The organism is Ruegeria sp. BG8, assembly GCF_056538325.1.
In genome coordinates this window covers 113,232-170,902 of the sequence record NZ_JBQFSZ010000007.1, presented here as the reverse complement: position 1 = coordinate 170,902, position 57,671 = coordinate 113,232, and the positions used below count along the sequence as shown (strand labels likewise).

The 57,671-nt window shown below is 56.6% G+C and carries 53 protein-coding genes and 1 riboswitch (1 of these 54 only partly in view); of the genes, 18 read left to right on the top strand and 35 right to left on the bottom strand.

Features of this window, described 5'->3' with window-relative positions:
- From ACR0DG_RS14985 to ACR0DG_RS14975, 3 genes are all read right to left on the bottom strand, one after another.
- A protein-coding gene (locus ACR0DG_RS14985; RefSeq protein WP_480699274.1) for a branched-chain amino acid ABC transporter permease crosses the window boundary here: on the bottom strand, window positions 1-943 show its 5' portion. The gene continues 44 nt to the left of window position 1, outside the view; the window shows 943 of its 987 coding nt (coding positions 1-943); the start codon lies at window positions 941-943; the stop codon falls past the left edge of the window.
- Window positions 944-972: 29 nt separating this feature from the next.
- On the bottom strand, window positions 973-1,791 hold the full coding sequence (locus tag ACR0DG_RS14980; RefSeq protein ID WP_480699276.1) for an ABC transporter ATP-binding protein: 819 nt from the start codon (window positions 1,789-1,791) through the stop codon (window positions 973-975).
- A 79-nt stretch (window positions 1,792-1,870) separates the two neighbouring features.
- Window positions 1,871-3,814, bottom strand: a complete 1,944-nt coding sequence (locus tag ACR0DG_RS14975) for an AMP-binding protein (RefSeq protein ID WP_480699511.1) — start codon at window positions 3,812-3,814, stop codon at window positions 1,871-1,873.
- Window positions 3,815-4,141: 327 nt separating this feature from the next.
- On the opposite strand from ACR0DG_RS14975, the gene ACR0DG_RS14970 reads away from it, so the two are divergent.
- Entirely contained in the window at window positions 4,142-4,519 is a 378-nt protein-coding gene (locus tag ACR0DG_RS14970; RefSeq protein ID WP_480699278.1) for a hypothetical protein, read from the top strand.
- A gap of 81 nt (window positions 4,520-4,600) precedes the next feature.
- Here ACR0DG_RS14970 and ACR0DG_RS14965 read toward each other — a convergent pair whose 3' ends face one another.
- The 3 genes from ACR0DG_RS14965 to ACR0DG_RS14955 are packed head-to-tail and all read right to left on the bottom strand — an operon-like array spanning window position 4,601 to window position 7,077.
- Complete coding sequence (locus ACR0DG_RS14965) at window positions 4,601-4,999, bottom strand: (deoxy)nucleoside triphosphate pyrophosphohydrolase (RefSeq protein ID WP_480699280.1); 399 nt, start codon at window positions 4,997-4,999, stop codon at window positions 4,601-4,603.
- On the bottom strand, window positions 4,996-6,222 hold the full coding sequence (gene argJ, locus ACR0DG_RS14960) for a bifunctional glutamate N-acetyltransferase/amino-acid acetyltransferase ArgJ (RefSeq protein ID WP_480699282.1): 1,227 nt from the start codon (window positions 6,220-6,222) through the stop codon (window positions 4,996-4,998). Before argJ ends, ACR0DG_RS14965 begins: the two co-directional genes overlap by 4 nt.
- Before the next feature lie 6 nt (window positions 6,223-6,228).
- Window positions 6,229-7,077: a peptidylprolyl isomerase gene (locus tag ACR0DG_RS14955; RefSeq protein ID WP_480699284.1), complete on the bottom strand. Its 849-nt coding sequence runs from the start codon at window positions 7,075-7,077 to the stop codon at window positions 6,229-6,231.
- Between the two features lie 177 nt (window positions 7,078-7,254).
- Between ACR0DG_RS14955 and secA the strand changes: the two genes are divergently transcribed.
- The 3 genes from secA to ACR0DG_RS14940 all read left to right on the top strand — a co-directional run bounded on the left by secA (window position 7,255) and on the right by ACR0DG_RS14940 (window position 12,577).
- Window positions 7,255-9,972, top strand: coding sequence for a preprotein translocase subunit SecA (gene secA / locus ACR0DG_RS14950; protein ID WP_480699286.1), 2,718 nt, complete (start codon window positions 7,255-7,257; stop codon window positions 9,970-9,972).
- A gap of 100 nt (window positions 9,973-10,072) precedes the next feature.
- A complete protein-coding gene (locus tag ACR0DG_RS14945; protein WP_480699288.1) occupies window positions 10,073-10,996 on the top strand; it encodes a hypothetical protein in 924 nt (307 codons plus the stop codon).
- 24 nt (window positions 10,997-11,020) lie between these two features.
- Complete coding sequence (locus ACR0DG_RS14940; protein WP_480699290.1) at window positions 11,021-12,577, top strand: phosphate ABC transporter substrate-binding/OmpA family protein; 1,557 nt, start codon at window positions 11,021-11,023, stop codon at window positions 12,575-12,577.
- Between the two features lie 3 nt (window positions 12,578-12,580).
- Here the strand turns inward: ACR0DG_RS14940 and radC are convergent, their stop codons facing one another.
- From radC to dnaK, 13 genes are all read right to left on the bottom strand, one after another.
- A complete protein-coding gene (gene radC, locus ACR0DG_RS14935) occupies window positions 12,581-13,336 on the bottom strand; it encodes a RadC family protein (protein ID WP_480699292.1) in 756 nt (251 codons plus the stop codon).
- Window positions 13,337-13,371: 35 nt separating this feature from the next.
- The gene (locus tag ACR0DG_RS14930; RefSeq protein ID WP_480699294.1) at window positions 13,372-14,106 is read right to left on the bottom strand and encodes an ABC transporter permease; all 735 of its coding nucleotides are present in this window, start codon (window positions 14,104-14,106) and stop codon (window positions 13,372-13,374) included.
- Window positions 14,103-14,828, bottom strand: coding sequence for an ABC transporter ATP-binding protein (locus tag ACR0DG_RS14925; protein WP_480699296.1), 726 nt, complete (start codon window positions 14,826-14,828; stop codon window positions 14,103-14,105). The genes ACR0DG_RS14930 and ACR0DG_RS14925 overlap by 4 nt, the downstream gene beginning before the upstream one ends.
- Window positions 14,825-15,499 (bottom strand): thiaminase II, encoded by a 675-nt coding sequence (tenA, locus tag ACR0DG_RS14920; protein ID WP_480699298.1) that lies wholly within the window; start codon window positions 15,497-15,499, stop codon window positions 14,825-14,827. The genes ACR0DG_RS14925 and tenA overlap by 4 nt, the downstream gene beginning before the upstream one ends.
- Window positions 15,496-16,431, bottom strand: a complete 936-nt coding sequence (locus ACR0DG_RS14915) for an ABC transporter substrate-binding protein (protein ID WP_480699300.1) — start codon at window positions 16,429-16,431, stop codon at window positions 15,496-15,498. The genes tenA and ACR0DG_RS14915 overlap by 4 nt, the downstream gene beginning before the upstream one ends.
- 20 nt (window positions 16,432-16,451) lie before the next feature.
- Window positions 16,452-17,417 (bottom strand): ThiF family adenylyltransferase, encoded by a 966-nt coding sequence (locus ACR0DG_RS14910; RefSeq protein ID WP_480699302.1) that lies wholly within the window; start codon window positions 17,415-17,417, stop codon window positions 16,452-16,454.
- Complete coding sequence (locus ACR0DG_RS14905; RefSeq protein WP_480699304.1) at window positions 17,414-18,010, bottom strand: thiamine phosphate synthase; 597 nt, start codon at window positions 18,008-18,010, stop codon at window positions 17,414-17,416. Before ACR0DG_RS14905 ends, ACR0DG_RS14910 begins: the two co-directional genes overlap by 4 nt.
- Entirely contained in the window at window positions 18,007-18,771 is a 765-nt protein-coding gene (locus ACR0DG_RS14900) for a thiazole synthase (RefSeq protein WP_480699513.1), read from the bottom strand. Before ACR0DG_RS14900 ends, ACR0DG_RS14905 begins: the two co-directional genes overlap by 4 nt.
- 2 nt (window positions 18,772-18,773) lie before the next feature.
- A complete protein-coding gene (gene thiS / locus ACR0DG_RS14895; RefSeq protein WP_480699306.1) occupies window positions 18,774-18,968 on the bottom strand; it encodes a sulfur carrier protein ThiS in 195 nt (64 codons plus the stop codon).
- The gene (locus ACR0DG_RS14890) at window positions 18,952-19,929 is read right to left on the bottom strand and encodes an FAD-dependent oxidoreductase (protein ID WP_480699308.1); all 978 of its coding nucleotides are present in this window, start codon (window positions 19,927-19,929) and stop codon (window positions 18,952-18,954) included. The genes thiS and ACR0DG_RS14890 overlap by 17 nt, the downstream gene beginning before the upstream one ends.
- On the bottom strand, window positions 19,926-20,729 hold the full coding sequence (gene thiD, locus ACR0DG_RS14885) for a bifunctional hydroxymethylpyrimidine kinase/phosphomethylpyrimidine kinase (protein ID WP_480699310.1): 804 nt from the start codon (window positions 20,727-20,729) through the stop codon (window positions 19,926-19,928). Before thiD ends, ACR0DG_RS14890 begins: the two co-directional genes overlap by 4 nt.
- 47 nt (window positions 20,730-20,776) lie before the next feature.
- A riboswitch (TPP riboswitch) is annotated at window positions 20,777-20,881 on the bottom strand.
- A 173-nt stretch (window positions 20,882-21,054) separates the two neighbouring features.
- Window positions 21,055-22,203 (bottom strand): molecular chaperone DnaJ, encoded by a 1,149-nt coding sequence (dnaJ, locus tag ACR0DG_RS14880; protein ID WP_480699312.1) that lies wholly within the window; start codon window positions 22,201-22,203, stop codon window positions 21,055-21,057.
- A 74-nt stretch (window positions 22,204-22,277) separates the two neighbouring features.
- Window positions 22,278-24,185 carry a molecular chaperone DnaK gene (dnaK, locus tag ACR0DG_RS14875; RefSeq protein WP_480699314.1) on the bottom strand — a complete coding sequence of 636 codons (1,908 nt, stop codon included), beginning with the start codon at window positions 24,183-24,185 and terminating at the stop codon, window positions 22,278-22,280.
- 211 nt (window positions 24,186-24,396) lie between these two features.
- Between dnaK and ACR0DG_RS14870 the strand changes: the two genes are divergently transcribed.
- Entirely contained in the window at window positions 24,397-24,999 is a 603-nt protein-coding gene (locus ACR0DG_RS14870) for an alpha-ketoglutarate-dependent dioxygenase AlkB family protein (protein WP_480699316.1), read from the top strand.
- Here the strand turns inward: ACR0DG_RS14870 and ACR0DG_RS14865 are convergent.
- The gene (locus ACR0DG_RS14865; protein ID WP_480699318.1) at window positions 24,996-25,823 is read right to left on the bottom strand and encodes an ABC transporter permease; all 828 of its coding nucleotides are present in this window, start codon (window positions 25,821-25,823) and stop codon (window positions 24,996-24,998) included. The genes ACR0DG_RS14870 and ACR0DG_RS14865 overlap by 4 nt on opposite strands.
- A gap of 122 nt (window positions 25,824-25,945) precedes the next feature.
- On the opposite strand from ACR0DG_RS14865, the gene cysQ reads away from it, so the two are divergent.
- The 7 genes from cysQ to ACR0DG_RS14830 all read left to right on the top strand — a co-directional run bounded on the left by cysQ (window position 25,946) and on the right by ACR0DG_RS14830 (window position 33,962).
- The gene (gene cysQ / locus ACR0DG_RS14860; protein ID WP_480699320.1) at window positions 25,946-26,743 is read left to right on the top strand and encodes a 3'(2'),5'-bisphosphate nucleotidase CysQ; all 798 of its coding nucleotides are present in this window, start codon (window positions 25,946-25,948) and stop codon (window positions 26,741-26,743) included.
- Complete coding sequence (locus ACR0DG_RS14855) at window positions 26,743-27,543, top strand: 3-deoxy-manno-octulosonate cytidylyltransferase (protein WP_480699322.1); 801 nt, start codon at window positions 26,743-26,745, stop codon at window positions 27,541-27,543. Before cysQ ends, ACR0DG_RS14855 begins: the two co-directional genes overlap by 1 nt.
- A gap of 84 nt (window positions 27,544-27,627) precedes the next feature.
- Complete coding sequence (gene galE / locus ACR0DG_RS14850) at window positions 27,628-28,611, top strand: UDP-glucose 4-epimerase GalE (protein ID WP_480699324.1); 984 nt, start codon at window positions 27,628-27,630, stop codon at window positions 28,609-28,611.
- Between the two features lie 118 nt (window positions 28,612-28,729).
- Entirely contained in the window at window positions 28,730-29,686 is a 957-nt protein-coding gene (locus ACR0DG_RS14845) for a glycosyltransferase family 2 protein (protein WP_480707205.1), read from the top strand.
- A 137-nt stretch (window positions 29,687-29,823) separates the two neighbouring features.
- Window positions 29,824-30,810, top strand: a complete 987-nt coding sequence (locus tag ACR0DG_RS14840) for a glycosyltransferase family 2 protein (protein ID WP_480699515.1) — start codon at window positions 29,824-29,826, stop codon at window positions 30,808-30,810.
- A complete protein-coding gene (locus tag ACR0DG_RS14835) occupies window positions 30,807-32,507 on the top strand; it encodes a DUF5927 domain-containing protein (RefSeq protein ID WP_480699328.1) in 1,701 nt (566 codons plus the stop codon). The genes ACR0DG_RS14840 and ACR0DG_RS14835 overlap by 4 nt, the downstream gene beginning before the upstream one ends.
- 6 nt (window positions 32,508-32,513) lie before the next feature.
- Window positions 32,514-33,962 carry a nodulation protein NodH gene (locus tag ACR0DG_RS14830; protein ID WP_480699330.1) on the top strand — a complete coding sequence of 483 codons (1,449 nt, stop codon included), beginning with the start codon at window positions 32,514-32,516 and terminating at the stop codon, window positions 33,960-33,962.
- On the opposite strand, the gene ACR0DG_RS14825 is transcribed toward ACR0DG_RS14830, so the two are convergent.
- The 8 genes from ACR0DG_RS14825 to hslO form a co-directional block, all read right to left on the bottom strand.
- Window positions 33,943-34,461 carry a L,D-transpeptidase family protein gene (locus ACR0DG_RS14825; RefSeq protein WP_480699332.1) on the bottom strand — a complete coding sequence of 173 codons (519 nt, stop codon included), beginning with the start codon at window positions 34,459-34,461 and terminating at the stop codon, window positions 33,943-33,945. The genes ACR0DG_RS14830 and ACR0DG_RS14825 overlap by 20 nt on opposite strands.
- Before the next feature lie 61 nt (window positions 34,462-34,522).
- Window positions 34,523-35,308, bottom strand: a complete 786-nt coding sequence (locus tag ACR0DG_RS14820) for an ion transporter (protein WP_480699334.1) — start codon at window positions 35,306-35,308, stop codon at window positions 34,523-34,525.
- A 21-nt stretch (window positions 35,309-35,329) separates the two neighbouring features.
- Window positions 35,330-36,553 (bottom strand): class I SAM-dependent RNA methyltransferase, encoded by a 1,224-nt coding sequence (locus ACR0DG_RS14815; protein WP_480699336.1) that lies wholly within the window; start codon window positions 36,551-36,553, stop codon window positions 35,330-35,332.
- Window positions 36,554-36,592: 39 nt separating this feature from the next.
- Entirely contained in the window at window positions 36,593-38,425 is a 1,833-nt protein-coding gene (locus tag ACR0DG_RS14810; RefSeq protein WP_480699338.1) for an ABC transporter ATP-binding protein, read from the bottom strand.
- Window positions 38,422-40,260, bottom strand: coding sequence for an ABC transporter ATP-binding protein (locus ACR0DG_RS14805; protein WP_480699340.1), 1,839 nt, complete (start codon window positions 40,258-40,260; stop codon window positions 38,422-38,424). Before ACR0DG_RS14805 ends, ACR0DG_RS14810 begins: the two co-directional genes overlap by 4 nt.
- Window positions 40,261-40,451: 191 nt before the next feature.
- A complete protein-coding gene (locus tag ACR0DG_RS14800) occupies window positions 40,452-41,606 on the bottom strand; it encodes a CCA tRNA nucleotidyltransferase (protein ID WP_480699342.1) in 1,155 nt (384 codons plus the stop codon).
- Window positions 41,603-42,208 carry a CoA pyrophosphatase gene (locus ACR0DG_RS14795; RefSeq protein ID WP_480699344.1) on the bottom strand — a complete coding sequence of 202 codons (606 nt, stop codon included), beginning with the start codon at window positions 42,206-42,208 and terminating at the stop codon, window positions 41,603-41,605. The genes ACR0DG_RS14800 and ACR0DG_RS14795 overlap by 4 nt, the downstream gene beginning before the upstream one ends.
- A complete protein-coding gene (gene hslO / locus ACR0DG_RS14790; protein ID WP_480699346.1) occupies window positions 42,192-43,169 on the bottom strand; it encodes an Hsp33 family molecular chaperone HslO in 978 nt (325 codons plus the stop codon). The genes ACR0DG_RS14795 and hslO overlap by 17 nt, the downstream gene beginning before the upstream one ends.
- A 76-nt stretch (window positions 43,170-43,245) precedes the next feature.
- On the opposite strand from hslO, the gene ACR0DG_RS14785 reads away from it, so the two are divergent.
- Window positions 43,246-43,689 carry an NUDIX hydrolase gene (locus ACR0DG_RS14785; RefSeq protein WP_480699348.1) on the top strand — a complete coding sequence of 148 codons (444 nt, stop codon included), beginning with the start codon at window positions 43,246-43,248 and terminating at the stop codon, window positions 43,687-43,689.
- Here the strand turns inward: ACR0DG_RS14785 and ACR0DG_RS14780 are convergent.
- Window positions 43,686-44,957, bottom strand: a complete 1,272-nt coding sequence (locus ACR0DG_RS14780; RefSeq protein WP_480699350.1) for a PP2C family protein-serine/threonine phosphatase — start codon at window positions 44,955-44,957, stop codon at window positions 43,686-43,688. The two genes, ACR0DG_RS14785 and ACR0DG_RS14780, sit on opposite strands and share 4 nt — an antisense overlap.
- A gap of 145 nt (window positions 44,958-45,102) precedes the next feature.
- Here ACR0DG_RS14780 and ACR0DG_RS14775 point away from each other — a divergent pair, with 145 nt between their 5' ends.
- Window positions 45,103-45,432, top strand: a complete 330-nt coding sequence (locus ACR0DG_RS14775; protein ID WP_480699352.1) for an Hpt domain-containing protein — start codon at window positions 45,103-45,105, stop codon at window positions 45,430-45,432.
- Here ACR0DG_RS14775 and ilvA read toward each other — a convergent pair.
- Entirely contained in the window at window positions 45,429-46,655 is a 1,227-nt protein-coding gene (ilvA, locus tag ACR0DG_RS14770) for a threonine ammonia-lyase IlvA (RefSeq protein ID WP_480699354.1), read from the bottom strand. The genes ACR0DG_RS14775 and ilvA overlap by 4 nt on opposite strands.
- Before the next feature lie 59 nt (window positions 46,656-46,714).
- A complete protein-coding gene (locus tag ACR0DG_RS14765) occupies window positions 46,715-47,440 on the bottom strand; it encodes a hypothetical protein (protein ID WP_480707203.1) in 726 nt (241 codons plus the stop codon).
- A 177-nt stretch (window positions 47,441-47,617) separates the two neighbouring features.
- On the opposite strand from ACR0DG_RS14765, the gene ACR0DG_RS14760 reads away from it, so the two are divergent.
- The 3 genes from ACR0DG_RS14760 to msrA all read left to right on the top strand — a co-directional run bounded on the left by ACR0DG_RS14760 (window position 47,618) and on the right by msrA (window position 50,028).
- Entirely contained in the window at window positions 47,618-48,844 is a 1,227-nt protein-coding gene (locus ACR0DG_RS14760) for an argininosuccinate synthase (RefSeq protein ID WP_480699358.1), read from the top strand.
- A gap of 142 nt (window positions 48,845-48,986) precedes the next feature.
- Window positions 48,987-49,268, top strand: a complete 282-nt coding sequence (locus ACR0DG_RS14755) for an SCP2 sterol-binding domain-containing protein (protein ID WP_480699360.1) — start codon at window positions 48,987-48,989, stop codon at window positions 49,266-49,268.
- Window positions 49,269-49,356: 88 nt separating this feature from the next.
- A complete protein-coding gene (gene msrA / locus ACR0DG_RS14750) occupies window positions 49,357-50,028 on the top strand; it encodes a peptide-methionine (S)-S-oxide reductase MsrA (protein ID WP_480699362.1) in 672 nt (223 codons plus the stop codon).
- Here msrA and ACR0DG_RS14745 read toward each other — a convergent pair.
- Together ACR0DG_RS14745 and ACR0DG_RS14740 are read right to left on the bottom strand one after the other, a co-directional pair.
- A complete protein-coding gene (locus ACR0DG_RS14745; protein ID WP_480699364.1) occupies window positions 50,025-50,894 on the bottom strand; it encodes a ribokinase in 870 nt (289 codons plus the stop codon). The two genes, msrA and ACR0DG_RS14745, sit on opposite strands and share 4 nt — an antisense overlap.
- The gene (locus tag ACR0DG_RS14740; protein WP_480699366.1) at window positions 50,891-53,155 is read right to left on the bottom strand and encodes an NADP-dependent malic enzyme; all 2,265 of its coding nucleotides are present in this window, start codon (window positions 53,153-53,155) and stop codon (window positions 50,891-50,893) included. Before ACR0DG_RS14740 ends, ACR0DG_RS14745 begins: the two co-directional genes overlap by 4 nt.
- Window positions 53,156-53,313: 158 nt before the next feature.
- Between ACR0DG_RS14740 and mutS the strand changes: the two genes are divergently transcribed.
- On the top strand, window positions 53,314-55,929 hold the full coding sequence (gene mutS, locus ACR0DG_RS14735; RefSeq protein WP_480699517.1) for a DNA mismatch repair protein MutS: 2,616 nt from the start codon (window positions 53,314-53,316) through the stop codon (window positions 55,927-55,929).
- 28 nt (window positions 55,930-55,957) lie between these two features.
- On the opposite strand, the gene ACR0DG_RS14730 is transcribed toward mutS, so the two are convergent.
- Together ACR0DG_RS14730 and hrcA are read right to left on the bottom strand one after the other, a co-directional pair.
- Window positions 55,958-56,521: a nucleotide exchange factor GrpE gene (locus ACR0DG_RS14730; protein WP_480699368.1), complete on the bottom strand. Its 564-nt coding sequence runs from the start codon at window positions 56,519-56,521 to the stop codon at window positions 55,958-55,960.
- A gap of 10 nt (window positions 56,522-56,531) precedes the next feature.
- Complete coding sequence (gene hrcA / locus ACR0DG_RS14725) at window positions 56,532-57,596, bottom strand: heat-inducible transcriptional repressor HrcA (protein ID WP_480699370.1); 1,065 nt, start codon at window positions 57,594-57,596, stop codon at window positions 56,532-56,534.
- Between the last annotated feature and the right edge of the window lie 75 nt (window positions 57,597-57,671).

Genomic DNA, 57,671 nt, shown 5'->3' with positions numbered 1-57,671 from the left:
GGAAGACAAGGAAAATCAGCGCCAGCACATAAGCGAACCAGTTTTCGGTTGCACCGCCGACCATCGGACCGATGGCGAACTCGAACAGTTTCTCACCCACGCCGATGATCAATCCGCCGACAATCGCCCCAGGGATCGAGGTAAATCCGCCCAGCATCAGGACTGGCAACGCCTTAAGCGCGATCAGCGACAATGAAAACTGCACGCCTGATTTGGTGCCCCACATGATGCCGGCGACCAACGCCACGAAACCAGCCACAGACCAGACCATGATCCAGATGAAGTTCAGCGAAATACCCACCGAAAGCGCCGCCTGGTGATCGTCGGCCACAGCCCGCATCGCGCGGCCTTGCTTGGTGTACTGGCTGAACACCACCAGCGCCGCGACCAAGAGCGCCGCGATCACGGTCGCCACGATATCCAGATTGTCGATGAAGAAGCCGTAGCCAAATACGTTGAACGTGCTTTCATCAATCCAAAGGTTGATGCCCTGCGGCAGACCAACATCAAGCGTCTTGATCTCAGACCCCCACATGAGGTCTGCGACGCCTTCCAGCAGATACGCCAGTCCAATCGTTGCCATGAACAGGATGATGGGCTCTTGCCCAACCAGATGCCGCATGACAAAGCGCTGCACAGCCCAGGCCAGCAGGACCATAACGGCCATGGTCAGAATAATTGCCAACAGCGCGGGTATGTTCCAGCCAAAGTGGTGAACATGCGTTCCGAACGTGGCGTTGATCAGATGTGCAAAAGGCACCTGTCCGTTCATGATCCCAACAAGGGTCATAGCCGCAAACAGCGCCATAACCCCTTGCGCATAATTGAAAATTCCCGACGCCTTGTAGATTAGAACAAAGCCCAGCGCGACCAGAGCGTAAAGGACCCCGGCCATCAGGCCATTCAGAATGACCTCCATCGCGAATATCAGCTGATCAGGCATGTCCGCCCCCTCTCATGTCTGTCAGATGCTCAGTCATGGCTCACCCCCAGATAGGCGTCGATGACTTCCTGATTGTTACGCACCTCATCGGGTGTGCCGTCGCCGATCTTGCGGCCGTAATCCATCACCACAACGCGGTCGCTCAGGTCCATCACCACGCCCATGTCATGCTCGATCAGCGCAATCGTGGTGCCGAACTCATCATTCACGTCCAGAACAAAGCGGCTCATGTCCTCTTTTTCTTCGACGTTCATTCCCGCCATCGGCTCGTCCAACAGCAGCAGCTTGGGTTCGGCCGCCAGTGCGCGAGCCAGTTCGACCCGCTTTTTCAATCCGTAGGGCAGACGAGATACAGGCGTCTTGCGAATGTGCTGGATTTCCAGAAAGTCGATGATCTTTTCCACGGCTTCCCGGTTTTCCGTCTCTTCCGCCTCGGCCTTACCTTTCCACCAGGCCTGCTGGAAAATGTTCGTCTTCATGAACCCCAACCGCCCGGTCATGACGTTGTCCAAAACGCTCATGCCCTCGAACAAAGCGATGTTCTGAAACGTCCGCGCGATGCCCTGCTGTGCCACCTCAAAGGGCCGCATCGGCGGGCGCTTGGATCCGTGAAACCAGACCTCTCCCTCCTGCGGGACATAAAACCCCGAGATCACGTTCAGCATCGAGGATTTCCCGGCCCCGTTTGGCCCGATAATGGCGCGGATTTCACCTTCGCGAATGTCGAACGAGATATCCTTGATCGCCACAACGCCGCCAAACCGCAGAGTGATGTTCTTCATCTCCATCACCACACCGCCGATCTTGCGGCCGTCTTCGGTGATATATCCTTCGGAATTATCCAGCATTAGCCTCTCCTGGCCTTACGCGAAAACGGGACGGCGGGCGGGGCGACGACCGCGAGGTCGAGCGGCGCTCGGCGATCCCTCATTCCGCCGCAACCTTGTGATGGGCGACCGGGAAAACCGGCGCATCCACGATCTCAAGCGTCGCGCTGATTGATCCTTTGCGGCCATCCTCATAAGTCACTTCAGTCGTGGTCGACACGCTGGACGACCCGTCATAAAGCGCTTCGATGATGTCGTCGAACTTGTCCTCGACGAAACCACGCCGCACTTTCCGCGTCCGGGTCATCTCGCCATCGTCCGCATCCAGCTCTTTGTGCAAAACAACGAACCGATGCACCTGGCAGCCAGACAGCATTTCATCGGCAGCGACAGACTTGTTGACCTCTTCAACATGCGACTTGATAGTCTCTAACACTCGGGGATGCGCCGTAAGTTCCTGATAGGACCCGTATGCAACATTGTTCCGTTCTGCCCAGTTTCCTACGGCAGTCAGGTCAATATTGACGAAAGCGACACAGCGGTCCTTGCCGTTTCCGAACAGAACAACTTCCAGGATATCCGGGAAGAACTTCAGCTTGTTCTCGACGTATTTGGGCGCGAACATCGACCCATCAGCCATCTTGCCCACATCCTTGGCACGGTCGATAATCCGCAGGTGGCCCGAACCTTCCTCGATGAAACCAGCATCGCCTGTTGCGACCCACCCTTCGGCATCCTTGGTCGAGGCGGTCGAGTCCGGATTATTGTAATATTCAACAAACACACCCGGCGAGCGGTAGTGAATCTCACCCTTATCGTCGATCTTCAACTCGACATCCGGTGCGGGAACACCCACCGTATCCGCCCGCACTTCGCCATCGGGCTGCACGGTGATGAATACGGTCGCTTCGGTCTGGCCGTAAAGCTGTTTCAGGTTGATGCCCAAAGACCGATAGAAATCGAAAATCTCAGGCCCGATCGCTTCACCCGCCGTATAGCCGACGCGGAACCGGCCATAACCCAGTGTGTCCTTGAGCGGGCCGTAGACCAGCATGTTGCCCAGCGCATATTTTAGCTTGTCGCCAAAGCCCACCGGCTTGCCGTCCAGCAACTGACCACCAACCTTTTTGGCATGGTCCATGAAGTGACGGAACATGCGCTGCTTTAACTTGCCCGCGTCCTCCATCCGGATCATCACATTGGTCAGCTGCGTCTCAAACACCCGCGGCGGGGCGAAGAAATAAGTCGGCCCGATCTCGCGCAGGTCGGTCATCATCGTGTCGGCACTTTCGGGGCAGTTCACGCAGAAGCCACACCAATAGGCCTGACCGATGGAGAAGATGAAGTCACCAACCCAGGCCATCGGCAGATATGACAGGATGTCTTCATTCCGGGTCAGATGATCGAACTCAGCCGAATTCTTGGCGCTTTCGATCACATTGCGGTTCGACAGCACCACGCCCTTGGGCTTGCCAGTGGTGCCCGAGGTATAGAGCATCACGCAGGTATCGTCATAGGTGATCGCGGCGATACGCTTGTCCAACTCAGCATCGAACCGCGCGTGACCCGCGCTGCCCTCAGCCATGATGTCCTCGAGCGCGTTCATCTGGGAATGGTCGTATTTCCGCATTCCGCGCTTGTCGGTATAGAGGATGTGTTTGACCTGATGCAGGTTTTCCTGAATTTCGATGACCTTGTCGACCTGCTCCTGATCACCGCAGACAACGTATTTCGCGCCACAATGCTCCAGAACATAGGCCATCTCTTCTGCGACCGAGTCCTGATACAGCGGCACCGGAACGGCCCCAACCATCTGTGCCGCGACCATCGACCAGTAGTGGGCTGGGCGGTTACGGCCTATGACGGCGATATGGTCGCCTTTCTCAACGCCAAGTTCCAGGAACCCCAGCGCAATGGACCGGATTTCCTTGGCCGTCTCGGCCCAGGACCAGCATTGCCAGATCCCGAATTCCTTTTCCCGATATGCCGGAGCGTCCCCGAACTGGGTGACATTGCGGTATAGCAGCGCCGGAAGAGAGGTCATCCCTTCTGCGCCCGACTGCGTCTGAGCCAATCTCTTTTCTCCTCCCCATCCGGCCCCTCCCCGGGCCGGAAATGGCGGGCTCGGGCCAAGGCCCGAACGCCAATGCCCCATCAGGGACAGAGACACGATCAGCAGCAAGTTTTGCCTGATGTTTTCTCAATTCTTACGAATTGTAACAGGGGGGGTAGACCAGAGTCTTACGGAGAATGCAGAAGTTAATCTGACTGAACCGAAAGGCCGTCCAACAAATAACTTGATACGGGCACAAAAACGGCTCGTTCAAGCTTAAGTAGAAAAGTATGTAAACCAAAATATTTTGAGGTGAGAATGTCTTCAAAAACCAAGCCTACCATCATTTGGGCGCTGTATACCGCAAGCATCGTGGCTCTATTGACCTCGTTTGCAGGCGTTCTAATGGCTTATATCTGGCGCAGAAATGATCCAGGCTACAAAGAAGTTTACGACAAACAGATCCGTCGGTTCTGGACGGCCGGGATTGGCTGGATCTTGGGTCTGTCTTTGTTCTTGATTGCCGCATTCACGGACACGCGCCCTGCTGGATCGGGCGTGCCATTGCTGGGCAATGTCGGCATACTGATAATTCTTGTGACACAGCTGTGGTTTGCGTTGTCGTCACTTATTTCAATGTTTACGATCCCTACGCCATCAGGAGCGTTTCGAGAAAAACCCGGAACATTCGCATGATCGCAACGCAAACGTGATCGGTTCATTCTGCGCAGAGTCACAAGGCCGAATAAACTTAGGGCACCGTACTTAACTCGAATACTACAGCCAATCCCGCAAAATCGGAATCAGCGGCACATCCGCTGCTGGCATCGGATAGTTGCGCAAGTCATTTCCGCGCACCCACTTCAGGGCCTGACCTTCTTTGGATTGCGGAATGCCCTCCCATTTACGGCAGGCGAACAGCGGCATCAACAGGTGGAAATCATCATAGCTGTGGCTGGCAAAGGTCAGAGGCGCAAGGCAGGAGGTCCAGGTGTTGATGCCCAGTTCCTCATGCAACTCCCTGATCAAGGCCACCTCGGGAGTTTCGCCGGGCTCGACCTTTCCGCCGGGGAACTCCCACAGACCGGCCATGGATTTGCCTTCCGGGCGTTGGGCCAGCAGCACTCTGCCCTCGATGTCGATCAGGGCGACGGCAGAAACAAGGATGGTCTTCACGAGCGATAATCCGCGTTGATCTCAATATAGCCATGGGTCAGGTCGCAGGTCCAAACGGTGGATTTGCCCTCACCCAGCCCAATGTCGACGGCGATCACGAGGTTTTGGCCCTTCATGTAGGCGGCTGCGTCTTCCTCACGGTAGTCCGGGCTGACCCAGCCTTTCTCGGCGACCAGAATGTCACCGAAAGAAATGCTCAACTTATCCCTGTCAGCGGCGGCACCGGATTTACCGACAGCCATGACGACGCGACCCCAGTTCGGGTCCTCGCCTGCGATCGCCGTTTTTACGAGCGGTGAGTTGGCAATCGCCAGACCATGCACCTTGGCGTCCGCGTCCGAGGCCGCTCCGGTCACACGAATTTCTACGAATTTCGTGGCCCCTTCACCGTCGCGCACAACCTGCTGCGCAAGGTCCAGCATCACCGTCTCAAGTGCCTGCGCGAAGTCTGTGTTGCCTGTCGCGTCAACACCGGACGCCCCGGTTGCGCAAAGCAGCAAGCTATCAGAGGTCGATGTGTCGCTGTCGACAGTGATACAGTTGAAGGTACGATCTGTCTGCGCACCCAACATTGCCTGCAGTGCGGCTTGGTCGACTTGCGCGTCGGTAAAGATATAGACCAACATCGTCGCCATATCCGGCGCAATCATCCCCGAACCTTTGGCAATCCCCGCAATAGAGACTGTTTTGCCATCAATCTCGACCTGCGCCGACGCTCCTTTCGGGAAGGTGTCGGTAGTCATGATAGCCCGCGCCGCGTCCTCGATTCCGTGGCGGCTCAGTCCCGCCTTCAAGGCCTCAAGCTGGGAAAGAATGCGGTCATGCGGCAGTGGCTCACCGATCACGCCTGTAGAAGAGGTAAAGACCCGCTGAACCGGAACACCCGTGGCCTTGGAAACAGCTTGCGTCACCTCGGACACCGAAGTTTGCCCGTAGTGACCAGTAAAAGCGTTGGCATTACCGGAATTCACCAAAATCGCCGCCGGACCTGCGTTGTCACCACCGATCTTGTCCTGACAATCCAACACGGGCGCGGCACGTGTGGCAGAGCGCGTGAACACCCCCGCCACCGAAGTGCCGGGGTCCATTACCGCCAGCATGACATCCGTACGCCCCTGATAGCGGACACCGGCCTCGACGGTGGCAAATCGTACACCGTCAATCGCAGGCAAATCTGGAAATGCCGCCGGAGCCAGCGGCGAGACCTTGGTAATCGTTGCCACGGGGGGTTACTCCTGAATCAGATCCAGTTGCCGTACGATGCCTGGCGTCAGACCTTCGATCTCGGGGCGCTCGATCTGCGCGGCCTGTGTCAGTTCGTCAATGCGGGCCTGGATCGCTTCGTTTTGGAGGTTTTGCGAAAGTTCATCCCGCACGGCGGCCAAATCAGGGGCTTCGGTTTTGCGCGTGTCGTTCAGAATGATCACGTGCCAGCCGAATTGAGTCTGAACCGGGTCGGATACCTGCTCTTTTTCCAGCGCGACAACTGCATTCTCGAACTCCGGCACCATTCGACCTTTGCCGAACCAACCCAGCGCACCGCCGTTGGGACCCGAGGGGCCAGTGGATTTCTCTTGCGCCAACTCAGCGAAATCGGCGCCACCGTCCAACTGAGATTTGATTTCCTTGGCCTCATCTTCGGTTTCAACCAGGATGTGGCTTGCATTGAATTCATCCTCGCCCTCGTAATCAGCATACTGGGCGTCATAAGCGGCCTGAATGGCTTCGTCGGTTACAACATCACCCACCAGCGCATTCACAGTTTGCACAGCCAAAAGCGACCGGGTTTCGTTCGACAGAGCAAGGGCATTCAGCTTGGTCAACGCGTCCTGCTGTTGCCCCAGGAGCTGCTGCTGGATCAACTGCTCGATAATAAAGTCGAACAAAACGTCGTCTTCGATCTGCTGATAATTCGCAGGCAACGTCGCCACGGTGGCGATAACGTGACCCAAAGTGATCTCATCCCCGTTCACACGCGCGATCACGGTGTCGGCATCGGGCTGGGTTTCGGCGGCCAGTGGCAGGGCCATCACGGCAGCAAGCGCCAGAGATGGCAGAAAAGTGAAGCCTTTGGGCATGGAATCATCCTATTTTCTTGCCGCGACAGGGCGCAGCGTTGACACTTCAGAACCTGCCGCTTACATCGCTTTGAAGCCTTGGACAGGGCCGCCTTTCACCCCCCCGTATCTATGGGTTGCGCGCAAGGTGGGCAAGCCTGTCGCAACCAAGACAAGAACAGATCCGCTGGAGTGAACATGCTGGGACTCGGAACGCTCGCCAAAAAGGTGTTCGGAACACCGAACGACCGCAAGATCAAGGCGACCCGCCCCCTGATCGAAAAGATCAACGCGCTGGAGCCCGAGTTCGAGAAATTGTCCGATGACGGTCTGATCGAAAAAACCGAAGAGCTTCGCAAACGCGCACTGGATGGCGAAAGCCTAGATGATCTTCTGCCAGAAGCCTTCGCCAACGTCCGCGAAGGCGCAAAACGGGCACTGGGCCTGCGCGCCTTTGACGTGCAGCTGATGGGCGGCGCCTTTTTGCATCAGGGCAACATCTCGGAAATGAAGACGGGCGAAGGCAAAACACTGGTTGCCACCTTCCCCGCTTATCTGAACGCGTTGACCGGCAAAGGTGTGCACGTGGTCACCGTGAACGAATACCTGGCCAAACGTGACGCGGAATGGATGGGCAAAGTCTTCGGTGCCCTTGGGATGACCACAGGTGTGATCTGGTCGGGTCAGCCGGATGCCGAAAAGAAAGCCGCTTATTCCTGTGACATTACCTATGCCACAAATAACGAACTGGGCTTCGATTACCTGCGCGACAACATGAAGGCCGACCTAGCTGAGATTTATCAGATGCACCACAATTTCGCGATTGTGGACGAGGTCGACTCGATCCTGATCGACGAAGCGCGGACGCCGCTTATCATTTCGGGCCCATCCGAGGACCGGTCGGATCTGTACACCTCGATCGACGGGCTGATACCGTCCTTGCAGGAAGATCACTTCACACTGGATGAAAAGTCGCGCAACGTGACCTTCACCGATGAAGGCAATGAATTTCTGGAACAACAGCTGCTGGCGGCCGGGCTCATTCCTGAAGGCCATTCGCTGTACGACCCCGAAAGCACAACAGTGGTTCATCACGTGAATCAGGGTCTGCGCGCGCACAAGCTGTTCCAGCGCGATAAGGACTACATCGTTCGGGACGGGAACGTGGTGCTGATTGACGAATTCACCGGTCGTATGATGCCGGGTCGTCGGCTGTCAGAGGGTCTGCACCAGGCCATCGAAGCCAAGGAAGGCGTGCCGATCCAACCAGAAAACGTGACTCTGGCCAGTGTGACATTCCAGAATTACTTTCGCCTGTATGACAAGCTGGGCGGCATGACAGGTACCGCGCTGACCGAAGCTGAGGAATTTCAGGAGATCTACGGCCTTGGCGTGGTCGAAGTGCCCACCAACAAGCCCATCGCACGCGCGGACGAGGACGATCAGGTCTACCGCACCGCTGGTGAGAAATACGGCGCAATGATCGAAGAGACGAAACAGGCGCAGGAAAAGGGCCAGCCGGTTCTGCTGGGCACCACCTCAATCGAGAAGTCCGAACTGCTGAGCCAATTGCTGCAAAAAGAGGGGATTGAACATAACGTTCTGAACGCCCGTCAACACGAGCAAGAGGCGCAGATCGTTGCCGATGCAGGCCGTCTGGGTGCGGTGACCATCGCCACCAACATGGCTGGCCGTGGTACCGACATCCAACTGGGCGGCAATGTCGAGATGAAGGTCCTCAAGGCGCTGGCCGAAAACCCCGAGGCCGACCCGGCCGAGCTGCGCGCTGCAGAAGAGGCAAACCACGCCGAAGAGAAAGAAAAGGTGTTGGCTGCCGGCGGTCTCTATGTGATGGCGTCGGAACGCCACGAAAGCCGCCGCATCGACAACCAGTTGCGCGGTCGTTCGGGTCGTCAGGGTGACCCGGGCCGTACCGTATTCTACCTGAGCCTCGAAGACGACCTGATGCGTATCTTCGGCTCAGAGCGACTGGACAAGGTTCTGACCACTCTGGGTATGAAAGAGGGCGAGGCCATCGTTCACCCTTGGGTCAACAAGTCGCTGGAACGCGCGCAATCCAAGGTCGAAGGCCGCAACTTTGACATGCGCAAAAACGTTCTGAAGTTTGATGACGTGATGAATGACCAGCGTAAGGTGGTATTCAGCCAGCGACGCGAAATCATGTCCTCGGACGATCTGTCCGAGATCGTGTCGGACATGCGTGAACAGGTCATCGACGATCTGATCGACGAATACATGCCGCCGAAATCCTACGCCGACCAGTGGGACACGGATGGTCTGCACGAGGCCGTCAAAGACAAGCTGACCATCGACGCCCCTGTACAGGACTGGGCAGCAGAAGAAGGCGTGGACGACGAACAGGTGCGCGAGCGTCTGGTCAAAGCCGCCGATGAGATGATGGCGCAAAAGGCTGCCGCATTCGGCCCCGAAAACATGCGTAACATCGAAAAGCAGGTCTTGCTGAACACAATCGACAGCAAGTGGCGCGAACACCTGCTGACGTTGGAACACCTTCGGTCGGTCGTCGGTTTCCGTGGATATGCCCAGCGCGATCCATTGAACGAATATAAGAATGAAAGCTTCCAGCTTTTCGAAACCATGCTGGATACCTTGCGCGAAACTGTTACCCAGCAACTGTCGCGCGTTCGCCCGCTGACTGAAGAGGAACAGCGCGAGATGCTTGCGCAAATGCAGGCGCAGCAGGCTCAGGCGCAAAAAGCAGTCGACCAGGCGGCCGGTCAGGCAGAAGCCGTGGCCGAAGCCGAAGCATCGGGTGATCCGCGCCCCGGCTTTGTCGAGGATGATCCAGAGACCTGGGGCAACCCGTCCCGCAACGACAGATGCCCGTGTGGTTCAGGTAAAAAGTTCAAGCATTGCCACGGCAGACTGACCTGACATAACCCCAATTCAGACACAATGAGTCCGCTACACGGCCACATATTGGCCGTGTTTCGGCGTAAACATCCGACTCGCTCCTTCAACTGGGGAGGGTGTTTTGTTTGTAATCAAGAACTACGTGACCACGGGGGGCACTGTCGCTTGCGCCCTGGCAATTGGTTACCTCATGCAGAATGGAACGCCTGCGCAGCCGGACGGCACGCAGGTGGCTTCGAATGCGGCTGCTTATCAGGCGACCGGCATCAATGGGCTCGACAGTATCGTTTTGACCTCCTCGGCTTCGAGTATTGATGCAAGCGTGGAAACCCAAACCCAAAGACGAGTTGTGCAAGCAGGCCAGCCAGCCCCCTCTGGTTCGTCAAACTGTGCCATCAGTGCCCGCGCGATAGCCGCTCCTGGTGCCGCGGCACATCTGACCATCAAAGCCCCCTGCCACGGCAATGAGCGGATCGAAGTGCATCACAGCGGACTGACCGTGACTCAGACCACAGATGAAGATGGCGCACTGGATCTGACGATACCTGCATTGACAGAATACGCGATCTTTCTGATCTCGGTTGATGATCAGACCGGAACAGTCGCAACCACCCACATCCCCGAAATCGCCTACTACGACCGGGTTGTTCTGCAATGGAAGGGTGACACCGACTTGCAGATCCACGCGTTGGAGTTCGGGGCCAGCTATGGTGGAAAGGGTCACGTATCCGCAGATCCCGAAACGCAAGGCATTGGTACCGTAGTGCACCTGGGCCAAGCGGGACTGGACGACGCACAAAACATTCAGGTCTATTCCTACCCTGCAGCTCAGTCGGCGCAATCAGGCTCGATCGCTTTGTCGGTCGAAGCGGAAGTAACCGGAATCAACTGTGGTCAGGAACTGAACCTGCAATCCATGGAACTGCGTGGCGACCTGCCTTTGCGCTCACGCGATTTGTCGCTGACATTGCCGGATTGCACGCAGTCCGGTCAGTTTCTGGTGTTGAATAATCTGCTCGAAGACCTGACAATCGCGGCAAACTAAAACCAAGGCAGGCTCGAGCTTCTAATGATCAATTTGCGTGTAGCGGCAGCTGCACTTTTTTGGGCGGTGTGCGCGTGTCACGCATCCGCGCAAGACATCACACTCACCTCGCATGACGGCGAGGTCGAAGTGGTGGGTAACCTTCTGAGCTTTGATGGTGAGTTCTATCGTCTGGAAACCCGGTTTGGTGAACTCACAGTCGACGGGTCCGGGGTGACCTGTTCTGGTCCCGCTTGCCCAAGCCTGACGGACTTTGTTGCCGAGATACATTTTTCCGGCTCGTCCGCGATGGCCGAAAAAGTACTCCCTGCATTGATAGTCGGCTTTGCGCGGCTAGAGGGGTTGTCCGCCAAACCCAACCGCGAAACACCTGACAGATTTTTCTATGAGCTGAAGAAGCCGGACCGTGCGGCGCCGTTGGCGCGCTTTTATTTCTACCCGGGCACAACTGGGCAAGGATTCGCAGATTTCATTGCGAACAACGCCGACATTGTTATGGCCCTACGCGAAGTTCGCCCCAGCGAACAGGACGCCGCCCAATCTGCTGGCTTGGGCGATCTGGTCGGGTCGCGCCGGTCCCGTGTGATCGCGTTGGATGCACTGGTTCCGATCGTCGCGCCGGATAACCCGCTGGCTCAGATTTCACCGTCCGATCTTGTCGCTGTCCTTGCCGGAGAGATTTCGAACTGGTCCGATCTTGGCGGGCCCGATGCTCCCCTCTCTGTGCATTTACCAGACGAGGGTTCGGGCCTTGCGCAGGGGGTCGAAGATCAGTTGCTTGGTCCCGCAGGCGCGGCACTGTCTGACGGTGTGATCCGGCATGATCGCAGCTCGGTCTTGGTGCGCACGGTGGCGGATGACCCGTTCGCGCTTGGCATCGTCAGCCAGGCCGAAGCTGGTGCAGCACGGCCTTTGTCCCTGACCGGAGGCTGTGGACATGCGCTAGGGGCGACGCGGCAATCCATCAAAACCGAAGACTACCCTCTGACTTCGCCCATGTTCTTGTACCTGCCCAATCGCCGCCTACCCAGAATTGCCCGCCAGTTTCTGGCTTATACCCAAAGCGCGCCGGCACAGCTGGCAATTCGCGACGCCGGTTTTGTCGATCAAGCGCCCGAGTTAATGCCGATCGGACTGCAAGGAAACCGGCTGGCAAATGCGGTTGCATCAGGTGGGGCTGAGGTCGGGCTGGACGAATTGCAGCGCATGATCGAAACGCTTCGGCACAAATCCCGGCTGTCTTTGTCCTTCCGGTTCGAAGCTGGATCATCCCGACCCGATGCCCAATCGCGATCCAACATAAGGCAGCTCGCGCAGTTACTGGAATCCGGGGAATTCAATACGCGCAACCTTGTTTTTGTCGGCTTTAGTGACGGGGATGGTCCAGCTGGGGCAAATGCCAGAATTGCGCTCCTGCGCGCGAAAACGGTGCGCAATGCCGTGCTGGCCGCGATCGAGACATCCCTGCCCGACAGCGTCGAGCTGAAAGTGGACGGCTTTGGTGAGGCTATGCCAATGGCTTGCGATGACACGGAATGGGGCCGCAAGGTCAATCGCCGCGTCGAAGTCTGGATTGAATAAGGTTTACAGGTAGCCTGATGACCGAAAGCTCAGCTCGGTTGATTTTCCGATGATCAGGTGATCATGCAGTGTCAGCCCAAGCGCCAGACAGGCATCCTGAATCCGATTGGTCATATCAACATCCGACTGCGACGGGGTTGGATCGCCCGAGGGGTGGTTGTGCACCAGAATAATGGCCGAAGCGTTCAGCTCTAGCGCCCGTTTGGCCACTTCACGTGGGTAGACAGGGACGTGGTCCACTGTTCCCTTTGCCTGCTCTTCATCCGCGATCAGCACGTTCTTTCGATCCAGGAAAAACACGCGAAACTGCTCGATCTCGCGATGGGCCATTGTGGTGTGGCAGTAATCCAGCAGCGCATCCCAGCCCGAGATCACATGCCGTTGCATCACGCGCGCGCGGGCCATTCGATGCGCGCAAGCCTCAAGCACCTTGAGATCGGTAATGACCGTGTCGCCGACACCTTTGACTTGACGCAACCGTTCCTCCGGCGCTGTCAGAACCCGGTTGAAATCACCAAACGTGTCCAGCAGTAACCGGGCAAGCGGCTTCACGTCTTGTCGGGGGATAGAGCGGAACAGGACCAGCTCCAACAGCTCATAATCCGGGATTGCTGCCGAACCACCTGACATGAACCTTTCGCGCAACCGCTTGCGATGGTCTTTGATGTAGGAGGGTAACCGACCAGTCGGCAGCGGTTGCGCCGGCGCTTCGTCCGTTTCAAACAGCATTGGGGCTTCGGCAAAGGCGTCCTGTGTCATGAAACTAAAGTGGCGCAGAATCAGTTTCTGAAAGGTTAACGCATCTCGCCCGCCATGCGGGCTGTCGCCTTGCGAACAACCAGATGCAGCAAGATTGAAAACACGCCCAGCGTCAGCATCGCTGCGAACATCAGGTCTGTCTTGGCGCGACCGTTGGCCAACAACATCAGATAGCCAAGCCCCTGTGACGAGCCGACCCACTCTCCGATCACTGCCCCGATGGGAGCGTATACCGCCGCCAGTCGCATCCCCGAGGCCAAAGATGGCAAGGCCGCCGGAATGCGGATGTGCCATAGGACAGAGCGGGGACTGGCCTGCATAGTGCGCGCGAGATCCAAATAACCCGCAGGCGTACGCATCAGCCCATCAAAAAAAGATGACGTGATAGGGAAATAGATGATCAAAACCGCCATCGCGACTTTGGACCACAGCCCATAGCCCAGCCATAGGGTCAGCAACGGTGCCAGCGCAAAAACCGGCAGAGCCTGCGTAAACACAAGCATCGGCTGAACCAAAACTCGCGCCGCCCGAGAATTGGCCAATTGCAGCGCTGTAATGACCCCCAGAACAGTTCCAAGCGCGAGGCCTATCACAACCTCAACCGCCGTGATCCACGTGTGTTCAGCAATCACCCACCGGTTCTGCCACCATGTTTCAGCAACCAGTGCAGGCCCCGGCAGAATGAACTTAGGCAAACCGGTTAGGCTGACAATGGTCTGCCAGACGGCCAACGCAAAAAGCGTCGCGGCAATGGCGGAAAGCACCTTCATGCGGCCTCTCTCAGCAATCGCAGAAGCGCACCTTGCGTCTCAAGGGTTTCACGATCATCCACATGACGCGGCGCGGGTGCCTGAGGTGGTGCGCATGGGGTCAAGCCCTGTGCCGTCATAACCACGATCGACTGGCCCAGCCGCGCGGCCTCACCCGGATCATGGGTGACAAGCAACACGGTTCGCCCCTGCAGTGCCTCGGCCGCAAGGTCTTGCATATCAGCGCGCGTGCGCGCGTCCAGAGCCGAGAACGGTTCGTCCAGCAACACAATAGGCCGGTCTTCCATCAGCGTACGGGCAAGAGCCACACGTTGCCTTTGCCCGCCAGACAGCTCTGACGGTTTCTTGGTCATGTGATCCTGCAACCTCATCCGGTGGATCAGGCGATCGCGACGCTCTTGATCTACTTTTTCGCCCCTCAGGCGCGCGCCAAGCGAGACATTCTGGGCCACGGTTGCCCAAGGCAGCAGCAGGTCGTCCTGCGCCATGTAAGCCACCCGGTCTGGCACCGTCTGCCCGTCACTTGCCGCGATCTGACCGTTGAACTCGGCCCCGGTATCCAGACCCGCGATCAATCGAAGTACCGTGGTTTTTCCAACGCCCGATCCACCCAGCAAGCAAGTCCATTGCCCGGCCTCAAGCGTCAGGGACAAAGGCGCAAACAACAGTGCCCCGCCGATGCTTGCCTGCCCGCTTATGGTCAGATCGGGCGCTTGGGTCATGGCGTCAAACCCATTTGCCAGAAATTAACCTCTAACTCGGTCGCTGTGCGGAAGGTTTGGCAAAGGCGTTCCCAGCGCGGAGAAGCCTCGAAATTTGCACCAATACGCCGTGTTAGAGCTTGATCGAGCAATTCTCCAACCGCCTTGCATGCGCCTTGATAGTCCTCACCGGCATAGGTGTTGATCCAATCCCGATAGGTTTCAGACGTCGCCTCGGAAGCCAGTCTCTTGCCGATTTCGCCATATCCCATGACGCAAGGCGCAAGTGCCGACAGCAAGTCCAGCAGATCTCCGCTATATCCAGCTTCGAGCACGAAGCGCGTATAGGCCAGATTTTCGGCCCGTTCGGGGGTGGAAAACAGCTCTTCCTGGGAAATACCGGCCGCTTCGCAGATGCCAATATGAAGCTGCATTTCTTCAGCGACCAGCGCATTCACTGTACCCACAGCCGTCAGCATTTCGGAATGCGTTTCCGATTTTACAACCGCCAGCGCCCACGCGCGCGAAAAGTGGATCAGGAACACATAATCCTGCCGCAGGTAATGAAGAAACGCAGCGCGCGGCAGTGTTCCATCTTTCATACCTTCGACAAACGCGTGGCGGGTATAATCCCGCCACGGCCCTTGTGCGGCCTCACGCATCAGGCCAAAGGCTTTGCCGTACTCGCTCATTGCGCGGTCACATCAATGGTGATGTCGCTGACCGGGTTGATGCTGTCGATCATGCCGCTGTCTTTGAGAAACGCCTCAAAGCGTGCGTAACGACCTGCGTCAAAACCCGCCGGACGCAGAGCAAACCGGGGCAGAGTATCAACCCACGCACGCGCGTTCAGCTCATCCTGCAGTTCAGTCGACGTGCCCGCAAAGATTTCCCAGCTTTTTTCCGGGTTGTTGACGATGTACTGAGTGGCCTTTTCGGTCGCAGCCAAGAAACGGGCGATTTTGTCGGCATCCATCGTTTCGGGGTTGGCGACGTAAATCAGCTCGTCGTAAGATGGCACGCCTTCTTCTTCGATGTAAAAGCAGCGGCCTGCGACACCTTCAATATCCATCTGGTTCAACTCAAAGTTCCGGAAGGCACCGATGACGGCATCCACCTGACCGGTCATCAAAGACGGTGACAATGAGAAATTGACGTTGATCATCTCAATGTCGTCCAACGACACACCATGTGCGTTCAGCATTGCCGTCAGGATCGCCTCTTCGACGCCGGCGACCGAAAAGCCGATTTTCTTACCCTTGAGATCAGCCAGCGATTTGATTGGGCCGTCTTCCAAAACCAGCAGACAGTTCAATGGAGTCGCGACCAGTGTACCCACACGCTTCAACGGCAGGCCCTCATGGATTTGCAGGTGCAATTGAGGTTGATAGGACACTGCCAGATCGGCCTGACCAGCAGCCACCAGACGCGGCGGCGCAGAAGGGTCGGCAGGCGGTACGATCTCGACCTCAAGACCCTCGTCCGCGAAGTACCCGTTTTCCTGCGCAACAATGATCGGACCGTGGTCAGGGTTGATGAACCAATCCAAAAGAACAGTCATCTTGTCCTCGGCCCATGCCGGTGCAGCCGCCAGAAAAGCGATAGCTGTGATCAGTTTTTTCATGTCTTGCGTTTCCTTTTCATTCACGAGGTTGAGGCCGCAACGAGGACGATCTCGCCCGGCCAATTCGGTTGTACTTGCTCAGCCGCGCGCCAAGCCCGCAGGCCAGTTGCACAGCAAAAGACCAGTCTTTTACCTTTTTTAGGGTCTAAACTGGACAGATCATTCATCTCTACCCGCTGCGCATTCGGGTGCGCAGGCTTGGGGGCTTCGTCTTCGCCGCGCAACTCAATGATCTGGTCATCGGGTGTAAGTTGGCTGGTCGAAAGAAAACGGAAACAGCTGTTTGGCTCGGGTGCGGTATCAAACCGAAAATTGGAACTGCGCAAAGTTCGCGCATCAAATTGTACCATTTGACCCAAAGGGGACGGCGACAGATCCAAGATCAGGTTCAGTGCCATCTGCGCCTGCATCGCGCCCATGACACCGACAACCGGCCCCAAGACACCTGCAGTGGCGCAGCTGGCCCCGCTTTCCGGTGCATCCGGGAACAACGCCCGCAGCGAGGGCGCATTGCCGCAAAATCCACCGACATACCCCGTCATCCCCAGAACCGAGGCGCTGATCAAAGGTTTACCCTGCGCCAGACAGGTGTCCGACAAGATATAGCTGGCGGCATAACTATCTGCGCAATCGAGGATCACGTCCGCCTGCGCAACCAGATGCGGAGCGTTGTCACTCGTGAGCTTTTGCTCAAGACCTTGGACAGTGATCTCGCCGTTCAAGGCACGGCACCGCTGGGCGGCAACGTCAGCCTTTGGCTGTCCGCAATCTGCCTCGGTGAATAAGGTCTGGCGATGCAGGTTCGACAGATCCACTGTGTCGCTATCCACAATCGTGATCTGACCGACACCTGCACCTGCCAGCAAAGGCAAAACGGGCGCAGCCAAACCACCCGCGCCCACCACTAAGACGCGGGCCGACGACAGCCGCGCCTGCCCTTTGGGCCCAAGTTCGGGCAGCAGGGTTTGACGCGCATATCGGCTCATCGGGTGACCTCGATCCATTCACGTACGCGCGCCTCAGGATCAGAATTAAAAGTGATGTCCGTTACGACCGAAACGATGTCCGCACCTGCGTCCAGTACGCCCGGTGCACGCTCGACGCTCATCCCGCCGATGCCAACGAGCGGGATATTCCCCACTCGTTCTTTCCATTCGGTCACACGTGGCAATCCTTGCTCATGCCACTTCATCTTTTTCAGAATGGTCGGATAGACCGGACCCAGCGCGACATAGTCCGGGTCCATGGCCAGAACGCGCTCCAGCTCATCATCATCATGGGTCGAAACGCCAAGCTTTAGACCCGCTTTTCGAATGGACTTCAGATCAGCCTCATCCAGATCTTCCTGACCCAGATGAATCCAGTCACATCCCAGATCGATGGCCTGTTGCCAGTGGTCGTTTACAACCAGAACCGACCCATGCGCCCTGCATAATTCCTGAGATATGGAAATCTGTTCCCGCACTACGTCAAAAGGCTGATCTTTCACCCGAAGCTGTACCAGCTTCACACCCAATGGCAGCATGCGCTGCAACCAGCCCGAGTGATCGAAAATCGGATAAAAACGATCCAGTTTCATGACAAAAACGCCTTACCGATGACAGGGGTCGAAGGTTCGGCCATATCTCGTGCCTCGATCGGGTCAGCCTGATGGGCCAGTTGTCCGGCTTCGATCGCGCGCATCATTGCTTTGGCCATCAATACGGGATCTCCGGCACGGGCGACCGCGGTGTTCAACAAAACGGCGTCAAAACCCAACTCCATCGCGTGGGCCGCGTGGCTGGGCAGGCCGATACCTGCGTCGATGACCAACGGAACATCCGGGAATTCGGCCCGCATGGCGCGCAGAGCGTATTCGTTGTTCAACCCGCGGCCCGATCCGATTGGCGCACCCCAAGGCATCAGAACTTCGCACCCAGCGGCCAAAAGTCGTTCGCCGACGATCAGATCGTCGGTTGTGTAGGGAAATACCTGAAACCCATCGTCAGTCAGAATACGCGCGGCTTCGACCAGCTGGAATACGTCTGGTTGCAGACTGTCCGTGTGGCCAATCAATTCCAGTTTGATCCACCCAGTATCAAACACCTCGCGCGCCATATGGGCTGTGGTGACTGCCTCTTTGACGGTGTGGCACCCGGCGGTATTGGGCAGCACCTGAACGCCCAGATCGCGGATCATCTGCCAGAACGTCTGACCCGCCCCGGATTCCCGCCGAAGCGAAACGGTGGCAACGCCCGCACCGCTATGGCGGAAGGCTTGCTCAAGGATCGCCGGGCTGGGGTATTGCGCGGTACCCAACATCAGAGGATTCGAAAGTTCGGTTCCGTAAAACAACTTCATCATCAGCCCCCCTGCATTGGTGCGACGACCTCGACCCGGTCGCCATCTGCCAGTTTGTGAGTAATGCGCAGGCCCGAGGGCACAAATTCCTCATTCACAGCTGTAGCGACGCGGCCGGAAAAGCCACATTCGGCCAGCAAATCTGACAAGGTTTCAGCCCGCACCTCGCGCAGCTCACCATTAAGCACGATCTTCATCGACCATCTCCGAGTGTTTGTTCTCAAGCGCCAGATCCGCGACGCCTTGCGCCAGCGCAGGGGCCAACAGGTATCCGTGGCGATACAACCCATTCGCATAGATCGTATGCCCAAGCCGTCGGATTCTAGGCAGGTTATCGGGGAACGCCGGGCGCAGATCGACACCGATTTCCAACACTTCAGCCTCACCAAAAGCAGGGTTCAACGCATAAGCCGCGCTAAGCAATTCCAGCATCGAGCGGGCGGTAATGCGGCTGCTGTCCTCGGATTCGATCATTGTTGCACCCAACATGTAGACGCCATCGCCACGCGGCACGACATAAAGCGGCATGCGCGGATGCAGCAGACGCACAGGTCGGGTCAGGGTGACGTCCGGACAGCGGATTACCAGCATCTCGCCCTTTACACCGCGCAGATCATGCAGTGTTTCTCGGGCGTGCAGACCCCGACAATCAACGACATTCTGTAACCGGGTAGGGGCAAGCTTTCGGTGAAAGAGGACGCCTTGATCTTGCAACTGGCGGTACAAATCCAGCAAAGCTTGACGCGGATCAAGATGAGCCTCGTTCGAAAAAAACAACCCGTTGGAGAAACCGTGCAAATCAGGCTCTAATTGGTGGATTTTTGCCTGATCTATGCTATCGAAACCCTCGGTTCTGCGGGAAAACCGGCGTAGGTCCGGCAGGTCACGTGCGTTGGCGACAACCAAAGTTCCACGACGGTGCAATTGCGTGCGGGCGTCCCACCAATCCAAAGCAGCCTGACCAAATCGCAATACAGGTTCTTCGGCGTTCTCATATTCGCACCAAGGTGCAAGCATGCCACCGGCCCACCACGAACACCCATGCGCCCCAGGTGGTCCGCCGGGATCAAATACCTGCACCTGCGCGCCACGCGACACAAGCTCGCTTGCGACAGCAAGTCCGGCGACACCGGAGCCTATGACCGTCCAGACCGTCACGCGGACCAAAACCGGTGAAAGTGGTGCACAGGCCCATGACCTTTACCAATGTCTAGCGCGTCTGCCTGCCCTATAGCGCCCTGCAGATAGTCGTGAGCCTCAGCGACAGAGGCCTCGACCGACAACCCCTTGGCAAGCCCAGCAGCAATCGCCGAGGACAACGTGCAACCAGTGCCATGCGTGTTCTTCGTTTGGCGTCGAGGCGCTGAATACTCTGCCACAAGGCCAGTGTTGTCGATCAAAAGGTCATGACAAATTTCGCCGCGACCATGCCCACCCTTCATAAGAACAGAACTGGCGCCCGACGCGCATAGCGCCTGGCCTTGTTCTTTCATTGCATCCGGACCTACGGCCTCTGGAACACCCAGCAAACGGCCAGCTTCCGGTAAGTTCGGCGTAAGCACGGTGGCGCGCGGAAGCATCACCTCGCGCAGCGTCTGAACCGCCTCTTCCGCCAAAAGAGCATCGCCCGATTTCGCAATCATAACCGGGTCCAACACAATTGGACCTTCAAATGAGGCGATGGATTCCGCAACCGTTTGGATGATTTCGGGGGTCGCCAACATGCCGATCTTGATAGCCGTCAAGTTTAGATCATCCAAAACTGCGTGAATTTGCGCAGCAATAACCTCCAGCGGGATACCATGCACAGCAGTTACGGCCCTGGTGTTTTGGGCTGTCACAGCCGTTATGACGCTGGATCCATACACCCCCAGCGCTGACATGGCTTTTAGATCGGCTTGGATTCCAGCGCCGCCACCACTGTCTGACCCTGCTATGGTTAATGCGATAGACGCCATGTCGCCGCTCCGGTTTTAGGGGGCAACTCGGGATGGAAAACGTCTGTTTGGTATTAAAGACCGTTCCCTCCGCCGGTATTGCCCGGATCAGGTTCGATGGGTTGACGCAAGCGCCTCTCAGCCCTGTAGGCAGGGCACCCCAACGGTTGCGCGGAACATCTCAGGCGACGCATAAATAATCAAGGGGTTTTTGCGAGGCTCTGCCTCGCGCTCCGGGATATTTTTAGCCAGATGAAGAATGGATCCCCTGCTTCATCTGGCCCTAAATATCCCGGGGGAGTCGCGGCTTGCCGCGGCGGGGGCAGCGCCCCCATCTAGCGTCTTTTCAGCCTTTCATCCCATCCCAGAAGGACTTAACCGATGAAAAAAAGCTTTTTGATTCAGGGTGGTTATCTTCGCCGAGATCATCGAACTCTCGCAAGAGTTCTTTTTGTCGACTTGTCAGGTTGACCGGTGTCTCGACAGCCAATTCGATGAACATGTCGCCTATGCCGCCACCGCGCAACGCGGGCATACCTTTGCCACGCAAACGCATCTGACGACCGGATTGGCTGCCTGCTGGGATTTGTACGCGGCCTCTGCCGCCGTCAATTGTGGGAACCTCAATCGACCCACCCAGTGCCGCCTTGGCCATACTGACAGGTACACGGCAATATAGGTTCACGCTGTCGCGTTCGAACAATTTGTGATCGGACACTTCGACAAAGATATACAGATCGCCCGGAGGACCACCGCGCATCCCGGCTTCGCCTTCACCCGCAAGGCGAATACGCGTTCCAGTCTCGACACCTGCCGGGATGTTAACAGACAGTGCGCGTTCTTTTTCAACACGACCCGCGCCCCCGCAGGACTTACATGGGTTTTTGATTATCTGACCCAAGCCTGAACAGGTCGGGCAGCTGCGTTCAACGGTGAAAAAACCCTGTTGTGCGCGTACTTTACCCATGCCCGAACATGTTGGGCAGGTTGTCGGTTCAACTCCGCTTTCGGCACCGGATCCATCGCAAGCTGAACACGCCACTGCGGCCGGAACGTTGATGGTTTTTTGCAGACCGGCAAACGCTTCTTCCAGAGAGACCCTGAGATTATAGCGCAGGTCGGATCCACGCGCAGCGCGACGTCCGCCGCCGCCACCGCGTTGGCCACCCATGAAATCGCCGAATAGGTCGTCGAATACATCTGAGAACGCGCTGGAGAAATCGCCCTGGCCGAATCCACCGCCCGGACGACCACCGCCACCCATACCGTTTTCGAATGCTGCATGGCCAAAGCGATCATACGCGGCCTTTTTCTCGGCATCGCGCAACACGTCATAGGCTTCGTTGGCTTCTTTGAACTGCGCCTCTGCATCCGGGTTGTCTTTGTTGCGGTCAGGATGCAATTCCTTGGCTTTCTTGCGAAAACCCTTCTTGATCTCATCCGCCGATGAACCCTTGGATACGCCGAGCACATCGTAGTAGTCGCGTTTTGACATCAGTATTTCCTTCTGCCTCAACGTAATCGGGCCGGCCCGGCGAGCGGACCGGCCCAAATTGGCCCGGTTACCCGTTAGTTACGTTTGTCGTCGTCCAGATCTTCGAACTCGGCATCGACAATGTCATCATCGCCCGGCGCGGCATCTGCTGCGGCCGGTTCGTCCTCGGCCTCGTCAGATTGTGCCTTGTAGATGGCCTCGCCCAGCTTCATCGCGGCCTCGGTCACGTTCTGGATGCCAGACTTGATTTTGTCGGCGTTTTCAGTTTCCAGCTCGTCCTTCAGCGCGGCAATCGCCAGCTCGATTGCTTCGATGGTGGTTGGGTCGACCTTGTCGGCATGCTCTTCCATCGACTTTTCGGTCGAATGGATGAGGCTCTCCGCCTGGTTCTTGGCGTCCACCAGCTCGCGGCGTTCCTTGTCGGCCTCGGCGTTTTCCTCGGCGTCCTTGACCATCTTTTCGATGTCCTCGTCGGACAGGCCGCCCGAGGCCTGGATGGTGATCTTCTGCTCTTTGCCGGTGCCTTTGTCCTTGGCCGAAACCGAGACAATGCCGTTGGCGTCGATGTCAAAAGTCACCTCGATCTGAGGCATACCGCGCGGTGCCGGTGGGATGTCTTCGAGGTTGAACTGACCCAGAATCTTGTTGTCCGCAGCCATTTCACGCTCACCCTGGAACACGCGGATGGTCACGGCGTTCTGGTTGTCCTCGGCAGTCGAGAAGACCTGAGACTTTTTGGTCGGGATGGTGGTGTTGCGGTCGATCAGGCGGGTGAACACGCCACCCAGCGTCTCGATGCCCAGCGACAGCGGGGTCACGTCCAGCAGAACAACGTCTTTGACATCGCCCTGCAGAACACCGGCCTGAATGGCGGCGCCCATGGCAACCACTTCGTCCGGGTTCACGCCCTTGTGCGGCTCTTTACCGAAGAATTTGGTGACCTCTTCGATCACTTTCGGCATCCGGGTCATGCCGCCAACCAGAACAACCTCGTCCACGTCGCCAGCCGACAGACCCGCGTCTTTCAGAGCAGCAGCACAGGGCTTCATCGACTTTTTGATCAGATCGCCAACCAGCGATTCCAGCTTGGCACGGGTCAGCTTCATGACCATGTGCAGCGGCTGGCCGTTTGCGCCCATCGAGATGAACGGCTGGTTGATTTCGGTTTGCGAGGTCGAGGAAAGCTCGATCTTGGCTTTCTCGGCAGCTTCTTTCAGACGCTGCAGGGCCATCTTGTCCTGGCTCAAATCGACGCCGTGTTCCTTTTTGAACTCATCCGCCAGATAGTTGACGATGCGCATGTCAAAGTCTTCACCACCCAGGAAGGTGTCACCGTTGGTCGACTTAACTTCGAACAGACCGTCGTCGATTTCCAGAATGGTCACGTCGAAGGTACCACCACCAAGGTCATAGACCGCGATGGTTTGGGTTTCTTCTTTGTCCAAACCATAGGCCAGAGCGGCGGCTGTCGGTTCGTTGATGATCCGCAGCACTTCGAGACCGGCGATTTTACCGGCGTCTTTGGTGGCCTGACGCTGTGCGTCGTTAAAGTATGCCGGAACGGTGATAACCGCCTGCGTGACTTCCTCACCCAGATAGCTTTCTGCGGTTTCCTTCATCTTGCCCAGAGTGAAGGCCGAGATCTGGCTTGGGGAGTACTTTTCACCGCGGGCTTCAACCCACGCGTCGCCGTTGCCGCCATTCACGATGGCGTACGGCACCATTTTCTTATCTTTTTCGACTTCGGCATCATCCACACGACGACCGATCAGACGCTTGACGCCAAAGATCGTGTTGTCGGGGTTGGTGACCGCCTGACGTTTTGCAGGCTGACCGACCAGACGCTCATCTTCGGTGAAGGCGACGATCGAGGGCGTGGTCCGCGCCCCTTCTGCGTTTTCGATGACCTTCGGTTGCGAACCATCCATGATCGCGACGCACGAGTTCGTGGTCCCAAGGTCAATCCCGATTACTTTACCCATATGTTCAATCCCTTTCTCTTCAAGGCGATGTCCGAGGTCCGGACCCGTTATGGCACCCGCCCCCGATCTGATGTGCGCGATAGCACTACACCATCACGCGTCCCGGCGTATATAAGGGCGAGACCAAAAGCCTGCAAGCGGTGTAAATCGCAGGTTTTCGGGAATCTGCGGCCTTTTTTGCAAGGTTTTGGTAAGGATCGGGGAATCTTGGATGACACGGCTGGTTTTGCGGGATTTTGAAATCCGAAAAGCGTATCTGGATGGAACCAAACAGACCCGTCTGATTGAACTGCTTCGCCCGATTCTGAAATCTGCGCCGTTGTTTCGACCTGTGACGCCTTCGGGCAAGGAAATGTCGGTGCGGATGACCTCAGCCGGGTCTTTGGGTTGGGTGTCAGACCGGGGTGGATACAGATACCAAAATCAACACCCCAAGGGCATGGCATGGCCCGCGATTCCAGAGCCAATCCTTGCGATATGGCGCGATCTTGCCAGCCCTGAGCGAGAACCGGACTGCTGTCTTATCAACTACTACGGTGAAGGCACCAGAATGGGGTTGCACCAGGATAAGGATGAGGCGGATTTCTCATGGCCCGTTCTGTCCATTTCGCTTGGAGACGACGCGTTGTTTCGGATTGGGAATAACACGCGCGGCGGCTCAACCGAATCTGTTTGGCTAAATTCAGGTGATGTGGTCGTGATGGGCGGACCCGCACGCCTGACCTATCATGGGGTCGACCGTATCCGCTTCGGCTCATCAAAGCTGCTGCCAAAGGGCGGGCGCATCAACCTGACGCTGCGCGTGGCCACTTAACGACGGGCACCCCAGCTTTGGGAGACGTGTTGCCGGGAGAAGAAGATGCCCAGCAAACCGATCAAAAGCAGAATGATACCCACCCAAAGCGGGTATTCCCAATTCGTATTGCGAGGATAGTAGTTGCGGAACACAAACCCGCGGCATTGGTCAATAATGTGAAATAGCGGGTTCCAGATAAACATTGTCAAAGTGAACCCGCCCAGCGCATTTGCGACAAACATCTTGCCCGAGAAGATCATGTTTATTCGCCTGTAAACATTGGTAAACATGTCAACCAGAGTTGGCAGCCACGGCTTGAGTGCCATCATAACTACGCCGATTGAACAGCCGGTGAACCAAGCCAATATCAGCATGTAAAATGCGCCACCCGGATACTGCACTTCCAGGGGTTCGACCCCGACATGAACCACAAACAAGATCACCAGAATGGAAACCACTTGCGTGTAAAGCGTTCCAAACGCTTTCGCCAAAAGCATCACCATCATGTTCATCGGTGAATGCAGCATCATCGGGTTGTTCCCGGTCGCAACCCCCGCCATGCTGGTTACGGATTTGATATGGGTCATGAACAAAAAGATCCCTGACAGCAGAAACAGGATCGCGTTGCCCCGTATTTTGGCCACACCCGTGAACCGCCCCAAGAGGCTCATGATCAGGTAAAACACGACGACCAGCGCGACGATCTGAACGATATTCATGACAACGGCGAGAACGGCATTCGAGCGTTGCGAGCGGATACTGCGCACCACTGCGTGAAACACCAATTCCGCGGTTGTAAACGCGCCGCCCAGAAGGGTTCGATTTCGCTCAAAATAAAACAACTGCGTGTTCTTTCCTGTCGATTTGCCCGCAATCTGTCACGAATTTCTTGCCGTTCCGTAACCGGCACATCATAAGGCCGTCAGGTTTTTCGATCAACAAACCATCCGAACGGAGCATTTTTGTGACTTACGACGCCCTCATCCCTGTCATTCGACGTCTGGCCCTGGAAGCAGGTGACAAGATCATGGAGATCTATGAAGCAGACGATTTTGACGTCAAAGTCAAATCGGACGCCAGCCCCGTGACCGAAGCTGACGAGGCCGCCGACGCTCTGATCTCGGCCGGATTGCGTGATGCGTTCCCCGACATCCTTCTGATAACCGAAGAACAGGCCGCCTCGCATTCAGAAAAAGGCGATACGTTCCTTATTGTTGATCCGCTTGATGGCACCAAAGAGTTCATCAATCGCCGTGGCGATTTCACCGTGAACATCGCTCTGGTGGAAAACGGTGTACCGACCCGTGGTGTCGTTTATGCCCCCGCCAAGGGACGGATGTTCTACACACAGGCCGATGGTCAATCCGTTGAAGAGACCGGTGCGCTCGACAAAGCTCAGGCCGGGGATGTCTCGCCGATTTCAGTGTCTAATCCGGACAATTCGGCGCTTTTGATCGTGGCATCCAAGTCGCATCGGGATCAGGCAACCGAAGACTACATTAACAAATACCAGGTTCAGGATAGCAAAAGCGCAGGCTCATCCCTGAAGTTCTGCCTGGTCGCTACGGGCGAGGCAGATCTGTACCCACGGGTCGGTCGGACGATGGAATGGGATACCGCAGCCGGACATGCGGTTCTGGCAGGCGCAGGCGGGAAAGTCGTTCGTTTCGATGATCACTCGCCTTTGACATATGGCAAGGACGGCTATGCAAACCCGTTCTTTATCGCCTACGCTCCGGGCGTTGAGTTGAAGGACGCCTGATGTCGGTACTGATTGCAATTCCTGCCCGCTACGCCTCGACCCGTTATCCCGGGAAACCTTTGGTCCCGTTGACGGGGGTAAGCGGAAAGGCGATGACGCTGGTGGAAAGATCATGGCGTGCGGCCTGCTCTGTCTCGGGCATCGACCGTGTTGTTGTTGCAACCGACGATGACCGGATCCGCGAAGCCGCCGAAGGGTTCGGGGCCGAAGTGGTTATGACCTCGGAAAGCTGCGGCAATGGAACGGAACGCTGCGCCGAGGCGCATACGATCTTGGGCACAGAACATGATATCGTGGTGAACCTGCAGGGTGATGCGCCGCTGACACCGCATTGGTTTGTCGAAGATCTGGTTGCAGGGCTGCGTGCTGCACCCCAAGCAGGTGTTGCGACACCCGTTCTGCGTTGCGATGGCGATGCCCTCAACAGCTTGCTCAACGATCGCAAAAACGGGCGCGTAGGTGGAACAACAGCGGTTTTTGCCGCGGATCACAGCGCCATGTATTTCTCAAAAGAAGTCGTGCCCTACACCGCGCAGACCTATGCCGCAGCCGACCCAACCCCTGTATATCATCACGTCGGCGTTTATGCTTACCGTCCTGACGCCCTGGCTGCTTATCCAAATTGGCCAGTTGGCCCACTGGAGAAACTAGAAGGACTCGAGCAACTGCGTTTTATGGAAAACGGCCGCAAAGTTCTGTGTGTCGAGGTCGAAGCCAAAGGTCGTCAGTTCTGGGAGTTGAACAACCCGGAAGACGTACCAAAACTGGAACGCATGATGGCCGAGATGGGCCTGGACTGACCTTTCCCACTTTTATCGCACCGCGCCACATCTTAAACCGCATCCCAGCCTTATCGCAGGTGGAACAACTTACTGGACGCTCCAATGACCAATATTCTTGTGACCGGCGGGGCCGGATATATCGGATCGCACGCTTGCAAGGCGCTCAAACAGGCCGGATATACGCCGGTGACCTTCGACAACCTGATCACGGGCTGGCAGGACGCCGTCAAATTCGGACCGTTTGAGCAGGGTGATCTGCTGGACCGCGCCCGCTTGGACGAAGTGTTCGCCAAGTACCAACCGGCAGCCGTCATGCATTTTGCTGCGCTTAGCCAGGTGGGTGAAGCGATGTCAGAACCCGGGAAATACTGGACCAACAACGTCACCGGTTCGCTGACTCTGATCGAAGCGGCTGTGGCGGCGGGTTGTTTGAATTTCGTTTTCTCATCGACATGCGCGACTTACGGCGAACATGACAACGTGGTGTTGGACGAAAACACCCCACAGCTTCCGTTGAATGCCTATGGGGCCTCGAAACGTGCGATCGAGGATATCCTGCGCGACTTCGAAGCAGCCCATGGTCTGAAACACGTTGTGTTCCGCTACTTCAACGTAGCTGGGGCCGACCCGGACGGAGAGGTCGGCGAATTCCACCGCCCCGAAACACATCTTATTCCGCTGATGCTGGACGCGATTGATGGCAAGCGCGGCGGTCTGACTGTTTTCGGTACCGACTATGACACACCGGATGGGACCTGTATCCGGGACTATGTGCATGTTTGTGATCTTGTAGACGCGCATGTGCTTGGCCTGAACTGGCTAGAGCAAGACAAGGCCAGCCGTGTTTTCAACCTGGGTACAGGATCCGGCTTTTCGGTGATGGAGGTGATCGGGCATTCGAAATCGGTTACGAACCGTGAGGTGCCTTATACGATCGGACCGCGGCGTGCCGGCGACTGCACCAAGCTGGTCTCGGGATCGGTCCGCGCCGGGGATGAGTTGGGATGGACGCCGAAACGCTCAACGTTAGAGACAATGATCTCTGATGCATGGCGGTGGCATCAAAACGGGAATTACGAACGATAGGACCATCGTGACCGGTGCGAAACACCATACGCTTCCTTCGATAAGCTGGGTGCAGAAATACCGGTTGCGCCTGAAACGGCGGCGGTTGTTGTGGCGGTCTTTTCGCAGTCGACACCAAATGACGTGCCTGCATGACAGGACCTCTGCGATCAGTCCCAGCTCGGTGCTGGCATTGACGACCTTACGCAACGAAGCGTCTCGGTTGCCGTGGTTTCTGCACCATTACCGAAATCTGGGCGTCGGGCACTTTCTGATTGTCGACAACGCCAGCGACGATGGTTCGGTTGCGTTTCTCTTGGATCAGCCTGACGTGTCGCTCTGGCAGACACATTCTAGTTACCGGGCATCGCGCTTTGGGCTGGATTGGTTGACTTGGTTGCAAATCCGATACGGGCACGGCCACTGGACCCTGATGGTGGATGCAGATGAACTGTTGATCTATCCGGATCATGACACCCGGTCGCTGAGCGAACTGACTTCGTGGCTGGACGATCGTGGGCAGAACGCGTTTGGTGCATTGATGCTGGATTTGTATCCCAAAGGTCCATTGGGAACACAACACTACGAGCCCGGAACAGACCCGACCGACATTCTGGAATGGTTCGACCCTGGCCCTTACCGGTCAAAAAGGCAGGAGCCGATGGGTAATCTCTGGGTTCAGGGCGGCGCACGCGCGCGGATGTTTTTTGCCGATCAGCCGATGCGATCTCCGACGTTGAACAAGATACCTCTGGTTCGGTGGTCGCGCCGCTATGCCTATGTGAACTCATGCCATTCTGCCCTGCCACGGAATTTGAACGCGGCTTATGATGGACCAGATGCCTCTGGGCCGTCAGGTGTATTGCTTCACACCAAATTTCTGCCCGAAATCGTCGACAAGTCGCGGGTTGAACAAACCCGTCGTCAGCATTTTCACGATCCCAACCAGTTCGACAGCTACTACGACGGCATTCTTAATCAGCCGGTAATGTGGACACCGGAATCCGTCCGCTATACCGGTGCCAGACAATTGCAGCAGATCGGGTTGATGGGCGCGATTGAGTGGAATTCCGCCACGCGCGCTAACAAGTTGTAAATGCATTGCTTTGATAGATGAAAAAGTGGCATAAATCGATGATCACCCGGCACCACTCTGGCTGATCCAGGCCCCGGGGATGCTCGCGTAGATGATGAAGGTTGGGCAGTGACGTGAGCCTGTTGGATTCTTACCGGATGAGATTGCGGCGCAAGCGCCGTATTTTGCGTTGCGTCCGCAAACGGCGTGAGCTTGTGACGACGTCCAACAAAACCGGCAATATTCGACGTCGCGACACGCTACTGATGAGCGTGGTCAGAAACGAAAAAATCCGCCTGCCCTTTTTCCTGGAATACTACCGTAATCTGGGCATCAATCACTTCTTATTTGTGGACAACGACAGCGACGATGGAACTGGTGAGTTCCTTGCCGCGCAGCCGGACGTCTCGGTCTGGCGTGCCAATGCTAGCTACAAACGCGCGACCTTCGGACTGGACTGGTCAAATTACCTGCTGCGCAAATATGCGCACGGGCACTGGGTGCTGACGGTCGACCCGGATGAGTTCTTTATCTACCCGTTTTGCGACACACGCCCGCTCCAAGCTCTGACGGATTGGCTGGACGGTTGCGCAGTGCGCAGCTTTGGCACCATGCTGCTGGATATGTATCCGCGTGGGCCGGTGGACGCTCAGCCCTATCAAGAAGGTCAGGATCCATTCGAAATCGCACGCTGGTTCGATTCCGGAAACTACATGATCACCAAGAATCCAGAGTACGGAAATCTTTGGATTCAAGGCGGGCCGCGGGCTCGGGTATTCTTTCGCGACAGCCCGTCGAAGGCCCCGGCTTTGAACAAGATCCCTCTGGTCAAATGGGATCGTCGCTATGTCTATGTCAGCTCGACCCATTCGCTGCTGCCACGGGGTTTAAATCAGGTCTACGACGAATGGGGCGGCGAAAAAACAAGTGGGGCCTTACTGCACGCCAAACTCATAGACACTCTGGGCCACAAGGCCCGGGAAGAGGTCGAGCGCGGGCAGCATTATCGAAGGTCCGGCGAGTACCGCGCCTACGCGCAAGGTTTGGATGAACAGCCGGTTTTCTGGTGTACGTGGTCAGAGAAATACATCAACTGGCGGCAACTGGAAATTCTGGGCCTCATGTCGAAGGGCAACTGGGCATGAGCAGTCTGGGCGTCGTCATGCTGGTTCACACAGCCCTGCACCGCGCCGAGCAGGTCGCCCGCCATTGGTCCGCTGCAGGCTGCCCGGTTATGATCCACGTGGATCGAAAAGTGCCAGACGCGGAATATTCCCGGTTTGTTGCATCCTGTGCCGATGACCCGCTGATCCGTTTTTCGAAACGGCACACATGTCAGTGGGGCGGGTGGGGCATCGTGGCCGCGTCGCAAACTGCAGCCGAAACGCTGTTGGATAGCTTTCCCGATGTTCACCACGTTTATCTTGCCTCGGGTGCGTGCCTGCCGCTCAGGCCGGTTGCCGAGCTGGTGGATTACCTATCGCATCGCCCGCGGGTGGATTTCATCGAAAGCGCAACAACAGCGGATGTCAGCTGGACCATCGGTGGGCTGGATCAGGAACGCTTTACACTGCGGTTTCCGTTCTCTTGGCGCCGGCACCGCAAGTTGTTTGATGCCTATGTCAAAATGCAGCGTGCGCTGGGGATGCGCCGCCGTATTCCCGAAGGTCTGGTTCCACATATGGGCAGCCAGTGGTGGTGTCTGACCCGCCAAACGCTAACGGCGATTCTTCAGGATCCGAAACGCAAGATTTATGATCGTTATTTTCGCAGGGTCTGGATACCGGATGAAAGCTATTTTCAAACGCTGGCTCGGTTGTATTCGACCCATATCGAAAGCCGGTCGCTGACTTTGTCCAAATTCGACTTTCAGGGTCGACCGCACATTTTCTATGATGATCACCTGCAGCTTTTGCGTCGGTCAGATTGCTTTGTCGCCCGCAAGGTCTGGTGCAACGCCGACCGACTGTATCAGGCTTTTCTGACCGATCAGACTGGCGCCATGAAGCCAGCCGAGCCCAATCCAGGAAAAATTGACAGGGTTTTCTCTAAGGCGGTCGAGCGTCGGACCCGAGGGCGCGATGGCCTCTACATGCAAAGCCGGTTTCCGCGACACGGCAGTGAAAACGGTCTGACATGCTTTCCATATTCAGTATTTCAGGGCTTCTCGGACTTGTTCGAAGACTTCGAGCCTTGGTTGGCCGATACCACGGGCGCACGTGTACATGGACATCTGTTCGCCCCTGAAAGGGCCGAGTTTTCTGGCGGTGAGGCAATCACCAACGGTGCGCTCAGCGATTGCGCGACGCTGCGCGACTATAATCCGACCGCCTTTGTGTCCAACCTGATCTGGAACACACGCGGTGAACGGCAGTGTTTCCAATTCGGCCCGCGAGACACGCAAGCCGCAAATTGGTTTTTGGCACGGGACAGAAACGCTCAGATTTCGGTAATCACCGGCGCATGGGCTATTCCGCTGTTTCGGCAGAACCTGAACTTTGGCGACATACGAAATGAGGCGGCGCGCCTGCAGCGGATCGAAACCAAGCAGCTTGAGGTTCTGAACTCGGTCTGGACCAAGGCGCGCGTGCGCACATGGTCATTGGCGGAATTCATTGAATCCCCGATCGAGGCCCTGCAGACGATAACGGATGAAATCGGCGCGTCGGCCACTAGCCATCTGACAACTGCTCCAACCATGGTTGACCTGACGGGCTTTGGGAAGTTTCTGCAAAACCTCAAAAACCAGGGAATGCACCCGTATCTTATGGGCGATTTCCCTGTTGATGACGTGTTTGGCAGCAAGCCTAAGCCTTACCGTAAACCCTATCTTGTGCAGTAGGCCGCCATGCACTCCGGGTTCGACTATTTCGTCATTCTTGCCGCCATGCGCACCGGGTCCAACTTGCTTGAGGCCAACCTGAACGCGCTGGAGGGGATTACCAGCCATGGCGAAGCCTTCAATCCGCATTTTATCGGACGGCTAAAATCGGATGAGCTGTTGGGCGTCTCACTGGAAACACGAGATAGCGATCCCGCAACCCTGCTGGATGCCATTCGCTCAGGCCCAGGGCAGATCAACGGGTTTCGGTTTTTCGATGGGCATGATCCGCGTGTGTTAGAGCCTGTTTTGGATGATCCGCGCTGCGCAAAGATCATTTTGACGCGCAATCCCATGGACAGCTACATTTCCCTGCAAATCGCGCGTGAAACCAAGCAGTGGCAGCTCAAAAACGTTAAGCGCCGCCGCGATGCGCAGATTGAATTCGACACCACCAAGTTTGAACAATACCTGGAGCAACTAGAGCAGTTTCAACTGCTGCTATCGCATCGTTTACAGGCGTCGGGACAAACAGCTTTCTACATCTCGTATGATGATCTGAACCGGTTGGACACGATAAACGGTCTGGCCGAATGGCTGGGTATAGACAGCCGCCTTTCCGCACTCGATGATACGCTGAAGCCCCAAAATCCAGAGCCGCCTTTGGAGAAGGTCACGAACCCGGTTGAGATGGAAGCCGCCTTGTCCCAGTTCGACCGGTTCAATCTGCACCGCTCACCCAATCTGGAGCCTCGTCGCGGGCCCGCAGTAGCGAACTATGTCGCGGGCCCAAAGACACCGCTTATGTATCTTCCTGTTCGCAACGGAGTTGAAGCGCAGATAAGGGATTGGATGGCGGCGCTGGATCACGTTGATCCCGATGAACTGTTGATCAACCAAAACCGCAAACAAACCCGCCGGTGGATGCAGGCGCATCCCGGACATCGAAAATTCACGGTTCTACGTCACCCGTTGGCGCGAGCACACACAGCCTTTTGCCGGTATATCCTGAGCACCGAACCAGGTGCATACCTAAAGATCCGCAATATGCTGCGTAACAGGTTCAAAATTCCGATCCCCGGACAGGTGCGCGACGAAAACTACTCGGTTGATCAGCATCGCGAAGCTTTTGCGGCATTTCTGGTGTTCTTGCGCCAGAATCTGGCAGGGCAAACCCCGGTTCGCGTGGATGGCGTCTGGTGCAGTCAAGCACAGGTGTTGGAAGGGATGGCATCCTTTGCCATGCCGGATCTTATCCTGCGCGAAAATGAATTGCCCGTAGCGTTATCGAGGGTGGCCCAACAAATGGGTCACGCCAATCCACCTGAACCCAAAGAAATCGCTGCGGATACGCCTTACACGCTGGCCCAGATCTACGACGAACAACTCGAAACGCTGGCAGGGGAGGCCTACCAACGCGACTATATGCAATTCGGGTTTGGAGCTTGGAAACCGGCTACGGACGCAACGTTATGATCGTACCGCGATTAACCATCGCGTAGATTTCTTCGATCTCTTCGTTCTTGACCGCTATGCAGCCCGCTGTCCAATCCGGTGTTTTGCTCGCGCGCTTACGCTCTGCACGGCGATTCGGTTGACCGTGGATAAATATATCGCCGCCCGGATCGACACCGGCAGCCTTAGCCTGTGCAATATCTTTGGAGTTTGGATAAGAAATGCCCAGCGACAAATGATAGCGGCTGTTCGGATTACGGCGGTTTATCAGGTAAGTACCTTCGGGTGTACGGCCATCGCCACGTTCGGTTTTGGTCCCGGCAGGCGCAAAGCCCAAGTCAACTTTATATTCCTTAAGCACATGTTCATTGTGCAAAAGATATAATTTTCGTGCACCTTTATTGATGACCAATGAGGTCACCTCGGGTCCATCATAAGTCAGAAATCGTGGGCTGGCTGATGCACAGGCCGAAAGGCCCAGCGTAGCCACAGCACCCAATCCAAATGCTCGACGATCCATGTTTCACTGCCTGCTGCTCTGTTTTTTTTAAGGATTATGCCAGAAATCGCAAAAACTGAAATCACTTTTTGCTGTTCGACTGCTCCATCAATCGGCGTTCAATTGATTCCAACCGCTCCAGCACTTCATCGCGATAGGCATCGGTTTTAACTTCATCCTCGGCATGGTGGGCGTCCTGCATAGAGTTCACGATCAGACCTACCAGCAGGTTAACGACCGCAAATGTCGTGACCATGATAAAGGGTACAAAGAACATCCAGGCATAGGGATAAACATCCATGACCGGACGCACGATACCCATCGACCAGCTTTCCAGTGTCATGATCTGGAACAGTGTATAGGCGGACAACCCAAGATCGCCGAACCAGTCTGGGAAGGATGACGAGAACAGCTTCGTCGAGATCACCGCACCGATATAAAACAGAATCGCCATCAACAGGAACACGCTGGCCATCCCCGGCAAGGCCGAGATGAACCCTTCGACCACCCGGCGCAGGCGCGGCGCAACCGAGATGACCCGCAGAACCCGCAAAATACGCAGTGCACGCAACACCGAAAGCGCCCCCGCGCTTGGGACAAGGGCGATGCCAACGATCACGAAATCAAATATATTCCAGCCACTTGTGAAGAACTTACGTCCGGTGGCGATAAGCTTCATCGCGATTTCCGCCACAAAGATCGCAAGACACACTTTATCCAGTGTCACGATCAAAGGCCCAGCCACCTCCATTATTGTTGGAGAGGTTTCCATCCCCAGCAACACCGCGTTGAACAGAATGACACCTGTGATGAATTTCCCGAAAATCGGGGCTTCAATGATGGTAAGCAAGCGTTGGGTGATCCCCATTCGGGTGCTCTCCTGTTCGGGTTAAGAGTTCAGGGTAAACCGGGCGGCAAGTTCGGTGTGTGACGACCATCGAAATTGGTCAACCACCTGTACCCATTCAAGGGTGTATCCCGCGTTAACAAGTATTTTTGCGTCGCGCGCAAACGTCACAGGATTGCACGAGACATAAGCGATCACGGGTCGTTTGGCCTGAGCGAGTTCGGAAACCTGTGCTTCGGCGCCGGCTCGGGGCGGATCCAGTACGACCGCATCAAAGGATTTCAGTTCGTCGGGCATCAAGGGACGGCGGAACAGATCCCGCGCCTCGGACGTAACCCGCTTGAGACCTTGTGCGCGTCTCCACCCTTGGTCCAGCGCTTGGGTCATCTCGGCCTCGCCCTCCACGGCATGCACTTCGGCCCCTTGGGCGAGCGGCAGCGAGAACGTACCGCTGCCAGCAAATAGATCTACGACACGCTTCGCGCCACATACAGCTTGCAAAACAGCGCTTGTTAGAGCCTGTTCTCCATCCTTCGTTGCCTGAAGAAAAGCGCCCGGTGGTGGCACGACCGCGGCTGTTCCAAACCGTTGAACCGGCGCGTGGCGCATGGCAATAACTTCATTGTCCCAACTCAGCCGCGCCAATCCGTATTTCTCGGTCGCTTGCGCCAGCGCCAATTCCAACGGCCCGTCCAGTGGTTTTCCCCCTTTGACCGCTACATCAAGCCCGCCTTCGGACAGGGTCAGTGTCACAGCAAGCAAGCCTTTGCGGCTGCCCCCGAGAACGGCCAAGGCTTCGGCAACCGGAATCGCCGCGATCAAACCGGGCTCCAGCAGATGGCAATCAGAAATTTCAGTGATTGTATCGGACGCCCGACCATGAAAACCCGCCAAAGTGCCCTTTTTTGTCCGCCGAACAGCGATTGTGGCGCGACGGCGCGTGCGTTCAGGCGATGTGTGGATCGGGCGCATATGCGCCTCCAACCCCTGAGCCGCCAAAGCGTTGCGCACGACATCCACCTTCCAGCTGGCAACAAAGCTATCCGCAGCATGCTGCAACTGACAGCCACCGCACGCTTTGTAATGGCGGCAGGGCGCCTTAACCCGTTGATCTGACGGCGTTTCGACCCGGATATCCGTCAGCGTCTGACCTTCGACCACACCAGTGACGACTTCACCAGGCAGAGTCCTCGGGGCGTAGATCGGTCCATCTGCAATGCCGTCGCCCTGATGTCCAAGGCGGTTTATGGTATACTGCTGCGTCATGACGGGCGTGATACCGGGGCTTTTGATGCAACAAAACCCTTATTCTGCGGCTTCGGCCTGAATAAACCCGCCCGACTGCCGGTGCCAGAACCGCGCATAGAGCCCACCCTTTTCAAGCAATGCGTCATGGGTGCCGCTTTCGACAATACGCCCCTGATCCAGAACCACGATCCGGTCCATCTCACTTAGGGTGGACAAGCGGTGAGCGATGGCCAAAACCGTCTTGCCTTGCATCACCCTGTGCAATGCCGCTTGAATCGACGCCTCAACCTCAGAATCCAGGGCCGAGGTCGCCTCATCCAGAACCAGAATTGGCGCATCCTTGAGGATGGCGCGGGCCAACGCGATCCTTTGACGCTGTCCACCGCTAAGCTTTACCCCCCGCTCACCCAAATGCGCGTCGTAACCCGTACGACCATGCGCATCCTGCAAGCCGAGGATAAAATCATGCGCTTCGGCCTTCCGGGCCGCTGCAACCATCTCATCCTCTGTGGCGTTCGGGCGGCCATACAGGATGTTCTCGCGGGCCGACCGATTGAACATGGCGGTCTCTTGTGTGACCATCCCAATCTGGCTGCGCAAACTGTCCTGAGTAACCTGCGCGATATCCTGATCATCGATACGAATTACGCCATTTTCCCCATCATAGAGCCTTAGCAACAGCGACACCAACGTTGACTTACCCGCACCCGAGGCGCCGACGATGCCTAGTTTCTCACCAGGTTGAATCATCATGTCGATGCCGGACACACCGCCGATATTGCGGCCATAAGCAAAACTGACATGGTCAAATTCAATTCGCCCCTCGGTCACCACCAACCGTTTTGCCGTGGGGCTGTCTTCGACGCGTTCTGGCTTTGCCAGCGTTTTCATGCCGTTTTCGATTTCGCCAACATTGGAATACAGCCCCATGAGCGTGAAGCTGACCCAGCCCGTCATTTGCGATATCCGGATCGAGACTGCACCCGCCGCCACAATATCACCCGGTGTCGCATTGCCCGCTTGCCAAAGACCCAGCGTTACGCCCATCAGAACAACCGGCAGGACACCGGCCAAAGCCATCAGGATGAACCGAAAGCTGGCCGACAGACGGCCAAATTCCAAAGACCGTTCTCGCAGATCCACCATCGAATCTCGCGCTGCCTGATCCTCGAACGCGGAATGCGCGAATAGCTTAACGGTTTTGATATTGGTGATCGTATCAACCACTTGCCCTGAAACCATCGCGCGCGCGCCAGCACGTGCAGCCGACCGTTTGCGAATGCGCGGCAGATACCAACGGATCAACAAAAAATAGACGCCCAGCCATACGACGAAAGGGATCATCACCAACGGATGAATAGAGCCTAACAAAAGCAAAGAGCCGACCAACGAAGCCATCGCAAAGACAATCGCACTGATCGTTTCTGACACAACAGACGCCATAGCGGTTGCCGTTTGCATCTGTTTTTGCGCGATCCGCCCAGCGAAATCGTCATCGAAATATGTCACCGACTGGCCCAGCGTCCAGCGGTTCAACTTGGCCAGCACAAGTGGTGGTATGTTGGGCATGACCACATAGTTGTTCGAAAACGCCGACAGGCCAAAGAAGACCGGGCGCACCAGCATGAAGAAGGCTGCCGCGGCTGCAATCATCCATATATTGCCAGCGGTGAAAAAGCTCTCTGGTGTGCTGGTGGTCGCAATGTCGACCACAAGGCCCAGTATCCACGCCGTTCCGGCCTCAAGCGCGCCGGCACTGGCCGAAAAGAAAGCCGCGACAAACAGCATTGGCCACGCGCCGGACAAGCTCCAGCGGATGAACGCCCCCAATGATTGCGGCGGGGGCGTTTCTACGTTTTTGAACGGGTTTATGAGGTCGGCGATCCTCATTCCGCAGCCTCGGGGTTCAGGAAGCCACCTGATTGCCGCGCCCAGAATTGAGCGTAAAGCCCGCCCTGAGACAGTAGGTCCGCATGACCGCCCTGCTCGACGATCCGGCCGCCATCCATAACCAAAATCCGGTCCATTTGGGCGATCGTGCTGAGGCGGTGGGCAATGGCGATCACGGTTTTACCTTGCATCATACCGTAAAGAGTTTCCTGAATCGAAGCTTCGACCTCGGAATCTAGGGCAGATGTCGCCTCATCCAACAACAGGATTGGCGCGTCCTTCAGGATCACCCGTGCCAGGGTCACACGTTGCCGCTGTCCTCCCGACAGCTTCACGCCCCGCTCGCCCACATGGGCATCGTAACCCGTGCGCCCCTGCGGATCCTGCAGGTCCAGAATGAACTCATGCGCCTCGGCCTGTTTGGCGGCGGCGATCATCTGTTCCTCTGTGGCGTCTGGTCGGCCATACAGGATGTTTTCACGGACCGAACGATGCAGCAAAGCACTGTCTTGCTGAACCATACCGATACGACTGCGCAAACTGTCTTGCGTGACATACGCAATGTTCTGATCGTCGATCAGAATTGCACCCTGCTCTACGTCGTAGAAGCGCAAAAGCAGCTTAACCAGAGTCGATTTCCCAGCGCCTGAACGTCCGATCAACCCGATCTTTTCACCCGGCTGGATCGTGAGGTTGATATGATCCAGCCCACCGGTTTTACGCCCATAGTGGTGCGACAACTCACGGATGTCGATCTGGCCGTTGGTCAGGTTCAGCGGTTTGGCGTCGGGGGCATCCAGCAGATCAATGGGTTGGGCAATCGTTTCCATCCCTTCGGCCACAACACCCAACTGGCGAAAGAAACTGGTCAGGGCCCACATGATCCAACCGGTCATCGCGTTCAGCCGCAAAGTCAGCGCCGTCGCAGCCGCCACCACTCCGACCGAAGCGCTGCCCTGCATCCAAAGCGCAATAGACCAGCCGACAACGCCCACAATCAGCAATCCGTTCAGTGTGACAAGAACGGCATCCATGATGGTGAAAATCCGCATCTCGTATTGGAAAGTGCGGCGCGTTTCCTCTATCGCTTCGCGTGCATAGTCCAACTCTTGTTCAGCGTGCGCGAACATCTTGACGGAATGGATGTTAGTATAGCTGTCCACCACACGGCCGGTCACGGCCGAGCGCGCGTCAGAGGCCGCCTTGGACGCGGGCCCAACCCGCTGAACCGTCCAATGCACCAACAACCCGTACAACACGAACCAGATCAAAAGGGGCAACAACAACCTGGGATCGGCCGCCATCAAAAGAATTGCTGCGCCAACCAGATACGCCAGCGAGAATGATATGGCATCGAACACCTGAAACACGGCTTCGCCTGCGGCAGGAGGTGTCTGCATGATCCGGTTTGCAATGCGGCCTGCAAAATCATTCTCGAACCATTTGACGGACTGACGCAGCACATGTTTATGCGCACGCCAGCGGAATATCGTGCCGATATTCGGAAGGATCGCGTTGTTCAGCAGCAAAACGTCCACCACATGAAGCAGCGGCCTGAGCAGCAGAACAAACACGGCCATCAGGATCAGTTCGGTACCGTGGGATTGCCAGACCTCAGCCGGAGAACCCGACAACAGATCGACCACGCGACCCATGTAATAGATCAACCCCACCTCGACCGCCGCAACGACGACCGAGATCAGAGCAGCCCAGGCAAAAAGCCGATAGAAGGGCCGGGTATATTCCAACATGAACGGCCACAACCGTGTGGGCGGCGTATTGGTTTCCTTGTAGGCAACAAAAGGGTCAACGAGGTTTTCGAAATAGCGAAACATGGAGAGTGCTCCGATTGAGCAGAAAATTAGTCATGCGAAGAAAGATGGTGCCAGAACACCACCCCTACGGGTCAAAGTGTTCCAGCCTTAGCTGTCCCAGATCCCGTAATACATTCGCATCCCTCCATTCATGTGACTGGCGCACGTAACCACAAACAATTCAAATTGTCATCCCCTTTTGAGACTCGGGACTAACCGCCCAGCAAGTCATCGCGGGTCAGGACAAAACCGGACGCGATCCAACGCGCCTCAAGCTCGGCCAGTTTTTTGCCCAGCGCAGGGCCAGAAAACGCGGGGATCAGATCGGTTGCGCGTACTGGAAAATCGGCGGCAGATCCTTTGCGCAAATCGTCCTGCATGTTTTCGGTCCAGGGTTGTTCGAGAAAAGCACAACGCAGCAGAACTTCGTGCATTCCATCTTCTTCACCGTATCGAAACCCAAGCTCGGCAATGCCCGCATTTCCGGCCGCCTCTTCCCGCATTCGGGTCAAGCGTTGTAGTTGCGCCTTGCTGAGACGCAGTGTTTGGGCCAGCTCGGGCGTTGCAATTGCAGCCAATCGTCTAAGCGGTTCTGGCCCAACACCAGCTTGTTGTTCCAACGCAATCAGCGGCGCCAGTGCGCGGTCTTCGGCCCCCGGTAGAATTTGCGACAAGACACCCGCACTGCGCATCGCCGCAACCGACGGCGCGGGGTCGGGCGCGCCCAGCAGCTTTAACAATTCTGCTCCGACGCGTTCCCGGGATAGGCTGGTCAGCCCGTCCAGATTGGCAGCAATCGCCGCAAGGGCATCTGCGTCGAAGCCTGCATCCGCATCGCCGTACCAGGCGTGAAACCGGAAATAGCGCAGTGACCGCAGATAATCTTCGCGGATTCGGTTTTCGGCAGCCCCTATGAAGCGGACACAACGCGCCTGCAGATCTGGCAACCCGTTCAAAGGATCCAGAACCGTGCCATCCGCCTGCGCATACAACGCGTTCATGGTAAAGTCGCGACGGGCTGCGTCTTCTTTAATGTCATTTGCAAAAGCGACCACAGCCCGGCGTCCATCCGTTTCGACATCTCGGCGAAAAGTGGTGACTTCGTGCGGGATGCCTTCGGAAACAACCGTAATCGTTCCGTGGTCTATGCCGGTTGGAATTGCCTTTAACCCCACCGCCTGTACCAGTTCCATGACCCTTTCGGGACGTGCGTCAGTCGCAATGTCGATATCAGATACTGACGCACCCAACAGCGCATTTCGAACACATCCGCCAACAAACAAAGCCTGTGCCCCGGCATCGCCCAGCGCAGCGCATACTTTCTGCGTTGCCGGATTCGAAACCCAGCTATCCGTCAGTTTGATCATTCACTCATCCGCGCGGCCAACCCCCGCAACATACGCGCCGTCGCACCCCAAATGTAATAGGGGCCATAAGGCACCGTGAAATAATACCGCCGTTGACCCCGCCAGCGACGCGCTTCGACAATATAATTCGCAGGGTCAAGCACATGATCAAGCGGAACCGAGAAAACCTCGTCTACTTCGCCTGTCTCGGGGATCGGGTCAAACCTTTCGCGCAGCACGGCAACAACAGGTGTGACGGTAAACGATGTCACCGTTTCATGCGTTGGCAGATGGCCCAAAATCTCGGGCAAATTGGGCGGCAGGCCGATCTCTTCCTGTGCTTCGCGCAGGGCTGTCGCGGTCACGTCGGGGTCTTCCTGATCCTGTTTGCCGCCAGGAAACGCGATCTGACCGGGATGGTGTTTCAGGGCCGAGGACCGTTTCGTCAAAATCAGGCGCGGCGTATCATCCACAAGCGATATCGGGACCAATACACCTGCCGGGCGCAATTTACGGCCTTCCGGCAAGACGGTCTCTGGGTTGAGATCGAAATCGCTTGAGCCATGGCCGGGGCGGCGCAAAGCCGCTCGCAGCGTTTCTGTTGGGTCAGGCACCGTCTGCATCAAACCCGACCGTTGCGGGATCCAGCACGTAGTGCGCCCCACAGAACTGACAGTCCGCTGTCACCTGACCTTCGTCCGTTGTCATCTTTTCGATGTCCTTGGCCGAATAGATCGAAAGGCTCTGGCGCACGCGATCTTCAGAGCAGGTGCACCCAAACTGCACCGGTTGAGCGTCATAGACCCGCGGCTTTTCTTCATGAAACAGACGGACAAGCAGGTCGGTCGGCGCAACCGAGGGACCGATCAGCTCAAGGTCTTCGACCGTGTCCAGCAGGATGTTGACCCGACCCCAATTCTCACCTTCTTCTCCGTCAACCAGATCATTGGCGGTCAGTATTTCACCGCTGCCTTCGCCTGACGCCGCAAACGGGGATGCTTTGGGCATGTGCTGCAACATCACGCCACCCGCGCGCCAGTGTTCACCAACACCCGGTTCGGTCGATTTTCCAAAGCTCAGCGAAAACCGGGTTGGAAGCTGTTCGGACTGCGCAAAATAAGCCTCGGCACAGGCGCTCAGCGACCCTCCGGCCAGTGGCGTGATACCCTGATATGGCTGCGTGCCTTCACCCTGATCGATCAGAATGGCGAAATACCCTTCGCCAACCTGATCAAAAGGTGCCGCATCTGTCAGCTTGTCACGGTCGAAGCTGGCATAGGCGCGAATTCGGGCTGGTTCACCTTCGGTCTTTGGCGCGTAGTAGTCGGTGGCAATCATTCGGACAGCCCCTTTGGACTGCACCTGCAGCGACAGTTTCCAGCGCAGCGATACCGTCTGGCCGATCAACGCGGTCAGCAGGGCCATTTCGGCCACCAGTGCCTCAACCTTTTCCGGATAATCATGCTGTTGCAGGATGCCATCCAGCACCCCGTCCAGCCGCGCCACGCGGCCACGCATATCCGATACATCAAGTTGAAAGGGCAGGACGGTGTCGTCCCACGCGATTTTGGTTCCAAGAGACATGGGGTTTCCTTACACGCCACAGATTGGCATACCGCCAGCATATAGGTCGAACAATTCGGGTTGTAAGGGGCCATACATGATCAGACGGTTCGGTGAAACCCCACAAGCGGGGCGCAAATACACACGGCGTGTGGGCGTATACGCGTTGTTGCCCAAGGGTCGAAGCCTTTTGCTGACCTGCCAGATGGAGCCCGGTCCTGATCTGCAATTGCCCGGAGGTGGCATAGATCCCGGCGAATCACCCATTACTGCGCTGCATCGTGAAGTGTTTGAAGAAACCGGTTGGCGCGTAGCCGACCCGCGCCGGATCGGAGCATTTCGCCGATTCACCTACATGCCAGAATATGACCTTTGGGCCGAAAAGGTTTGCCTGATCTATAAGGCCCGCCCTGTCCGTCGCGTCGGACCCCCGACCGAACCCTTTCACGAAGCCCTTTGGATGGACAGCGCAGAAGCCGCACAAATGCTGGGCAATGGCGGAGACCGGTATTTCGCGACGCGCCACCTGCTGAGGCTCTAAGCTCCGTTGAACTCAAAAAACACGGCTGACACATCGTCATCCATGCCTGTGTCCGGGACCATCGCCTGCGTCAACCTCCAGAACATGTCATCCAGAAATTCCGTCCCGCCACGACCTTGCGCGCAATCCTCTGCCAGTTTGTGCAACCCTTCTTCTTCTAACAACCCGCCTTCGGCCATACGGCACTCGGTAAAGCCGTCGGAATACAGCAGCAGCCTGTCACCGGGTTGCATGTAGGTCTCGGTCCGTTGAAATGTGACGTTGGGCAAAAGTCCAATGGGAAGGCCCCCCTCGCCCAAAAACTCAGTCGTTCCGTCCTGGCGCAACATCAGCGGATGAGGATGCCCGGCCTGCACCATTTTCAGATGTCCGTTGCGCAGGTCCACAATGGCATAGACCATGGTGAAATATTCTTCGACACCTGCATCGGCCATCAAACGGCAATTGAGCATCTCTGCCACCTGTTCAGGCGGCAACAACGCGTAGAACTTGTCAAAACGCTTTTCCATCGCGACGTTCTGATCGAAGTGCTTACTGGAAAGATAGCCACCCAATCGTGCGGTCATCATGGCCGAGGTGATCCCGTGACCTGACACATCTATGCTGTAAAACCCCAACCTGTTCACGCCGGGTGAAAACATACCGACCAGGTCGCCACCGATATGCCCACACGGTTTAAGCAGCATGCTGACCCGGGACTTCCCGAAATCTCTGGTCAATTCGGGTACAAGGGATTCCTGAATTTTCCTTGCCTGAATCAAGTCCTTGTCGATGGCATCATGGGCCACGCGTAATTCTTCCAAAGCGGTTTCGATCATGCGGTTTTTCTCGGACAGCTCGCGTTGCATTCCCAGAATGCGCGCGCCGGCCGAAATACGCGCGCGCAGCTCATCCGCCTCTAGCGGTTTGATCAGAAAGTCATCGGCACCCGCATCCAATCCGCGCGCAACCTCCTGCTTTTCACTCTTGGATGTCAGAAGGATGAAATAGCTGTAATGCCTGCAATCCAAGGCCCGAAAAGATCGACAGAACTCCAGACCGCTCATCCCGGGCATGACCCAATCGCTAAGCACAAGATCCGGTGGATCATCCGCGCAGATACTCAGCGCGGCTTCTCCGGTGTCAGCCTCAAGAACGTCGAAACCCCATTTCTTGAGCGACGCGACCAATATGCGGCGTTGCAGGCGGCTGTCATCCACGACCAGCACCTTTCGGATCACGCCGAAGTCCAGCTCTGCTCTGGCGTCTGCCTGATTGACCTGTGCCACCTGTTTCCTCTGCGATGCAGCGTTTTCCGACCTGAGGCGACCCTACCGCGCTGCGGTTTAACAACCGGTGAAAGGTTAGCTTAACTGGGCCTTTACCTGTCGAAGGCTATCAAACACCTATCGCTATACCCAAAGAGAGGGCGCCATGATCGACTGGGGCAGGGTCAAACAGCTGCGGAACGAAGTCGGTGCCAGCGAGTTTGACGAGGTGGTGCAAATCTTTCTGGAAGAAGTTCAGGAGGTGATTGAGCGCATGAACAGGGACAAGGGCCGCATCGATTTGGAACAGAATCTGCACTTTCTGAAAGGCAGCGCCCTAAGCCTTGGGTTTCAGCAATTTTCCAAACTCTGCCAAGACGGAGAGCGTGCCGCCGCTGCCGGTTGTGCAATGGATGTTGATCTGGCCGCAATTCTCACCACTTACGACGCCTCGCGCGCAGAATTTCACGCCGAGGCTGAAAAGAATCTGGTCTAGATCACAAACTGCGCCAGCGTTTCGTCTTCGGTGATGTCGGTATAGGTGAACCCGGCTTCGTCCAGATGCGCGAACAATCTTGCAAAATTCTCGGGCTTGCGGGTTTCAATCCCGATCAGGACCGAGCCGAAATTCCGGGCTGACTTTTTCATATACTCAAACCGCGCGATGTCATCCTCGGGGCCGAGAATACCCAGAAATTCCTTCAGTGCGCCGGGTCGCTGCGGCAAGCGCAGAATGAAGTACTTCTTGACCCCGGAATAACGCTGGGCGCGTTCTTTGACCTCGGGCAAACGCTCGAAATCAAAGTTGCCGCCTGACGTGACGCAGACGACGGTCTTACCACGAATAAAGCTTTGAATATCGCCCAGCGCCTCAATAGCCAGCGCGCCAGCAGGCTCTAACACGATGCCTTCAACGTTCAACATCTCGATCATCGTTGTGCAGATGCGATCCTCGGACAGAACATGCACATCGGATAAGTGCCGCCCTTTCAATAACTCGAACGGCTTGGCACCAATCCGACCAACAGCTGCCCCGTCGACAAAGTTGTCCACGTGATCTAGCGAGACCGGGTGACCCGCCGCCATAGCCGCATGCAAACACGCGCCACCCTTGGGTTCGACAAACAGACAATGGGTTCGATCCCCGAACCATGTCGCCACACCTGACGACATGCCGCCTCCACCTACCGGAAGTATGACGTGATCGGGCAACCCGCCCAATTGCTCTTCGATTTCTACGGCTAAGGATGCCTGCCCCTCAATCACGTCTTCATCGTCAAACGGGGACAAAAAGTAACCGCCCTGTTGGGCGCACCAATCCTGCGCTGCGGCCAGAGTGTCGTCGAAATAGTCGCCGATCAGGTGGATCTCGATATTGTCGCCACCGAAGATGCGGGTTTTCTGGATTTTCTGCTGCGGCGTGGTGACCGGCATGAAAATCACACCGCGCACATTGAGGTGCTTGCACATATAGGCCACGCCCTGCGCGTGATTTCCCGCGCTGGCGCAGACAAACAGGTCCTGACCCTGCTGCTTACGCATCGCGTTGAACGCACCGCGTATCTTGTACGACCGCACCGGGCTGAGATCCTCGCGCTTGAGCCAGATATCAGCGCCATATCGGTCAGACAGATGGGCATTCCGCTGTAGCGGCGTTGCCGGGAATACAGAGCGCATCGCCTGTTCGGCGGCGCGGGCACGGGTCATGAAATCGGTCATGCCGCAGTCCCTGCCCCATCACTGCTGAAAGGGCAAGGAATACATATGTGTACGGGCGCTCAGGTCAGTTCACGTTTTTCTATGAACACGCCGTACATGGTGGTCAGGATGCTGACATTGATCAGTGGCAGCACCAAGGTTCCAAAGAACACGCTTGCCAGAATTCCCAGGACAGGAATTAACGCCAGTGTCGTGAAAACCAGTTGCACCAAAAGCTGGAACACGAAGTTCACGACCAGAAGTCCGAAGATTGCTCCTGCGGTTCCGTGAGTGCTGTTCCAGGCATCCCCCAGAGTCAACGGATGGCCAATTGCTGCGGCGGGCAGAATTATGGACAAGCGGTAAAAGCTGACAAACAAAAAGATGGCGTACACCGCCATAACCGCCAGTGCCAGCACCCCGCCACCAAGAGCGGCCGCAACAAACCCCATGGGAAGAAAGGCAATCGCCATAAGGATACCCAGCATCAAAACGCGTCCCAGATAGGCCAGAATTCTGTCGAATCGGAACGTTGGGAATATACCGCTGGGATATTCCTCCATCAGAATGAAGCGGTGCCATGAAACAGCGATCCAGAACATTGTTGTCACCGCGACAAAGACCACACCGGCGACAAAAAGAACCACCGACGCATAAGATGTGCCGGGCGGTAATTCACCCGTTTCCGCATCCAGCTGGTCCAGTGGTACGTCCAACAGCAGAAACAAAGCAACGATTGCAGCCGTCGCAACCATCGCAGGTCCGAAGGTAATCTGAAGAACCTGCTTGAGGTTTCCAAAAACCATTCGCACGGAATGCGTGAAAATCTGCAAACCCAACATCTTGAAACTGTCCCTTCAACCAATCCTTGTTTTATATGTGAATGTTTCATCCTAATTCGGCGTTCAGGTCAACGCAGATAACTTGCCCCCACGTTCAAAACCCGCTAGGGGCCAAGCGTCTTACGAATAAGGGGAAGTCAGATGTCCGCGCCCAAGAAAGTTGTTCTGGCCTATTCCGGTGGCCTTGATACCTCGATCATCCTGAAATGGCTGCAGACCGAGTATGGCTGTGAGGTCGTCACCTTCACCGCCGATCTGGGACAGGGTGAAGAGCTTGAGCCCGCGCGTCAAAAGGCCGAGTTGCTGGGGATCAAACCCGAGAACATTTATATCGAGGATATCCGTGAGGAATTTGTCCGCGATTTCGTCTTCCCGATGTTCCGCGCCAATGCGCAGTATGAGGGGCTGTACCTGCTGGGCACCTCCATCGCGCGCCCGTTGATCTCAAAACGTCTGGTTGAGATTGCCGAAGCCACCGGTGCCGATGCTGTGGCCCATGGCGCAACTGGTAAGGGCAACGATCAGGTGCGGTTCGAACTGGCGGCCTACGCGCTGAACCCCGACATCAAGGTCATCGCGCCCTGGCGTGAATGGGACCTGACCAGCCGTACCAAGCTGCTGGAATTTGCCGAACAGAACCAGATCCCGATTGCCAAGGACAAACGCGGTGAGGCTCCGTTCTCAGTCGATGCTAACCTGCTGCACACCTCGTCCGAGGGTAAGGTTCTGGAAGACCCCGCCGATATGGCGCCGGACTATGTGTACCAGCGCACTGTCCACCCCGAGGATGCGCCGAACCAGCCCGAATTCATCGAAATCGGTTTCGAAAAAGGCGACGCGGTCAGCATCAATGGCGAGGCAATGAGCCCCGCAACCATCCTGACCAAGCTGAACGAATATGGCGGCAAGCACGGCATTGGTCGTCTCGATCTGGTCGAAGGCCGCTTTGTCGGTATGAAATCGCGCGGCATCTATGAGACGCCCGGCGGCACCATCCTGCTGGAGGCGCACCGTGGTATCGAGTCGATCACCATGGACCGTGGCGCGATGCACCTGAAAGACCAGCTGATGCCGCAATATGCCGAGCTGATCTATAACGGCTTCTGGTACTCGCCCGAGCGTGAGATGCTGCAGGCCGCAATCGACAAATCGCAGGAACACGTCACAGGCACCGTGCGTGTGAAACTGTATAAAGGTCTGGCCTCGACCGTCGGGCGCTGGTCAGAACATTCGCTGTATTCCGAGGCACACGTGACCTTTGAGGAAGACGCCGGTGCCTATGATCAGACCGACGCGGCAGGTTTCATCCAATTGAACGCGCTGCGGCTTAAGCTGTTGGCGGCCCGCGACAAGCGCGTTTCAAAATAACCCAGCCTTTTGCAAGACATACAACCCCGGCCATCTGCGCCGGGGTTTTTTCATTCACTGTCACGTCAGTTCCAGTTGGGTCATCCTTGCCCGCCTGATCGGTTTACCTTTACGTCATGTCAAACCAAAGACTGAGGACATCATGTTGCAAGAGATCGCTGACGGAATTCAAAAAGGCCTGACTGGCAAAAGCTTTGACGGGTCGCTGAAATTCGATTGCGGCGAAGATGGAGTCATTGTTCTGGCCGACAATCAGGCCACGACACAGGATCAGGACACCGACTGTACGATCCGAATTTCAAAAGACAATCTGACCAAACTGCTGACCGGCAAGCTGAACCCCATGACCGGGGTTGCGTTGGGTAAGCTCAAGATTTCGGGAAATATGGGGGTGGCGATGAAGCTGGGGCAGCTGCTGGGATAAACTCGTCTCACCAGCGCGTTACAAACGATGTCAGACGATTGCACCGGACGAAAAGAGAGGGCAGCTTAATCTCAGAAGGAGACCTGCCATGACCCGCATCGCTTATCTCGACTACGTCAAACCGACGCTTCTTTTTGCTTTGATCACCATCGCTGCTTTGCTGCGTGCCGCACCAGCTCCGGCAGCCGAAACCGAAACCCTGACCGTAGCAGGCGGGTGTTTCTGGTGCGTTGAATCCGATTTCGAATCCGTTCCCGGCGTTATCGGAGCCGTTTCGGGCTTTACCGGAGGCAGTGTCGCAAACCCGACCTACGATCAGGTCTCCAAAGGTGGCTCTGGACACTATGAGGCGGTTCAGATCACGTTTGATCCCGCGCGCGTTTCCCGTGAAACCCTGCTGAACATGTTCTTCCGCTCCGTCGATCCGACCGACGCCGGCGGACAGTTCTGCGACCGGGGTGACAGCTATCGCACGGCCATTTTCGTCTCTGGTGCAGGGGAAAAAGCACTGGCCGAAGCTGCCAAGGCAAACGCCCAGCGCGCCTTGGGTCAAACCGTAGTAACCCCGATCCTTCAGCAGGGCGCATTCTATCCTGCGGACGAATACCATCAGGATTATTACAAAGGGAACAAGCTGGTGTTTACCCGCTTTGGTCCCAAACGTCAGCACAGCGCCTACAAGGCTTACCGTAAAGCCTGTGGCCGTGACGACCGTGTAAAACAGCTGTGGGGCAGCGACGCGCCGTTCGTCGGATCTTAATCGAACTGCGCTTCGCTCACCTCTTTCAAATCGGGGATGACATCAGCTGTACCGTGCCGCGTGACCATCAGAGCCGCGGCACGGTTTGCTTGTGAAATCGCTTGCGGCATCGGCATCCCACGATCCATTCCCGCAAGAACGTAGCCGGTGAAAGTATCTCCTGCGCCGGTTGTGTCGACAACCTGCACCTTATGGGCCGCGAAATCCGCTGCTTGACCTTTGTGGAAGTACCGCGCGCCATCCGATCCCTTGGTGACAATGATATGCTCGACATTCAGGTCGGCCACCTTCTGTCCGGTCGCCTCGAACAACTGTTCCGCTTCAACCTCGTTCAGGATCAGGAAATCGAGGTAAGGCAAGACCGCTTGAACGGCCTGGGCCTGAAACGGGGCCGCGGCATAGCAAACGGTCAGGCCCAGTTCCTTTCCCATTTTTGCAGCCTCAACCTGAAGGTTGGTTTCGTTCTGCATCATCAACAAATCGCCACGCGAAGCGGACGACAGCGCCTGGCCCAACTGCGCGGCTGAGATCACATGGTTCGCACCGGGAAACAGGATGATATTGTTTTCACCCTCTGCATCCACCGCGATAATGGCGTGTCCTGTCGGAATTTCGACCTCTGAGATATAGCGCGTATCGACACCATATTCGGTCAGCCGATCGCGCGCCCACCGTCCATCCGCCCCTACAGCGCCAATATGCGAAATCTGACCCCCGGCCCGTGCAGCGGCCACTGACATATTCGCACCCTTTCCACCCAAAAACCGATCCAGACGGTTGGCCGAAAGGGTTTCTCCGGGTCCCGGCAGGTGCGGAACGTCATAGATCATATCCGCATTGATCGAGCCGAGGTTCCAGATTGTCATGGTTTGCCCGAGATATCGCACGAGGCCAGAATGGCCATGTTCAGGATGTCATTCGCTGTCGACACGGTCGAGCAGATCTGAATCGGCTTGTCGATCCCAGACAGGATCGGGCCAATCACCGTCGCGCCACCCATTTCCTGCATCAATTTGGTTGAGATCGAGGCCGAGTGGCGCGCAGGTACAATAAGGATGTTGGCAGGTCCAGTCAGGCGCTGGAACGGGTAAGTGGCTTGCTGATCCACGTTCAACGCAACATCCACGGTCATTTCGCCTTCGTATTCGAAATCAACGCCACGCTGATCCAAAACAGCAGGGGCGCGGTGCATTTTTTCGGCCCGCTCGGACACCGGATACCCAAAAGTCGAAAAGCTGACAAACGCCACGCGTGGCTCAAGCCCCATATGACGCGCAACGGCGGCCGAACGTTCGGCAATATTGGCCAGATCATTCTCATCCGGCCATTCATGCACAAGCGTGTCGCCGATAAGTACGATCCGCCCCTTGTGAAGCAACGCAGTCACACCTGCTGCACCGTGCGCGGCATCGGCGTCAAAGACATGGTTGATCCTGTCCAGAACATGCGCCGATTTTCGCGTGGCACCGGTTACAAGGCCGTCACCATGTCCGTGCGCCAGCATCAACGCCGAGAACACATGCCGGTCCCGCGCCGCCAGACGATGGATGTCCTTGCGGTCAAAGCCTTTGCGCTGCAGGCGCTGATACAAAAAGTTCGAATAGGTCTCGAGATGCGTTGTATTGGCGGCATTCACAACCTCCAACTCGCGCACAGCGTCACCCAGACCCGCTTCTTCCAGTTTGGCCTTCACATCATCGGCGCGGCCCACAACTAATGCCTTGCCGAAGCCTGAGCGTTGGTAGGTTACAGCGGCACGCAACACACGTGGATCATCACCTTCGGCAAAGATCATTCGGCTTTGCGCCGCGCGGGCACGCGCGTTCAACCCCCGCAAAATACTTGCCGTTGGATCCATGCGGGATTTGAGGCTCAGCTCATAAGCCTCCATGTCGATAATGGGGCGTCGTGCTGCGCCTGTATCCATCCCTGCCTTGGCCACGGCAGGTGGAATGCGGTGAATCAAACGTGGATCAAAGGGTGTGGGAATAATGTAATCCCGCCCGAAAGTCAGCGACTTGCCATAGGCCATTGCGACCTCATCCGGCACATCCTCACGCGCCAAACGGGCAAGTGCATGTGCGCAGGCGATCTTCATCTCGTCATTGATAGCGCGGGCATGGATATCCAGTGCGCCGCGGAACAGGTAGGGAAAGCCCAGAACGTTATTGACCTGATTTGGATAATCACTGCGCCCCGTGGCCACGATCGCGTCTACGCGAACCTCATGCGCCTCTTCCGGGGTAATCTCGGGGTCGGGGTTGGCCATGGCGAAAATCACAGGGTTATCGGCCATGCTGGCGACCATATCCTGAGTCACGGCCCCTTTGACCGACACGCCCAAAAATACGTCCGCGCCCTTCATGGCGTCTTCAAGCGTCCGCAGATCAGTCGAGATCGCATGGGCCGACTTCCACTGGTTCATGCCCTCGGTCCGGCCCTGATAGATAACGCCCTTGGTGTCGCAAACGATGCAGTTCTCGTGCTTTGCTCCCATGGATTTCAGCAGTTCGATACAGGCGATACCCGCGGCCCCGGCACCGTTCAGAACGATTTTGACGTCTTCGATTTTCTTGCCAGAAATATGCAAAGCGTTAAGCAAACCTGCCGCACAGATCACGGCTGTCCCATGCTGATCGTCGTGGAAGACGGGGATATCCATCTCTTCCTTAAGGCGCTGTTCGATGATGAAGCATTCCGGCGCCTTAATGTCTTCCAGATTGATGCCGCCAAAGGTCGGACCCATCAATTTAACGGCACGGCAGAATTCATCCGGGTCTTCGGTATCCAACTCGATATCGATCGAGTTCACATCGGCAAAACGTTTGAACAGAACGGCCTTGCCTTCCATCACCGGCTTACCGCCAAGCGCACCTAGATTGCCAAGCCCCAAAACAGCCGTACCGTTCGAGATTACGGCCACCAGGTTACCTTTGTTGGTATAGTCATAGGCCGTCTCGGGCGCTTCGGCGATGGCCTCACACGGAACGGCCACACCGGGGCTGTAGGCCAACGACAGATCGCGCTGTGTGGTCATGGGAACGGTGGCCTGCACCTCCCATTTGCCGGGGGTGGGGTCCAGGTGAAAGGCCAGTGCCTCTTCTTTGGTGATCTTCGTTTTGGGCATGGGATATGTCGTTTCTTTACAACTTCGGGCTTTAGCGTCTTAGCCTAGGCCCGTCTGTGTCTCAACGACAATAGATTTCACCTTTCGTCGCGGGGGCCGGGTTTGTAAGGTCGCCCGGAATACGCCAGAAGGGGTCAGCCTTGTCCACAGTCACGCCAATGATGGCGCAATATCTCGAGATCAAAGAGGCCCATTCCGACGCCCTGCTGTTCTATCGCATGGGTGACTTCTACGAGATGTTTTTCGAAGACGCCGTCAACGCCGCCGAGGCGCTGGACATCGCCCTGACCAAACGCGGTAAACACAACGGGAATGATATCCCCATGTGTGGCGTACCTGTCCACGCAGCCGAAGGATACCTGCTGACCCTCATCCGCAAAGGGTTTCGTGTCGCGGTTTGCGAGCAGATGGAAAGCCCGGCTGAAGCCAAAAAAAGAGGCTCTAAATCAGTCGTAAAGCGGGATGTCGTGCGATTGGTGACACCCGGTACCTTGACCGAAGATGCCCTGCTGGAAGCGCGCCGCCACAACTTTCTGGCAGCCTATGCCGAAGTCCGGGATGAGGCCGCTTTGGCCTGGGCCGATATTTCAACCGGCGCGTTTCACGTGATGCCTTTGACATCGGTACGGCTTAGCCCAGAGCTTGCTCGATTGGCACCATCTGAGTTGATCGTTGCAGACGGCGCGCAAGACACACTGAACGAACCGGTCCGAGATCTTGGCATTTCACTGACGCCCATCGGACGGGCCAGTTTTGACAGCACGGCCGCCGAAAAACGCATCTGCGCTCTGTTTCACGTGGGTGCATTGGATGCTTTTGGCAGTTTTGGTCGCGCCGAAGTGTCCGCAATGGGTGCTTTGATCGACTATCTGGAGATCACACAGAAGGGGAAACTGCCCCTTCTGCAAACACCATTGAAAGAATCCGAAGACCGGGTCGTGCAGATTGATGCCGCCACGCGACGCAATCTTGAACTGACGCGCTCGCTTTCTGGAGGTCGTGCCGGATCGCTTTTGTCCGTGGTGGATCGGACCGTGACACCGGGTGGTGCGCGGCTTTTGGAACAGCGCCTGTCTAGCCCGTCGCGCAATCTGGATGTCATTCACGCGCGCTTGGATGCAGTAAGTTTTGCAGCCGAGGACAGCCTGATCGCGTCCGACCTGCGCGAATCCCTGCGCAAAACTCCGGACCTGGACCGGGCTTTGTCCCGTCTGTCGCTAGAACGCGGCGGTCCCCGTGATCTGGCCGCCATCCGCAATGGCTTGACCCAAGCCAACGCGATCGCCGAGCTTTGCGAGGGCCAGGACCTTCCAGTTCTGTTGGCCACTGCACTACAAAACCTCGTCGGGTTTGATGATTTGCTCAATCTGCTGGACGAAGCACTGATTGCAGAGCCACCGCTTCTGGCGCGCGACGGCGGGTTTATCGCACTGGGATTCGATGCGGAACTGGACGAGGCGCGCACCCTGCGTGACGAAGGCCGATCCGTCATCGCGGGATTTCAACAGAAATACGCGGAACACACCGGTATCAGTTCGCTGAAGATCAAGCACAACAACGTGCTGGGTTACTTCATCGAAACCACGGCCACCCATGCCGAAAAAATGCTCAACCCGCCGTTCAGCGAAACCTATATCCACCGTCAGACCACCGCCAATCAGGTGCGGTTCACAACAGTCGAACTATCCGAGATCGAGACACGTATTCTGAACGCCGGTAATCTGGCGCTTGAGATTGAAAAGCGGCTCTATCAAAGGCTTTCTGACGAAATTCTATCCCTCGCCGCCCGCCTCAACCAGGCGGCACGCGGGTTAGCCGAGCTTGACCTGACGACTGCGCTGGCCGATCTTGCCCGCGGTGAAAACTGGTGCCGCCCACAGGTCGACACGTCACGCGCCTTCGACGTGCAGGGCGGTCGGCATCCGGTCGTGGAACACGCGCTGCGCCAACAAGGCGGTGACGCATTTATAGCCAATGACTGTGACCTCAGCGCAGAGGACGGGGCCGCCATCTGGTTGCTGACCGGCCCCAACATGGCCGGTAAATCGACCTTTTTGCGACAAAACGCCTTGATCGCACTATTGGCTCAAATGGGTAGCTACGTTCCGGCAGAGAAGGCACATATCGGCGTTGTGAGCCAATTGTTCAGCCGTGTCGGCGCATCCGACGATCTGGCACGCGGCCGGTCGACCTTTATGGTGGAAATGGTGGAAACTGCCGCAATTCTAAATCAGGCAGATGAACGTGCGCTGGTCATCCTTGATGAAATTGGGCGCGGAACTGCCACCTATGATGGCCTTTCGATCGCCTGGGCCACTTTGGAACACCTGCATGCAGCCAATCAATGCCGGGCCCTGTTTGCAACGCACTACCATGAACTGACAGCGCTTGCCGGAAACTTGAAAGACGTGGACAACGCCACGGTGGCCGTCAAGGAATGGGAAGGCGAAGTCATCTTTTTGCACGAAGTCCACAAAGGTGCTGCGGATCGGTCCTATGGCGTGCAGGTCGCTCAACTTGCTGGTTTGCCCGCATCAGTTGTCGCGCGGGCGCGTGTCGTGCTAGATCAGTTGGAAAAGACCGAGCGCGAAGGCGGCAAGCAAAAGGCCCTGATCGACGATTTGCCGTTATTCTCTGCCGCTCCTCCGCCACCGCCGCCTGCGCCGAAAAACTCGCCCGTCACAGATATGCTGGATGACATTTTACCAGATGAGTTAACGCCACGCGCGGCGCTGGACCTGATTTACAAACTAAAAGAGGCGGCCAAATCCTGACCGCCTCGTGATTGTCAAAAAGGTTCGATTAGCTGGCAGGGGTCGACGACACGCCAACTTGCGCCGGACGCAGCAGACGATCGTGCAGCATGAATCCTTCGGCTGAAACCTGAATGATATCGCCTGCACGGGTCCCCGGAACCGGTGCCTCGAACATCGCTTCGTGAATGTTGGGATCAAACCGATCGCCCACTTCGGGCGTGATTACCTCGATCCCGTGTTTCTGAAAGACATCCTTCAGCGCACGCATGGTCAGTTCAACACCTTCCAGCAAACCGGCAGCAACTTCTTTCTGCTCGTCGGTCGCAGCCTCAAGCGCGCGTTTCATGTTGTCGTAAACCGGCAGCATGTCACGGGCCAGTTTCGACCCACCGTATTGTTCCGCATCGCGACGCGCCTTGTCGCCACGCTTGCGCGCGTTTTCGGCGTCGGCCAATGCACGCATGAATTTGTCTTTGAAATCGTCCCGTTCCGCGCGCAAGGCATCAATTTCCAACGCTTCTTCGCTTATTTCAGCGAATTCCTCGGCCAGTTCCTCGGCCTCGGCGGTTGCGATATCGTCTAGAAAATCTTCGTTCTTGGGCTCTGCCATCTTTTACCCTCTAGCTCCGGTCGGATATCAGCTTGCCGACCAGTTGCGCCGTATAATCCACGATAGGCACGATCCGTCCATAGTTAAGACGCGTAGGTCCAATGACCCCGACCGCACCAATTATCTTTCGATCAGCGTTCATATATGGAGACACCACCAAAGAGGAACCCGAAAGTGAGAAAAGTTTGTTCTCAGAACCAATAAAAATGCGAACGCCTTCACCTTCTTCGGTCAATTCCAGAAATTCGGCAATATCACGCTTGCGCTCGAGATCGTCAAACAGGACCCGAATACGATCCAGCTCTTCCGCCTCGCCCGAATCCGCCAAGAGATTCGCCCGCCCGCGCACAATCAACCGGGCCGAGTCGCCAGCGTCCCCGTCCCATGCAGCAATCCCGCTTTCCACCATTGCGCGGGCGAGCGTATCAATTTCCTGTTTACGCGCGTCGATCTGAGACAGCATCTGGCGGCGCACCTCACTGATCGTGCGTCCTTCGATCAACGCATTCAAAAAGTTCGCAGCCTCTCGCATCGAACTGGGCGTCTGTCCGGGCGGTGGCGTAAACAACCGGTTCTCTACGTGGCCGTCAGAAAACACCAAAACCACCAATGCCCGGTCATGGCCTAACGAGACGAACTCGATATGTTTGATTTCCGCTTCATGTTTGGGGGTCAAAACAAGCGAAGCGCCTTGTGTCACGTGTGACAGAGCGGATCCAACCCGATCCAGCATTCCGCCAACATCCCCAGCGTTAGAGCCTAAAGTCTCATCTAATTTCTGCCTGTCGGCCGGTCCCAAATCCCCGACTTCGAGCAATCCGTCGACAAACATCCGCAAGCCTTGCTGCGTCGGAATTCGACCGGCACTGACATGCGGGCTGTCGAGCAATCCCAGAAACTCAAGATCCTGCATCACGTTGCGAACGGTTGCCGCGCTGACTTTTTCGGACAACGTCCGTGTCAGAGTACGGCTTCCAACCGGCTCACCGCTTTCCAAGTAACTCTCGACGATCAGCCGGAACACCTCACGCGACCGGTCGTTCATCTCATTCAGAATTTTGCTTGCTTCGCTCATCCGCGGTCCCCTGCTGGTTCGTCATTAAATCGCAGGTAAATGAAAGGTCAATCGGGGTTGCATCGTAACGCCGTG

Excerpts from the sequence above, each read along its gene's own strand:
- ACR0DG_RS14745 (WP_480699364.1), bottom strand. The coding sequence starts at position 50,894 with ATGACAATCTGGAACCTCGGCTCGATCAATGCGGATATGATCTATGAC.
- ACR0DG_RS14795 (WP_480699344.1), bottom strand. The coding sequence starts at position 42,208 with ATGCAGACGGTGCCTGACCCAACAGAAACGCTGCGAGCGGCTTTGCGC.
- dnaK (WP_480699314.1), bottom strand. The coding sequence starts at position 24,185 with ATGGGTAAAGTAATCGGGATTGACCTTGGGACCACGAACTCGTGCGTC.
- ACR0DG_RS14925 (WP_480699296.1), bottom strand. The coding sequence starts at position 14,828 with ATGACCCAAGCGCCCGATCTGACCATAAGCGGGCAGGCAAGCATCGGC.
- ACR0DG_RS14820 (WP_480699334.1), bottom strand. The coding sequence starts at position 35,308 with ATGGGGATCACCCAACGCTTGCTTACCATCATTGAAGCCCCGATTTTC.
- ACR0DG_RS14975 (WP_480699511.1), bottom strand. The coding sequence starts at position 3,814 with ATGACCTCTCTTCCGGCGCTGCTATACCGCAATGTCACCCAGTTCGGG.
- ACR0DG_RS14915 (WP_480699300.1), bottom strand. The coding sequence starts at position 16,431 with ATGAAAAAACTGATCACAGCTATCGCTTTTCTGGCGGCTGCACCGGCA.
- ACR0DG_RS14905 (WP_480699304.1), bottom strand. The coding sequence starts at position 18,010 with ATGAAACTGGATCGTTTTTATCCGATTTTCGATCACTCGGGCTGGTTG.
- ACR0DG_RS14930 (WP_480699294.1), bottom strand. The coding sequence starts at position 14,106 with ATGAAGGTGCTTTCCGCCATTGCCGCGACGCTTTTTGCGTTGGCCGTC.
- ACR0DG_RS14900 (WP_480699513.1), bottom strand. The coding sequence starts at position 18,771 with ATGAAGTTGTTTTACGGAACCGAACTTTCGAATCCTCTGATGTTGGGT.
- ACR0DG_RS14845 (WP_480707205.1), top strand. The coding sequence starts at position 28,730 with ATGACGTGCCTGCATGACAGGACCTCTGCGATCAGTCCCAGCTCGGTG.
- ACR0DG_RS14955 (WP_480699284.1), bottom strand. The coding sequence starts at position 7,077 with ATGCCCAAAGGCTTCACTTTTCTGCCATCTCTGGCGCTTGCTGCCGTG.
- ACR0DG_RS14785 (WP_480699348.1), top strand. The coding sequence starts at position 43,246 with ATGATCAGACGGTTCGGTGAAACCCCACAAGCGGGGCGCAAATACACA.
- ACR0DG_RS14740 (WP_480699366.1), bottom strand. The coding sequence starts at position 53,155 with ATGCCCAAAACGAAGATCACCAAAGAAGAGGCACTGGCCTTTCACCTG.
- secA (WP_480699286.1), top strand. The coding sequence starts at position 7,255 with ATGCTGGGACTCGGAACGCTCGCCAAAAAGGTGTTCGGAACACCGAAC.
- ACR0DG_RS14835 (WP_480699328.1), top strand. The coding sequence starts at position 30,807 with ATGAGCAGTCTGGGCGTCGTCATGCTGGTTCACACAGCCCTGCACCGC.
- ACR0DG_RS14830 (WP_480699330.1), top strand. The coding sequence starts at position 32,514 with ATGCACTCCGGGTTCGACTATTTCGTCATTCTTGCCGCCATGCGCACC.
- ACR0DG_RS14765 (WP_480707203.1), bottom strand. The coding sequence starts at position 47,440 with ATGGTTTTTGGAAACCTCAAGCAGGTTCTTCAGATTACCTTCGGACCT.
- ACR0DG_RS14870 (WP_480699316.1), top strand. The coding sequence starts at position 24,397 with ATGACACGGCTGGTTTTGCGGGATTTTGAAATCCGAAAAGCGTATCTG.
- ilvA (WP_480699354.1), bottom strand. The coding sequence starts at position 46,655 with ATGACCGATTTCATGACCCGTGCCCGCGCCGCCGAACAGGCGATGCGC.
- ACR0DG_RS14910 (WP_480699302.1), bottom strand. The coding sequence starts at position 17,417 with ATGAGCCGATATGCGCGTCAAACCCTGCTGCCCGAACTTGGGCCCAAA.
- ACR0DG_RS14980 (WP_480699276.1), bottom strand. The coding sequence starts at position 1,791 with ATGCTGGATAATTCCGAAGGATATATCACCGAAGACGGCCGCAAGATC.
- tenA (WP_480699298.1), bottom strand. The coding sequence starts at position 15,499 with ATGAGCGAGTACGGCAAAGCCTTTGGCCTGATGCGTGAGGCCGCACAA.
- mutS (WP_480699517.1), top strand. The coding sequence starts at position 53,314 with ATGATGGCGCAATATCTCGAGATCAAAGAGGCCCATTCCGACGCCCTG.
- hrcA (WP_480699370.1), bottom strand. The coding sequence starts at position 57,596 with ATGAGCGAAGCAAGCAAAATTCTGAATGAGATGAACGACCGGTCGCGT.
- ACR0DG_RS14970 (WP_480699278.1), top strand. The coding sequence starts at position 4,142 with ATGTCTTCAAAAACCAAGCCTACCATCATTTGGGCGCTGTATACCGCA.
- thiD (WP_480699310.1), bottom strand. The coding sequence starts at position 20,729 with ATGGCGTCTATCGCATTAACCATAGCAGGGTCAGACAGTGGTGGCGGC.
- ACR0DG_RS14815 (WP_480699336.1), bottom strand. The coding sequence starts at position 36,553 with ATGACGCAGCAGTATACCATAAACCGCCTTGGACATCAGGGCGACGGC.
- ACR0DG_RS14855 (WP_480699322.1), top strand. The coding sequence starts at position 26,743 with ATGTCGGTACTGATTGCAATTCCTGCCCGCTACGCCTCGACCCGTTAT.
- ACR0DG_RS14825 (WP_480699332.1), bottom strand. The coding sequence starts at position 34,461 with ATGGATCGTCGAGCATTTGGATTGGGTGCTGTGGCTACGCTGGGCCTT.
- thiS (WP_480699306.1), bottom strand. The coding sequence starts at position 18,968 with ATGAAGATCGTGCTTAATGGTGAGCTGCGCGAGGTGCGGGCTGAAACC.
- ACR0DG_RS14840 (WP_480699515.1), top strand. The coding sequence starts at position 29,824 with ATGAGATTGCGGCGCAAGCGCCGTATTTTGCGTTGCGTCCGCAAACGG.
- ACR0DG_RS14810 (WP_480699338.1), bottom strand. The coding sequence starts at position 38,425 with ATGAGGATCGCCGACCTCATAAACCCGTTCAAAAACGTAGAAACGCCC.
- galE (WP_480699324.1), top strand. The coding sequence starts at position 27,628 with ATGACCAATATTCTTGTGACCGGCGGGGCCGGATATATCGGATCGCAC.
- radC (WP_480699292.1), bottom strand. The coding sequence starts at position 13,336 with ATGACACAGGACGCCTTTGCCGAAGCCCCAATGCTGTTTGAAACGGAC.
- ACR0DG_RS14730 (WP_480699368.1), bottom strand. The coding sequence starts at position 56,521 with ATGGCAGAGCCCAAGAACGAAGATTTTCTAGACGATATCGCAACCGCC.
- ACR0DG_RS14805 (WP_480699340.1), bottom strand. The coding sequence starts at position 40,260 with ATGTTTCGCTATTTCGAAAACCTCGTTGACCCTTTTGTTGCCTACAAG.
- ACR0DG_RS14755 (WP_480699360.1), top strand. The coding sequence starts at position 48,987 with ATGTTGCAAGAGATCGCTGACGGAATTCAAAAAGGCCTGACTGGCAAA.
- ACR0DG_RS14940 (WP_480699290.1), top strand. The coding sequence starts at position 11,021 with ATGATCAATTTGCGTGTAGCGGCAGCTGCACTTTTTTGGGCGGTGTGC.
- ACR0DG_RS14760 (WP_480699358.1), top strand. The coding sequence starts at position 47,618 with ATGTCCGCGCCCAAGAAAGTTGTTCTGGCCTATTCCGGTGGCCTTGAT.
- ACR0DG_RS14800 (WP_480699342.1), bottom strand. The coding sequence starts at position 41,606 with ATGATCAAACTGACGGATAGCTGGGTTTCGAATCCGGCAACGCAGAAA.
- msrA (WP_480699362.1), top strand. The coding sequence starts at position 49,357 with ATGACCCGCATCGCTTATCTCGACTACGTCAAACCGACGCTTCTTTTT.
- dnaJ (WP_480699312.1), bottom strand. The coding sequence starts at position 22,203 with ATGTCAAAACGCGACTACTACGATGTGCTCGGCGTATCCAAGGGTTCA.
- ACR0DG_RS14775 (WP_480699352.1), top strand. The coding sequence starts at position 45,103 with ATGATCGACTGGGGCAGGGTCAAACAGCTGCGGAACGAAGTCGGTGCC.
- hslO (WP_480699346.1), bottom strand. The coding sequence starts at position 43,169 with ATGTCTCTTGGAACCAAAATCGCGTGGGACGACACCGTCCTGCCCTTT.